The organism is Pseudoalteromonas sp. 23_GOM-1509m, from assembly GCF_000518425.1.
GTDB lineage: Bacteria > Pseudomonadota > Gammaproteobacteria > Enterobacterales > Alteromonadaceae > Pseudoalteromonas > Pseudoalteromonas tetraodonis.
Genome location: NZ_JADO01000023.1, coordinates 1 through 57671, shown reverse-complemented (window position 1 = coordinate 57671; position 57671 = coordinate 1). Strand labels below are relative to the sequence as shown.

General features: G+C 40.2%; 48 protein-coding genes and 1 pseudogene (1 of these 49 running past the window's edge). 27 read left to right on the top strand and 22 right to left on the bottom strand.

Translation table 11 applies throughout. From position 1 onward, the window contains the following. The 5 genes in view from N523_RS0109890 to N523_RS0109870 are tightly spaced (at most 23 nt apart) and all read right to left on the bottom strand, a layout consistent with a single transcriptional unit that may run on beyond the window. Positions 1–336, bottom strand: the 5' portion of a protein-coding gene (locus N523_RS0109890; protein ID WP_008109928.1) for a YybH family protein. It extends 153 nt beyond the left edge of the window; 336 of the gene's 489 nt are visible here — the first part of the coding sequence; it begins with the start codon at positions 334–336; its stop codon lies beyond the left edge, outside the window. Between the two features lie 23 nt (positions 337–359). Beyond that, positions 360–1268 carry a copper resistance D family protein gene (locus N523_RS0109885; RefSeq protein WP_008109926.1) on the bottom strand — a complete coding sequence of 303 codons (909 nt, stop codon included), beginning with the start codon at positions 1266–1268 and terminating at the stop codon, positions 360–362. 11 nt (positions 1269–1279) lie between these two features. Then, positions 1280–1687, bottom strand: a complete 408-nt coding sequence (locus N523_RS0109880) for a copper resistance CopC family protein (RefSeq protein ID WP_008109924.1) — start codon at positions 1685–1687, stop codon at positions 1280–1282. A gap of 22 nt (positions 1688–1709) precedes the next feature. Further along, complete coding sequence (locus N523_RS0109875; RefSeq protein ID WP_008109922.1) at positions 1710–2573, bottom strand: copper resistance protein B; 864 nt, start codon at positions 2571–2573, stop codon at positions 1710–1712. After that, on the bottom strand, positions 2570–4393 hold the full coding sequence (locus tag N523_RS0109870; RefSeq protein WP_024601571.1) for a copper resistance system multicopper oxidase: 1824 nt from the start codon (positions 4391–4393) through the stop codon (positions 2570–2572). The genes N523_RS0109875 and N523_RS0109870 overlap by 4 nt, the downstream gene beginning before the upstream one ends. A gap of 166 nt (positions 4394–4559) precedes the next feature. Between N523_RS0109870 and N523_RS0109865 the strand changes: the two genes are divergently transcribed. After that, positions 4560–5246: a heavy metal response regulator transcription factor gene (locus N523_RS0109865; protein WP_004588805.1), complete on the top strand. Its 687-nt coding sequence runs from the start codon at positions 4560–4562 to the stop codon at positions 5244–5246. Beyond that, the gene (locus tag N523_RS0109860; protein ID WP_024601570.1) at positions 5236–6633 is read left to right on the top strand and encodes a heavy metal sensor histidine kinase; all 1398 of its coding nucleotides are present in this window, start codon (positions 5236–5238) and stop codon (positions 6631–6633) included. Before N523_RS0109865 ends, N523_RS0109860 begins: the two co-directional genes overlap by 11 nt. Positions 6634–7014: 381 nt before the next feature. On the opposite strand, the gene N523_RS0109855 is transcribed toward N523_RS0109860, so the two are convergent. Genes N523_RS0109855 through N523_RS0109820 form a run of 8 tightly spaced genes read right to left on the bottom strand, consistent with a single transcriptional unit; the run spans position 7015 to position 15759 of the window. Continuing rightward, positions 7015–7347, bottom strand: coding sequence for a DUF6488 family protein (locus N523_RS0109855; protein WP_028834945.1), 333 nt, complete (start codon positions 7345–7347; stop codon positions 7015–7017). A gap of 41 nt (positions 7348–7388) precedes the next feature. After that, positions 7389–7913, bottom strand: a complete 525-nt coding sequence (locus N523_RS0109850) for a hypothetical protein (RefSeq protein ID WP_028834944.1) — start codon at positions 7911–7913, stop codon at positions 7389–7391. A gap of 43 nt (positions 7914–7956) precedes the next feature. Then, positions 7957–8652, bottom strand: coding sequence for a HupE/UreJ family protein (locus tag N523_RS0109845; protein ID WP_028834943.1), 696 nt, complete (start codon positions 8650–8652; stop codon positions 7957–7959). Continuing rightward, positions 8642–11785 carry an efflux RND transporter permease subunit gene (locus tag N523_RS0109840; protein ID WP_028834942.1) on the bottom strand — a complete coding sequence of 1048 codons (3144 nt, stop codon included), beginning with the start codon at positions 11783–11785 and terminating at the stop codon, positions 8642–8644. The genes N523_RS0109845 and N523_RS0109840 overlap by 11 nt, the downstream gene beginning before the upstream one ends. A 10-nt stretch (positions 11786–11795) precedes the next feature. Further along, complete coding sequence (locus tag N523_RS0109835) at positions 11796–13028, bottom strand: efflux RND transporter periplasmic adaptor subunit (protein ID WP_028834941.1); 1233 nt, start codon at positions 13026–13028, stop codon at positions 11796–11798. Between the two features lie 16 nt (positions 13029–13044). After that, positions 13045–14370, bottom strand: a complete 1326-nt coding sequence (locus N523_RS0109830) for a TolC family protein (protein ID WP_028834940.1) — start codon at positions 14368–14370, stop codon at positions 13045–13047. 13 nt (positions 14371–14383) lie between these two features. Continuing rightward, positions 14384–15358 (bottom strand): M56 family metallopeptidase, encoded by a 975-nt coding sequence (locus tag N523_RS0109825; protein ID WP_231485805.1) that lies wholly within the window; start codon positions 15356–15358, stop codon positions 14384–14386. A gap of 17 nt (positions 15359–15375) precedes the next feature. Further along, positions 15376–15759 carry a BlaI/MecI/CopY family transcriptional regulator gene (locus tag N523_RS0109820; RefSeq protein WP_028834938.1) on the bottom strand — a complete coding sequence of 128 codons (384 nt, stop codon included), beginning with the start codon at positions 15757–15759 and terminating at the stop codon, positions 15376–15378. 84 nt (positions 15760–15843) lie between these two features. On the opposite strand from N523_RS0109820, the gene N523_RS0109815 reads away from it, so the two are divergent. From N523_RS0109815 to N523_RS0109805, 3 genes and pseudogenes are all read left to right on the top strand, one after another. Then, positions 15844–16197: a DUF3147 family protein gene (locus tag N523_RS0109815; RefSeq protein WP_028834937.1), complete on the top strand. Its 354-nt coding sequence runs from the start codon at positions 15844–15846 to the stop codon at positions 16195–16197. 690 nt (positions 16198–16887) lie between these two features. Then, positions 16888–17910: pseudogene (gene dinB / locus N523_RS0109810) on the top strand (DNA polymerase IV); the annotation flags it as partial. Positions 17911–18020: 110 nt separating this feature from the next. Beyond that, positions 18021–19556: a M17 family metallopeptidase gene (locus N523_RS0109805; RefSeq protein ID WP_028834935.1), complete on the top strand. Its 1536-nt coding sequence runs from the start codon at positions 18021–18023 to the stop codon at positions 19554–19556. An 80-nt stretch (positions 19557–19636) separates the two neighbouring features. On the opposite strand, the gene N523_RS0109800 is transcribed toward N523_RS0109805, so the two are convergent. Together N523_RS0109800 and N523_RS0109795 are read right to left on the bottom strand one after the other, a co-directional pair. Beyond that, on the bottom strand, positions 19637–21274 hold the full coding sequence (locus tag N523_RS0109800) for a methyl-accepting chemotaxis protein (protein WP_028834934.1): 1638 nt from the start codon (positions 21272–21274) through the stop codon (positions 19637–19639). Between the two features lie 273 nt (positions 21275–21547). Then, the gene (locus N523_RS0109795; protein ID WP_028834933.1) at positions 21548–23773 is read right to left on the bottom strand and encodes a S9 family peptidase; all 2226 of its coding nucleotides are present in this window, start codon (positions 23771–23773) and stop codon (positions 21548–21550) included. 107 nt (positions 23774–23880) lie between these two features. Between N523_RS0109795 and N523_RS0109790 the strand changes: the two genes are divergently transcribed. Continuing rightward, the gene (locus N523_RS0109790) at positions 23881–24279 is read left to right on the top strand and encodes an HIT domain-containing protein (RefSeq protein ID WP_028834932.1); all 399 of its coding nucleotides are present in this window, start codon (positions 23881–23883) and stop codon (positions 24277–24279) included. A gap of 31 nt (positions 24280–24310) precedes the next feature. Beyond that, positions 24311–24841, top strand: a complete 531-nt coding sequence (locus tag N523_RS0109785; RefSeq protein ID WP_028834931.1) for a phosphatase domain-containing putative toxin — start codon at positions 24311–24313, stop codon at positions 24839–24841. 57 nt (positions 24842–24898) lie between these two features. Here the strand turns inward: N523_RS0109785 and N523_RS0109780 are convergent, their stop codons facing one another. Beyond that, positions 24899–26599, bottom strand: a complete 1701-nt coding sequence (locus N523_RS0109780) for a dipeptidyl-peptidase 3 family protein (RefSeq protein WP_028834930.1) — start codon at positions 26597–26599, stop codon at positions 24899–24901. 281 nt (positions 26600–26880) lie between these two features. Here N523_RS0109780 and N523_RS0109775 point away from each other — a divergent pair, with 281 nt between their 5' ends. Continuing rightward, positions 26881–27720 (top strand): HDOD domain-containing protein, encoded by an 840-nt coding sequence (locus tag N523_RS0109775; RefSeq protein WP_028834929.1) that lies wholly within the window; start codon positions 26881–26883, stop codon positions 27718–27720. A 229-nt stretch (positions 27721–27949) separates the two neighbouring features. Here N523_RS0109775 and rdgC read toward each other — a convergent pair whose 3' ends face one another. Beyond that, the gene (gene rdgC, locus N523_RS0109770; RefSeq protein WP_008111993.1) at positions 27950–28861 is read right to left on the bottom strand and encodes a recombination-associated protein RdgC; all 912 of its coding nucleotides are present in this window, start codon (positions 28859–28861) and stop codon (positions 27950–27952) included. A gap of 73 nt (positions 28862–28934) precedes the next feature. Beyond that, positions 28935–30701, bottom strand: coding sequence for an ATP-binding protein (locus tag N523_RS0109765; RefSeq protein ID WP_028834928.1), 1767 nt, complete (start codon positions 30699–30701; stop codon positions 28935–28937). 376 nt (positions 30702–31077) lie between these two features. Here N523_RS0109765 and N523_RS0109760 point away from each other — a divergent pair, with 376 nt between their 5' ends. The 14 genes from N523_RS0109760 (at position 31078) to N523_RS0109695 (ending at position 47011) form a co-directional block, all read left to right on the top strand. After that, positions 31078–31446: a response regulator gene (locus N523_RS0109760; RefSeq protein ID WP_024601555.1), complete on the top strand. Its 369-nt coding sequence runs from the start codon at positions 31078–31080 to the stop codon at positions 31444–31446. Between the two features lie 230 nt (positions 31447–31676). After that, on the top strand, positions 31677–34094 hold the full coding sequence (gene thrA / locus N523_RS0109755) for a bifunctional aspartate kinase/homoserine dehydrogenase I (RefSeq protein ID WP_028834927.1): 2418 nt from the start codon (positions 31677–31679) through the stop codon (positions 34092–34094). 9 nt (positions 34095–34103) lie between these two features. Beyond that, positions 34104–35039 (top strand): homoserine kinase, encoded by a 936-nt coding sequence (gene thrB, locus N523_RS0109750; protein ID WP_028834926.1) that lies wholly within the window; start codon positions 34104–34106, stop codon positions 35037–35039. Positions 35040–35050: 11 nt separating this feature from the next. Next, complete coding sequence (gene thrC / locus N523_RS0109745) at positions 35051–36334, top strand: threonine synthase (RefSeq protein WP_013464228.1); 1284 nt, start codon at positions 35051–35053, stop codon at positions 36332–36334. A 268-nt stretch (positions 36335–36602) separates the two neighbouring features. Next, the gene (glyA, locus tag N523_RS0109740; protein ID WP_028834925.1) at positions 36603–37859 is read left to right on the top strand and encodes a serine hydroxymethyltransferase; all 1257 of its coding nucleotides are present in this window, start codon (positions 36603–36605) and stop codon (positions 37857–37859) included. A 107-nt stretch (positions 37860–37966) separates the two neighbouring features. After that, complete coding sequence (gene nrdR, locus N523_RS0109735; RefSeq protein WP_010390928.1) at positions 37967–38416, top strand: transcriptional regulator NrdR; 450 nt, start codon at positions 37967–37969, stop codon at positions 38414–38416. A 2-nt stretch (positions 38417–38418) separates the two neighbouring features. Beyond that, a complete protein-coding gene (gene ribD / locus N523_RS0109730; protein WP_028834924.1) occupies positions 38419–39546 on the top strand; it encodes a bifunctional diaminohydroxyphosphoribosylaminopyrimidine deaminase/5-amino-6-(5-phosphoribosylamino)uracil reductase RibD in 1128 nt (375 codons plus the stop codon). A 24-nt stretch (positions 39547–39570) separates the two neighbouring features. Beyond that, complete coding sequence (locus N523_RS0109725) at positions 39571–40224, top strand: riboflavin synthase (RefSeq protein WP_008110218.1); 654 nt, start codon at positions 39571–39573, stop codon at positions 40222–40224. Positions 40225–40252: 28 nt separating this feature from the next. Further along, positions 40253–41365: a bifunctional 3,4-dihydroxy-2-butanone-4-phosphate synthase/GTP cyclohydrolase II gene (ribBA, locus tag N523_RS0109720; protein ID WP_013464232.1), complete on the top strand. Its 1113-nt coding sequence runs from the start codon at positions 40253–40255 to the stop codon at positions 41363–41365. Positions 41366–41458: 93 nt separating this feature from the next. Beyond that, positions 41459–41923 (top strand): 6,7-dimethyl-8-ribityllumazine synthase, encoded by a 465-nt coding sequence (gene ribH / locus N523_RS0109715; RefSeq protein WP_008110216.1) that lies wholly within the window; start codon positions 41459–41461, stop codon positions 41921–41923. Between the two features lie 15 nt (positions 41924–41938). After that, positions 41939–42352, top strand: a complete 414-nt coding sequence (gene nusB / locus N523_RS0109710) for a transcription antitermination factor NusB (protein WP_008110215.1) — start codon at positions 41939–41941, stop codon at positions 42350–42352. An 84-nt stretch (positions 42353–42436) separates the two neighbouring features. After that, on the top strand, positions 42437–43411 hold the full coding sequence (gene thiL, locus N523_RS0109705; protein ID WP_008110214.1) for a thiamine-phosphate kinase: 975 nt from the start codon (positions 42437–42439) through the stop codon (positions 43409–43411). Then, complete coding sequence (locus N523_RS0109700; protein WP_008110211.1) at positions 43408–43893, top strand: phosphatidylglycerophosphatase A family protein; 486 nt, start codon at positions 43408–43410, stop codon at positions 43891–43893. Before thiL ends, N523_RS0109700 begins: the two co-directional genes overlap by 4 nt. Before the next feature lie 31 nt (positions 43894–43924). Beyond that, positions 43925–47011, top strand: coding sequence for a ligand-binding sensor domain-containing diguanylate cyclase (locus N523_RS0109695; RefSeq protein WP_028834923.1), 3087 nt, complete (start codon positions 43925–43927; stop codon positions 47009–47011). Positions 47012–47073: 62 nt separating this feature from the next. Here the strand turns inward: N523_RS0109695 and dxs are convergent, their stop codons facing one another. From dxs to xseB, 3 genes are all read right to left on the bottom strand, one after another. After that, positions 47074–48936, bottom strand: coding sequence for a 1-deoxy-D-xylulose-5-phosphate synthase (gene dxs, locus N523_RS0109690; protein ID WP_028834922.1), 1863 nt, complete (start codon positions 48934–48936; stop codon positions 47074–47076). A 115-nt stretch (positions 48937–49051) separates the two neighbouring features. After that, a complete protein-coding gene (gene ispA / locus N523_RS0109685; protein ID WP_013464235.1) occupies positions 49052–49939 on the bottom strand; it encodes a (2E,6E)-farnesyl diphosphate synthase in 888 nt (295 codons plus the stop codon). Between the two features lie 2 nt (positions 49940–49941). Beyond that, positions 49942–50184, bottom strand: a complete 243-nt coding sequence (gene xseB / locus N523_RS0109680) for an exodeoxyribonuclease VII small subunit (protein ID WP_008110204.1) — start codon at positions 50182–50184, stop codon at positions 49942–49944. Between the two features lie 303 nt (positions 50185–50487). On the opposite strand from xseB, the gene pomA reads away from it, so the two are divergent. The 4 genes from pomA (at position 50488) to N523_RS0109660 (ending at position 54827) form a co-directional block, all read left to right on the top strand. Continuing rightward, on the top strand, positions 50488–51255 hold the full coding sequence (gene pomA / locus N523_RS0109675) for a flagellar motor protein PomA (protein ID WP_016900636.1): 768 nt from the start codon (positions 50488–50490) through the stop codon (positions 51253–51255). A 2-nt stretch (positions 51256–51257) separates the two neighbouring features. Then, entirely contained in the window at positions 51258–52178 is a 921-nt protein-coding gene (locus N523_RS0109670) for a flagellar motor protein MotB (protein WP_028834921.1), read from the top strand. 147 nt (positions 52179–52325) lie between these two features. Next, positions 52326–52811 (top strand): hypothetical protein, encoded by a 486-nt coding sequence (locus N523_RS0109665; protein WP_013464238.1) that lies wholly within the window; start codon positions 52326–52328, stop codon positions 52809–52811. A gap of 75 nt (positions 52812–52886) precedes the next feature. Further along, complete coding sequence (locus tag N523_RS0109660) at positions 52887–54827, top strand: DNA topoisomerase III (protein WP_028834920.1); 1941 nt, start codon at positions 52887–52889, stop codon at positions 54825–54827. Between the two features lie 28 nt (positions 54828–54855). Here the strand turns inward: N523_RS0109660 and N523_RS0109655 are convergent, their stop codons facing one another. Then, the gene (locus tag N523_RS0109655) at positions 54856–56166 is read right to left on the bottom strand and encodes a M20 metallopeptidase family protein (protein WP_028834919.1); all 1311 of its coding nucleotides are present in this window, start codon (positions 56164–56166) and stop codon (positions 54856–54858) included. 109 nt (positions 56167–56275) lie between these two features. On the opposite strand from N523_RS0109655, the gene N523_RS0109650 reads away from it, so the two are divergent. Then, positions 56276–57133, top strand: a complete 858-nt coding sequence (locus N523_RS0109650) for a tetratricopeptide repeat protein (RefSeq protein WP_028834918.1) — start codon at positions 56276–56278, stop codon at positions 57131–57133. The last annotated feature ends 538 nt before the right edge of the window (positions 57134–57671 follow it).

The window sequence follows — 57671 nt, the reverse complement described above, 5'->3', positions numbered from 1 at the left end:
AACTTGATGCTCTAGTAGTTCACTATTAACAGCACTTAAGAATTTCATATCCGCTATCATATGATGTTTCGCGTATTCATCTGCAGAACGCTCAACACTTCCGCCTTCAAAAATGATGACATCGTCGGCCAGTAATTTACGTGCAGCTTCGCGATTGCCTTGTTTTAGAGATGCATGAAATAGGCTGACTGTTTTTGCAGCCTCGCTATCAACATTGACAAAGGCCTTGCCTTTTTTTGAATATTTTTCATCGTCATGTGCACTAACAGTAAAAGAACTAACAGTGCTAAAAATTAGTAGCAATAAAATTTTTAAATTAAAGGATTTAATTAACATACATTTTCCTTTTTTATTAATCGTTAAATAGGCGGACCAACAAGTGTTGTAAATACACTTGTTGTAATAAGTACAAATAGGGCAATTAATATTTCAACAGTGATCGAGCGTTTTAATATACTTATATGGTGTTGTTGAGTGATTTGCGGGACTAAAAAAAGCTTATGCCATGCACCTAGTAACAGCATCGCGCTGACGAGTAACAGCTTTAATAAAATTAGTTGCCCATAATTTGATGTAAACAACGCAGAAAATGACTCTAGGTACTGCAGGAGCAGAGTTAAGCCCGAAATAAGTAGTACAAATACAATAACAATAGCGAGTTGACCAAAGTAATGCATTAACCGCTTTACTTCACTGGTAGGTAGTAAAGTGCAGCTTTTGTAAAGCGGCCACAATGACCCTAACCAGCTCGCAATGGCAATAAGGTGAAAGGTTAAAATACTTTTCACTAACCCATTTTCATTTGCACTGTGCCCAGTAAAAGTGAAGCTATAAGCGATAAACCCAAGCATGATTAGTATAACGGCACCGTTTTTATAACCTGCTACGTTATCATCTGATTCCACACTCCACATACATGCGCTAATTAGAGCAATAATAAGCGCTGGTATTCTAAACGTTGCTTGGTCACCTATGACTGATTGCCAAACAATTTCAAGCATAAAGGGGTCAAACATTCCCATAAAGCCTGATTCAGCCATTGCTCCAGCTTCTATTGGTACTTGTAAAAGTGCAGCAATACTACCTGTAACTACACACGTAATTTGCCAACGTTTTAAGAACTGATAAAAGCTAATTACCTGATGCCCTGCAACATTGCTGTTGCCACACATAAAGCGCATTAATAAAGTGCCCGCAAGCCCTGCAATTGCTATATAGCTTGCTAGTTTTAATAATAATAAGAGTACTGACCATTCACTTAATTGCATTATGTTGCTACTTAATGATTATGTTTGCTGTGGGTATTAGATTGTTCTTGCATCATCTTATGCGATTCACTTTTGTGTACCATAAATCTAAACGTGTCGGTCATTTTATGTCCATCACCACCCAGTGCTGTCCATTTAACCGTGTAAGTGCCTTGGGCTAGGCTCGGTAATGACCAATTAAAGTCTGTGCTTGGGGTGGCGCTGGGTTTGAAATCAAAGTTTATTGATTTATTTTTTTCATCTTTGATGATGACTTTTGCTAGCCTTACTTCACCACCAAAAGTTAACGAAAGTTGCTCTGGGCTTTTCATTAACATGGCTTCTTGCGCAGGTGTTGATTGCTTGAGTGATATATGCGCTGATGCGGAAAATGTAAGCACTAAACCTAAAATGGCTACTGCAGAATTAAAAAACTTCATAATTACCTCTTATTTAAAATGATTAAAACCAAAATTTAATACCCGCAACAAATGCGGTGTTGTTGTTACTTTGTCCACTTGATGTGGCATAGTCGGCGGTATTGCCAAATTTATTGCTCCATTCAACGCCAATATAGGGCGCAAACTGGCGTGTAAATTCATAACGAACCCTAAAGCCAATCGCGCTGCTTGATAGGCCACTTCCAAGTTCGTTTTGTTTATCGTTTTTGCCATAAAGTGTAATTTCGGCTCGCGGTTGTATAATTAGCTTTTGCGTGAGTAATAGTTCGTACTCTGCCTCTAACGTAAATGCGGTATTGCCTCGCTCACCTACGTATGCTGTCATATCAAGTTCAAACCAATAAGGGGCTAAACCTTGTAAGCCAAAAGCTAACCATTGCCGATTTTCACCTTCTTTATTGTAATCAAGACGAACACCTGCTTGAGTATCCCAATATGCTGATACGGCGTGACCCCATAAAATATCGGTTTGGTTTTCTTCAATACTTCCTTCGCTGAAATCACCCTCGGTTTTAATTACCAATCGATCAAAGGTAGTGCCGTACCATGCTTGTAAGTCAAATACACCTGCGTTTGCTTGCTCGTTATATTCAAGACGATCGCCTAGTAATGCGTAAAATGGATGCTCATCAGCGAGTGTTAATCGCTCATTGCCCTCAAGCGCATATGGGCCTTCTGTTAAAGTTGTTCCCGCAGAGTAAGCATGGGGGTCTCTTGCATCTTTAGGTGCACTTCCTCCTTGTGGTTGCATCTTAGCGCTATTCATTTGTGCCATTTCACTTTGCGCTAATAAAGGGAAACTAATTAATGAAGCCCCTGTTAACATTAATAAACCTAATGATTTAGATAGTTTTAATTGTTTCATGATACGACTACCTCTCTAAACATACCGGCATCCATATGGAATAATAAATGGCAATGCCAAGCCCAGCGACCTACATCGTGAGGGGTGGTTAAAAAGCTGATTCTTTGTGCGGGTTGAACAGGTATCGTATGACGTCGCACTTGCACATCACCTTGCTCGTTTTCTAAATCACTCCACATACCATGCAAATGCATAGGGTGCGTCATCATGGTATCGTTTTGTAAAATAACTCTTAAACGTTGGTTATGCTTCATATGCACTGGCGTGCTTTTACCAAATTCTAAGCCATCAAATGACCAGCTATAACGTTCCATATTTCCGGTTAAATGCAGCTCAATTTCAGCTTCTGGCTCTTGCTGGTTAGTGATCCCTTCAAGTGAGTGTAAATCTGCAAGTGTTAAAACACGACGACCATTTTTACGTAAACCAATACCAGGATCATCAAGATTTGTTCTCGGCATATCAACGCGCATATCAACTGAAGCTCCATACTCCGTTTTTGCATGACGCACTTTAGAGCTGGCAACCGCTAATGGGTTTTCAGACATACCATGTTTGCTATGATCCATCGCCATTGGACCGTGATCCATAGCGCTATGATCCATTTCTTTAGAGTTCATACCTGACATGCCAGCCATACCTGCCATTGCAGAATGCTCACCGCCGTGGGTCATATTGCCCATCATATCGGTCATCGTTAACCATTCAACAGGGTCAAGTGCAGGTACTGGCGCATCAATATTAGGCGAGCTTGATAAAGTTCCTTTTGCGTAACCAGAGCGATCCATACTTTGAGCAAAAATCGTATAGGCATCATTTTTAGGCTCAACAATTACGTCGTAGGTCTCACCAGGGCCGAATCTAAATTCATCAACTGTCACTGGTTCAACGTTTTGCCCATCAGCTTGTACAACTGTTAGTTTTAGTTCTGGAATACGAACGTCAAAAAAAGTATTGCTTGAGCCATTAATAAACCTAAGTCTTACTTTTTCTCCAACTTTAAACATTCCTCGCCAATTTGACATTGGCGTACTACCGTTCATTAAAAAGGTCATTGCTGATGCAGATAAGTCAGCTAAATCTGTAGGATTCATTCTCATTTGATTCCACATTTTGCGGCGTTGCAAAGCATTCGAAACACCGCTATTTGAAACGTCATCAAAAAATTCTGGAACAGTGGGCTGATTGAAGTTAAATACATCACTCTGTATTTTTAATTTGCGGAACAGCGCCATTGGGTCATCATCAGTCCAATCAGATAATTGAATAACATGCTCGTTATCTGCACTAATAATATCTTTTTCTCGCGGTTCAATAATTAATGCACCGTACATGCCAGTCATTTCTTGAAAGCCACTATGTGAGTGATACCAATATGTACCGCTTTGTTGTAATTTAAATTTATAAACAAAGGTTTCGCCAGGCATAATGCCTTTAAAACTGATACCAGGTACGCCATCCATTTGGTACGGTAAAATAATGCCATGCCAATGAATTGAACTCGGTACTGATAACTTATTTGTTACTCTAATAGTAACGTCATCGCCTTCTTTGAGGCGCAAGGTAGGGGCGGGTATAGAGCCATTGATAGTTGTCGCCATACGTACTACGCCAGTAAAGTTAACCGGCGATTCATCTATAACCAGATCAATTACTTTGCCGCTAAGTTCGGGCACAGTGCCTGTTATTGTTCCTGTTACTAAAGATGATGCAGCATGTAATACACTCGGAAAAGCAGCAAGTACACCTCCTGCAATTAAGCCTTGAACAAATCGTCTTCGTGGTGTGCTAACCTGTTGTGATGACTTTTTAAACCCCATTTCCTTACTCCTTCATACCAGAATATGTATTGAGTATAGAAAATAGACCTGTCTTAAACATGACGCGAACATTACAAAGTTGTAATGTTGGTGTCATGTTGCTGTAGTGACAGATACTGCATAATATTTGCAGAGGTAGTTGTTAGGACTTTAATGAAGGAATTGTATGCGCTTATTAGTTGTTGAAGATGAATCAAAGACAGGAGATTATTTAAAACAGGGGCTAAGTGAAGCTGGTTTTCAGGTTTCTTTGGCGCGCAATGGACTTGACGGTCATCACCTAGCAATGACCGACTTATTTGATGTAATAATACTTGATGTCATGTTACCTGACGTATCCGGTTGGAAAATTTTACAGTCGCTACGTGAAGCAGATAACAAAACCCCAGTACTATTTTTATCTGCTCGCGATAGTATAGACGATAGAGTAAAGGGGCTCGAACTTGGTGCTGATGACTATTTAATAAAGCCTTTTGCTTTTGCTGAAGTTTTAGCAAGAGTACGCACTCTTATTCGCCGTGGTGTAGTACAAACAGTTGACGATATACTGATAGTTGCTGATTTAGAAATGGATATTCCAAAGCGAAAAATACAACGTGCAGGCAAGCGTATTTTATTGAGTAATAAAGAGTTTAGCTTACTTGAACTATTGTTACGGCGCGAAGGTGAAGTACTGCCACGTTCGTTAATTGCTTCTCAAGTATGGGATATGAATTTTGATAGCGACACCAATGTGATTGATGTTGCCATTCGTAGGCTAAGAGCAAAAGTTGATGATGACTTTACTGTTAAATTAATTCATACGGTTCGTGGTATGGGCTATAAATTAGAGGTTGAAACTGATGGCTATTAAGTCACGGCCTTTATCACTTACGATGCGTGTTGTGTTGTTTGTCGCTGTAACCGTTATTGCGTGCTTAACTTTAGTTGCCACCTTAATAAATAGTTCGATAAAACATCATTTTTTCCAGCAAGATAGTAGTGAACTGCATGTTATTAATCAATCTATTGAATTAGTTTTAAGACAACAGTATAAATCAAACCTGAAACTTAAAAATGAATTATCTAACGCTGTAGCGGGTCATCACGGTGTTTACTATCAGGTAAATACCGCAAAAGGAGAGCTCATTTTTCAAAGTTCTGAACGAGATTTTAGTGATTTTGTAATGAGTGCTAATGCTTCAGCTGGCTTTAACCGTAACAACATTACCTCATGGCAAAATGATACCCACACCTACCGAGCTCTGGTGAGTAATTTAAGTACTGGGCAACAGCAATACAAAATTACTACAGCGATAGACATGAGCTTTCATTTACACTTTCTCAATCAATTTCAACAAAGTCTTTGGGCTATTATGTTTGGCTCTGCGGTACTCATTTTATTGGTGGCTTGGTTTGCTATACATCAAGGATTGAACCCTTTACGAGGTTTGAGTCAGAAAATGCATGACATCCAAACTAATAAGATGGATGTAAGGCTTGATGAAAATAAAGTGCCTATTGAGCTTGTTAATATGGTGCAGTCGTTTAACTCGATGCTCGACAGGCTCCAAGGTGAATTTATTCGTTTATCAAATTTCTCTAGTGATATTGCGCATGAGTTACGTACTCCACTAACAAATATAATCACTCAAACACAGGTTGGTTTATCTAAAAAAAGACAGTTGTTAGAGTATCAAGAATTATTGTTTTCTAATCTAGAAGAGCTGGAACGACTAACTAAGATGGTTAGTGATATGCTTTGGCTTGCAAAAACTCAGAATGGACTGGTTAAACCCGTTCAAAATACTCTAAAAAGCCATGATGAAATTGAAGCATTATTTGAGTACTTTGATGCTTTGGCTGAAGACTCATTGATTACATTTAAGAAAAAAGGTCAAAACCTTTGTTTTTATTGTGACAAATTACACTTTCGCCAATTATTATCAAACCTCCTATCCAATGCAATAAGGTATGCCCCAAAAGGCTCATCAATCACAGTAAATAGTGAAATATTTACCGCTGATAAAATATGTATTTCAGTGATTAATACTGGGGAGAGAATACCTTCTGAGCATTTACCTTATTTATTTGACCGCTTTTATCGACCCGATAAATCGCGCCAACGACACAGCGATGGAGCTGGTTTAGGGCTTGCAATAGTTAAAGCTCTAGCGCAAGCAAACGGTGGAAATATAGAGGTCAGTTCAAATAATCAAACTACCAGCTTTAAAGTTTTTCTAAATTTAGCTAAAAGCTAATTATTAAATTTAATAACCCAATGTTTGCTTGTACCTCTAGACTTCCCAGCTTTCATTAAACACCGGTTTATAAACTTAAAGTACAAAACGGAAGTAAACTTCCGGTTTCTAACCCAATATTGCTATATTTCGGAAGCAAACTTCCGTTTATAGGAATTCAAAGGTAGTTATCGGAAATATACTTCTGTTTTTGAAAGCGTTGGCCTAGATAGCTATATGAGCCATTTTTCGGGGTCTTATTTGAGCGAAAAGCGGAGGGTCGGGTAAACTCGTTTTTGGACAGAAATGAGTTAAAGCCGACCAGTGGTTCTATGCCAAAAGCGGACTTGGTACAAAACAAAGGCACCTCTTGCTTCTATCAAAAGGTGCCTTCTTATTTTGTTAAAAGTCGTTTTTATCTTTAACCGATATAACTTGACCGTTTTTTGCAATTTGGAAGTAAAGCTTATCTTCGTTGCTAGCATTAGATGCACTAACTACATAGAAATTGTCTTCAACGCTAGCAATCGAAAGTTGCGACTTATCAATATTTTTCCATGACTCATCTAACTTACCGACTTCAAAACCAGCGTCTTTAAACGTCATTTTTTGAATATGTGTTGCAGCGATGATAACAGCTTTCTGACCGCTGATGACACCATGATCTCCATGTGCCTGTACATTACTAGTTAGCAAGGCACCACAAAGCGCAACGATTGATATTAGTTTGTTCATTTTAGTCTCCATTTGGTATGAAATTCGTAAAGTTAAATTCGTTATTGTTTAAGGCCAATAACTTCGTATTGCCCTTTAACCAGTAGCTGTACTGACACTGGTTTATCTGATTTGTTTTGCCAGTACCAACCATGAGAGCCTGCAAATGGGGTGGTATAACTGCCTTTCATTTCATTAGTTGTAGCAATAGCATAGCTTTCAAAATATCCCGTTGTGTCACCTTCAGGCTCACCATGTAAATCGAAGTACAATGGAGCACCATCGGTTAACCATTCATAAGTCATTTTTTCATGCTGCTTCATATAAAATTTATATTCGATGCCGCGTCCCGCAGGGACTGTCACTTCTATTGTTTGAAACTCATCCGTGCCTTTAGTTGTCTCTAATGACGTTGTTTCCATTTCAGCCGCTTGTGCAAGTGCTGTTAAACCTAACTTGTTGCCAATACCTGTCGGATCGATGTTGTACTCTGCTGGTAAGATAAAGGTAACCAGTGCAATAGCCGCGACAACGACTGCTGAAATACTCGCTTTAACGAGTGTTTTGGTACTAACTGTATGTTGCATAAAATTCTCTTTTATTTCTGTATTTCTATAAGTTAAAAATCGATTAAATAGTAAAGTAACCAGTAAGTTGTAAGCCCATCAACATCACACCAGCACTCATTAGTGCAGTATTCGTGACTGTCGAAAAACGTTGAAATGACGGCAGTTTTCTCCATGCATTTATCATGATCAAAATAAGTGCGAGCGCAGCAAATTGACCAAGTTCAACACCTAAGTTAAAGGCAATCAGGTTGGTAATAAGACCTTCATCAGCTAGGCTAAATTCTTGTAATTTGGTAGCTAAACCAAAGCCATGAAATAGACCAAAAATCAGCACCGCCCATTGGGTATTAGGCTGCCAATTAAAACAACGCTTAAAGCCACCTAGATTATCGAAGCCCTTGTAAATTACGGAAAAACCGATAATGGCATCAATTAAATAAGCGTTGACCTGTATGTCACTTAACACACCAAATAACAGAGTTGTACTATGTCCAATAGTAAACATGGTGACGTACAACAGTACGTCACGGCTACGATATAAAAAGAAGATAACACCCACTAAAAACAATAAGTGGTCATATCCCGTTATCATATGTTTAGCGCCTATGTATAGGAATGGAATAAACTGAACACCTGTATTCTGTTCCAAAAACGCTCTGGTTTTATCATCAACACCGTGAGCAAAGGCTTCAATGCTAACAAGTGCCAGCAACGCAACTGCCAAATAGGTTAACGCTTTAATCATATTATTTGGCATCTTGAGACTCCAATACTTCAACATCAGTCAAAATAGACTCCTTTTCTTTGTGTAAAATTCTGTATAAGGCAGGAATGACAAACAGAGTCAAAATCGTTGACGAAATAATGCCACCAATGACTACTGTTGCGAGAGGTCGCTGAACCTCTGAGCCAATCCCTGTATTTAAAGCCATCGGAATAAAACCTAATGATGCGACCAAGGCGGTTGTTAATACAGGGCGAAGTCGAGTAAGTGCACCGTCAAATATTGCTTTATCAAGTGCCAATCCATTTTTACGTAACTCTCTAATGAACGACACCATAACCAGTCCATTTAGAATTGCTATGCCCGATAAGGCAATAAAACCAACGGCTGCCGAAATTGAGAACGGAATATCACGTAACAATAGAGCAGCTATACCACCTGTTAATGCTAATGGAACACCTGTGAAGATGATCATTGCATCTTTAAATGAGCTAAGCGCTAGTATCAACAATCCGACAATCATAATTAAGGTGACTGGTACAACAATACTCAGTCGCTCAGAAGCGGATTGCAGTTTTTGGTAGGTGCCGCCATATTCCACCCAGTAACCAGCCGGAATTTCAACACTTTCATTAATTGCAGTTTGGATATCCGCAACAAAACTTCCTAAATCTCTTCCGCGAACATTGGCAGTAACCACAACCCTACGCTTACCATTTTCGCGGTTAATTTGGTTAGCACCAGATACAAGCTCAATTTCAACAAGTTCTTGCAGTGGCACTGAATGACCGTCAGCCAACATAATCGGTAAATAAGGAAGTTCATCAATATTATTTCGTTTTGATTCTGCTAGGCGTACTACAATATCAGAGCGCACATCGCCTTGATAAAACTTACCTGCGACAGTACCACCCATCGCAGTTGCCACTTGAGATTGCACTTGGCTAATACTAATACCAAACTGCATCAATTTTTCACGCTTTGGTACTAAGTTAAGCAGTGGTAATCCCGTTGTTTGCTCGACTTGAATGTCTGCAATGTTATCAACTTGCGAAATAGCACCTTCTATCTCATCACCTAATGCGGTTAAAGTTTCAAAATCATCACCAAATACTTTAATGGCAAGCTCGGCTCTAACCCCAGCTAATAGCTCATTAAAACGCATTTGAATGGGCTGTAAGAACTCATAGCGGTTGCCCGGAATCGGCTCAACAAGTGCGGCCAATTCTTCTACGATTTGTGCTTTAGTTTTGTCTGGATTAGGCCATAATTCACGAGGCTTTAAGATAATAAAGTTATCTGCAACACTTGGTGGAACCGCATCGGTTGCCACATCTGCCGTGCCTATCTTAGCAAAGACACGTTCAACTTCTGGCATTTGCTTAATTTTATCTTCTAACGATTCCTGAAGTGCTACAGCCTGAGATAGTGACGTACCGGGAATACGTAAGGCGTGCATGGCAATATCACCTTCATCCAGATTAGGCGCAAATTCACTACCTAACTTAGTCGCTTGATAGCCAGAAAATATAACTAAAAGTGATGCCGCAATTATCACTAACCAACGTGCTTTCAATACCCATTTCAAAGCAGGTTTATAAAGGACCGCAGCGCCACGAATAAGTGGACTGTGCTTTTCTTTTACTGGCTTTTTAAATAGTAAGGCAACCATTGCTGGTACGAAGGTTACCGAAAGCAACATAGCACTCAGTAATGCAATAACTACAGTGATCGCCATTGGATGGAACATCTTACCTTCTACGCCTTCAAGAGCGAAGATAGGCAGATAAACTACGGTGATAATAAATACACCAAATAATGCGGGACGTATCACTTCTCTTGTTGCTTCGAACACTAACTCTAAGCGTTCTTTTAGCGATAACGGGTTATTTCCAGCCTGACTTAGCCTGCGGAGACAATTTTCTACGATAATAATGGCACCATCGACTAACAAACCAAAATCTAACGCCCCCAAACTCATCAAGTTTGCACTCACCCTTGTATGCACCATACCTGTTACTGTCATCAACATGGCAAATGGGATCACTAATGCGGTTAAAAATGCAGCCCTGAAATTGCCTAGTAGTACAAAGAGCACAACAATAACCAAAATGGCCCCTTCAATTAGGTTGAGCTGTACGGTTTTTAAGGTTTTATCAACTAATTTAGTGCGGTCATAAACAGCGGTTGCGACAATCCCTTCTGGTAAAGTGGCGTTAATTTCTTTGAGCTTTTCTCCCACGGCATGGGCAACGGTGCGGCTGTTTTCGCCAATAAGCATGAACACCGTACTCATCACCACTTCACGACCATTTTGTGTAGCAGCACCAGTTCTTAGCCCTTTACCGTTTTCAATATCGGCTACGTCTTTTATATAAATTGATGAACCATCAAGCGACTTAAGCGGAATATTACCAATGGCAGTCATATCAGTAACCTGACCGGGCAGCCTTAATAACCACTGTGCGCCATTTTGCTCTATAAAGCCTGCGCCTTGATTTTGATTGTTTTGTGCGATGGCATTAACCACATCGGCTTGTGATAGTCCAAAAGCAAGTAGCTTTTCAGGTTTAAAGGCGACTAAAACCTCCCGTTCAAATCCGCCTATAGGGTTCACCTCTACAACACCGGGTACACGCATTAACTGTGGTCTTATGGTCCAGTCATGTACGGTTCGTAAATCCATTGGTGTAATAGGCGTGCCATCAGCATGTGTTGCATCAGGCTCAGCATCAACCGTGAACATAAAGATTTCACCAAGACCTGTAGCTATTGGCCCAAGTTGAGGCTCTAAGCTTTGAGGCAACTCAGCTCGTGCCGCAGACAAACGTTCATTGACTAGCTGACGGGCAAAATAGATATCCGTATCATCGCTAAATATCGCTACCACTTGCGATAAACCGTAGCGAGAAACCGAACGCGTATAGGTTAAGCCCGGTAAACCTGATAACGCAGTTTCTAACGGAAAGGTTACTCTTTGCTCAACTTCCAAAGGTGTAAAACCAGCCGCCTCAGTATTGATCATTACTTGAACATTGGTGATATCTGGTACAGCATCAATGGGTAGTTTGGTAAAGTTCCAGATACCAAGCCCTGAAACAGCAAGTACCATCACCATCACAAGGAATTTGCGCTTTATTGAAAAGCGTAAAATTGATTCCAACATTTATACGCTCCTAATGATCATGTGATGCGCCAGACTTTTCAATGTCGGCTTTTAAGATGTAGCTATTATCAGCCACGTATTCTGTACCTGCTTTTAATCCACCTAGAACTTCAATCCATTCACCTCCGGCTCTTCCAAGCTCAAGCATACGGACTTCGTATTGTTTACCGACTTTGGCATAGACAACGGTGAAATCTCTAAAACTTTGCAAACCAACACGCTTAACAGCAAGCGGCACATCGATTGTTGCTACTTCAATATTTGCTTTAACGAAGTTTCCTTCTGCAAGTTCAGCATCTGCTAATTCAACCCAAACCATTCTTGCTTGATCATCTCTCACGCTTGGCTCAATAAATGACACCTCACCTACAAGGGGGTTCTTATGACCTTCAATGTTTAACGTAACTGGCGTTTCCAGTTTAACCTTGGAATAATCCGAAGGATAAACCGCTAATTTGGCAATATGGCGATTAAAATTGGTAATGGTGAGTAAGGTTTTACCATTGGTTTGCTCACCCGCGTTTGCGAATAACTGGGTAATAACACCATTAATGGGCGCTTTAATAACGTAGGGCTTAAGACTTTCATTACTTTCTACTGTGAATAGCGTTTGCCCTTTTTTAACGATTTCACCGAAATTGACGTGTAATTTGGTGATTTCACCATCAAAACGCGCTGCAATGTTTCGCTTAGCGCCCACAGGTAAACTTAATTTTCCATAAGCAGGAATGGTTTGATGAATTGTCGCAGGGCCTGCAATTTCAGTGTTGATTTCCATTGCATCGGCAACTGCCTGTTCAATTGTGGTGCGACCCTCGAAGTTGTCATATCGCCAATTGTACTTTTTACCCTGATAAGTTGCTTCAATGGCAACGACAAAAGAGTGAGGCTCATAAATCACCATATCACCGCGAAGAAAGTCACCTTGGGCATTGAAGTTAATATCATCAGTGCCATCGCCTAGACGGATTAACTTTACGTTTAAACTAACTTTCGCTGGGTCAATAGGTTGCCCTTCATTTGTTGCCCAAACACGAAATTCTGGCGGCACGCCTGTTTCAAAAATAGAGAGTTCAATTGCAAAATCACCTTCTCGTAACATGCGCCCACGGTGTGGACCTTTCTCTGGTTCAGCTTGCTCAGCCGCAGGTGATGATGCCGCAATAGCATTAGGTGCGACGACGCCTGTTAATGAGATAAGTATCGCCAAACTCAATGACGACAGGATATTTTTATTTTTCATAAGTTTGCTCACGGTTCTACTCGCTATCACTAACGGACACGCCAGTTAGGCGTTGAATTTCAATATGTTGTAAGTGCAAAGATTGATAAGAATCAAGTAACTGATTTTGGGCGCTGAGTAGCTCTCTACGGATATCACTCCACTGGTTGTAGCTAAGTTTGCCGATATCAAATGCCTGACTTGCTTCAGTCAATGCGGTTTCTAGTACAGGAATAATTTCAGCTTGAATCGTTTCAATGACATGGTGGGAATGCGCCATTTCTTGCAATAGCACATAAAGCTGTGCATCAAGTTTCTGCATTAACGCTTGTTGCTGACTTGCCAGAACATCTTGTTTTGCGAGTAAGGCAGCTATTGTTCCTGCATTTCTATTTTCACTTCCCCAAGGAATAGAGACACCCGCCACTAAACCAAAATCATCGGTCGTTTCATATCGTCTTAGTCCAGCAGTGAATTGCCACTGAGGTTTGGCTTCAATACGTGCGAGTTCCATTTGAGACTGGGCGATACGTTGTTCATCAGCAAACTGCTGTATTTGCGGGATTTGCTTAAGCTTGTTTAGCTGGCTTTCTACAGATGGAATTTCCGGCTTAAGCACTAAATTCCCCGTTAACTTAAGCTCTGCCTGAGGCTTACCCCATAAGGATGACAGTTGATAATGGCTGGCTTTTAATTCGTGCTCTAAATCTTCGACAGCGAGATTTCTTCGAACCAACTCAGCTTGAGCCAAGCGCATTTCGACATTAGAACTTTTGCCTGCTTTTACTCTTTTGGCAATAGCGTCAACCACTTCCTGTGCCTGAGATACCGCTAATTTATTGAGTTTCAGGCGCTCTTGTTTTATCAAGATTTCAACAAACTGCTTAGCAACAATCGCAGATAAATCGAGGGCTTTTATTTTTTGCTCGACTATTACTGCACTTGCTTGGCTTTTTGCCGCATTAACTCTGCCATCAATTTGATCTTGTTGAAGCAACCAAGAGTAGGTGAGCGTTGATTGCATACTTTTTAATGCACTATGCTCACCAGTCCCTAACGCATCTTCAATCATTAAACCTATTTGAGGACGCTCTCCAATTCCAGCTTGCTCGATATTACCTTGCCACAAGGCTTCTTGAGCTATCAAGGCTTTTAATTCAGGATGACTTTGTAGAGTCATGGTCACAGCCTTGCTTAAATTTATAACCTGATGTGATGACTGTGATTGCTGCTGGATTTGCGCATTAGCCAAAAAGGGAGTTGATGTTACTAAACCAGCCCCCGTTGTTAAAAATAGACCAACAGCCAAAAACCGATTGCCAGTCGGTTTTTTTCTGTTGCTTTTATAAAGATTAAATCTCATTCCATATCCTTAATTAATGGATGAAAAAAGTTTCGATAAAGTGATGAAAACTATCGACAGTGGATGCCGCTAGTACTGGCATAGTTGCCAATAATGCTAGAGTAATGATGAAAGTAGTAAGTGACGGTTTATTAATTGGATTTAATAAACCTTCAACACGAAGACTCGTGTAATCATGTCCGAAGTAGCTAACAGACGCCTGATCGCAATCCGTAGGAAGTGCTTTTTGAAGTCTAGCGACATCAATTAATGTCTGTGCGATATCAAGGTGGTCGTATTCTTTTGTGACCTCATTGTCGGCCATCTTTTCCGTCATTAAGACATATTGCTCGATTAGGGTTTGTTTTATACGTGACGGATAGAAGCTGGCAAGTGCCGTGAAAAGCACTTTAAATAACGGGTCTCTTGCCGTTACATGAGCCAGTTCATGATTAACGATGATATTAAGTTGTTCATCGCTAACTTGGGTTTGTAGTCCGGTTGATACATATATCTTGGGAGATATAAAACCTGTAGTAAAGGCAACAGGCACTTTAACAGGCATCAATAAATATTGATTGCCATTAGTCGTCCTAGCATCTTGTGCATCAGTAAAGCTTAGTAAACTCGATAATGCGATGGACTGTTTGGTTCTAGCAAAGGTAGTCTTAGTTACGCGCCAAGCTAAATAGATTAGTGCTAAAAGTAAGGTTAACGCGTGCCAACTTGAAAAGCTAAAAATATCGATATGGTGCCAATGGGCAAAATCTTCGAACCAGCTTATGTTAAAAACTTTATCAAACCCTAACGAGTAAGGCATAAAGTAACTAATACAAGAAAAGGCTATCCACCAAGGTGCACTCACTAGTGACCACAATATAAACTTTTGACTATTAAAACTGACTTGTTCGAGTCTGAACAACACAAAACGAGATACGACAGCAACAGTTGCAATACCTATCACAAATGCAAGCACTGAAACACTGAGCAAATTTAGAACGATTGCCATATCTCCAACTAACATAATTAAGCCCGCTCCTTTCTAAGCTGGCGTTGTTTCTCGATCATTTTTTCTAATGTATCGAGTTGTTCGTCATTAAGCTGTGCCGAAGCAGAACTGAACGCAGCAATTAAGCTATTTTCACCATCATCAACAAAGTCACTGGTTACATTTGAAATAAGTTGAGCAATTAAGCCTTCACGATCTACTCTGGCTGAATAACAATACGCATGGCCTTGTTTAGTGCGTTTAAGTAATTCTTTTTTAAATAACCTATCAAGCGTACTTTGGATAGTATTTAACGAATTACCACGAGCTAACCCCAGTACTTTATGTACTTGCTTTGCATCCGCTTCTTTCACATTCCAGAAATGTTGAAGCACTAACTTTTCTAGTTCACCTAACTGCATAACACTTTACTCTATTTAATTCGTTGGCTATATTGTCACAACAAAAACCGATAGGCAATCGGTTTTTTCATTTAAGGACATTATATGGGTTGGCTAATAACTAAGTATTTGATCACCGCTACGGTCATTGTCGCGGCATCAGAGCTAGCAAAACGAAATGATAAACTAGGCGCACTAATAGTGGCCTTACCGACAGTCACAATTTTAGCCATGATTTGGTTATATGTTGAAAAGCAGCCGTCAGAGAAAATAGCCAATCACGCTTGGTACACCTTTTGGTATGTACTTCCCACATTGCCCATGTTTTTACTTTTCCCCATGCTGATGCAGCGCTACAGTTTTTGGCTATCGTTACTCATCAGCTCATTAATAACTGTAATTTGCTTTTGGCTGTTTTCTTTATTGCTGAAGCAGTTTGGAATAGATTTGCTTCCTTGAGGTTAACAGCAAGGTCCGTTGTTCGCCCCACAGCTGCCATTAGAGTATTTACGTTAACGCGTAATGGGGCAGAAGCGAGTTATACCTGAATGACTGAAATTGACACTTTTGCGAAGTTAGGCTGTGAACGATAAGTCATGGTTAGCTGTAATAAGCTAACTATTAGTAAGAGAAAATTTTCCTATTTACACATGTTTAAACAAGCTTTAGTAAGTCCAATATTTATAGTTGGCAATAAGTTATACTAGATGCTATTGATAAAATGAGGATGTTTTCGCACTAAAGTAGGGGAAGTCCAGTTAGTCGTATCTAAGTTCCCCCAAAGCTAATAACTCTAGGCATTTCTTTATGCTGTAAGAACAGTCATATAACTATACTGGTCTTGTGCAACACATAGCGCTAAGTTTCAATATTACTAAATATTTAATAGGATCAGGGATTGAGTAGCTACTTACAGCAAGAGACATATGACTGTATTTTGCATAAAGATACTACTAAGTCTTATTGATGGCTTACTTAGTACATATTCCTTTTCAATTAATTTAGACGCTAAACTACGATATAATTGTAAGTTTTTATCTGAAATTAATGTAAGTGAATACTGTAAGCTTATTTAAATTTAAAAATATTTTAAATTCAATAGCTTGAGTTTTTAAGTTCCATAAACTTACACTTTTTACCCTGTAGTTTTACCATGCGGCCGTAGAAATGCGCGACAATCCTAAGCTTGCAAGCGTACCGCTGGCAATTGGCGGAAATAGTCGTCGTGGAGTGCTCTCTACCGCTAACTATATTGCTAGAGAGTATGGGGTGCGCTCTGCTATGTCTAACTATCATGCCAAACAGCTTTGCCCTGACTTAGTTATTGTGCCTGGCAGAATGGCTGTTTATAAACAAGTATCAACACAGATCCGCGCCATTTTTAACCGCTATACTGACCTTGTAGAACCTCTTTCGCTTGATGAAGCATATTTAGATGTGAGCCATAGTACTGCTTTTAAAGGTAGTGCAACGTTAATTGCTGAGCAAATTCGTACCGATATTTTTAATACCACAGGACTGACTGCATCTGCAGGGATTGCCCCAATTAAATTTATAGCCAAAATTGCTAGTGATGAAAATAAGCCCAATGGCCAATTTGTAGTATTGCCTGAGCAGGTTGACTCGTTTTTAGCCCAATTGCCATTAGGTAAAATTCCAGGGGTGGGTAAAGTAACTCTAGAAAAGCTTAATTTAAAAGGGTTATACACGGGGCAAGATGTGCGCGAAAAAGGGGCTAATTGGATGCAACAACATGTGGGTAATTTTGGTGTGTCGTTATATCAAAAGTGCATGGGTGAGCATATAGGGCGCGTTTCCACCGAGCGGGTACGTAAGTCATTGAGTGTGGAACATACTTATGAATACAACAAAAACAGCCTAGATGAATGCCTTGAACAATTACCGCAACTGTTAGATGAACTCGTGGTTCGATTAAATAAACAGCAACTACAACATAAAATTAATAAATTAAGTGTTAAAGTTAAATTTGCTAATTTTGTAGTGACCTCAGCAGATCAAGCTGCGCATCAATTAAACACGGCTATTTTTAAAGAGTTACTCGCCAAAGCCTATCAACGTGGATTACAACAACCGGTGCGCTTATTAGGAATTGGCGTGGGTATTAAAAATCAACCAGAGCATAATTTACAGCTCAGTATTTTAGATGTGTAAAACGTGTAACTCCAAGTTGCCAGTAAATATGCAGGTTATCGCAGTTCACTGGTTATAAATTGCTAAATAAATAATAATAGGGACTACGTTTTCTAACAGGATCCTTTTTTATGGCATATCCAAAAGCAGTACTGGCTAAGCCGGTAAGTGCAAGCCTAGATTGTACATCGCATGATGCACTTATTATTATCAGCAACGACTTTTCTCATTTACCAAATACGCCACTGCGTGATGCAATTTTAGACCAAGCCCAAGTAGACTCTCGCATAGGCAATCAAGTCACCTTGTTAGTGATTGCCGGTAAACGTGTCGTGTTAGCGCCAACAGGCCCTTTAAACAGAGATTATGACGACGTTCGTCGTTATTATGATGCAGCCAAATTAGCCATTAATGAGGCAAAAGCATCAGGTAGTGTTAACCCTGCTATTTATTTACCCGCTTTAAATACGGATAGCCGTTATCAACATGCTCTTGAAGTGGCTTACTTAGGCGCATGCCAAGCATTATGGCAACCCCTAGAAGCGCGTGAGTTTCATGGTCAAGGTATTGAACCTATTACTCAAATAGGCTTAATTGATGCCAATGAGCAAACAATCAAAGCAGTCAATGCGTTAGCTGCGGGGCAATATGCCGCACGTGATTTATGTGGCACCGAGCCTGAACGCATGGCCCCCCCACGTTTTGCTGATTATTGTACTGAGTTATTTGAAAACAGTGCGGTGAGCGTTGATGTGATTGATGATTTAGCTGCCATTGATAAGCATTACCCCATGCTAAGTACCGTTGCTCGCGCATCGTATGCGGTAGAGCGTCATCATCCACGCGTTGTTAAACTTGAATACGTGCCTGAGGGCGAAGTAACCCGAACACTGATGTTTGTTGGTAAAGGTTTAGTCTATGACACGGGCGGTGCAGATTTAAAAGTCGGTGGTTTTATGGCGGGCATGAGCCGCGATAAAGGCGGTGCGGCCTCGGTTGCTGGATTTATGAAAGCAGTAGCCGATTATCAGCCTAAAGGGGTTAAAGTGATTGCCTTTTTAGCGGTTGTACGCAACTCTATTGGTTCAGATTGTTTTGTCCCAGATGAAATAATTACTAGCCGTGAAGGTGTGCGAGTACGTATTGGTAATACCGATGCCGAAGGGCGTTTAGCTATGGGGGATTTACTTAGTGAAATGAAAGATTTAGCTAAAAATGAAATAAATCCAACGTTGTTTACAGTGGCAACCTTAACAGGGCACGCTGCGCGCGCGATGGGGCCTTATGGCGCATATGTTGAGAATGGGCCCGCGCGTAGTGCTAATATTTCACGCCAATTAGCCGATTGTGGTGATTTATGGGCTGACGGTGCTGAAGTGTCGCGTTCACGCCGTGAAGATTATGATTTTATAAAACCACGCACTTTAGCTGACGATGTGCTTTCTAGTAATAATGCGGCTTCTGCTGTCACAGCGCGCGGCCATCAATTCCCTATGGCATTTTTAGCTGTGGTAGGTGGATTAGATAAGCATGGTAATGAATCTACTTTACCACTTCCTTATGTACATATGGATATTGCTGGTAGTGGCGTTGAAGGCGGCGACTGGCAACATGGTAAACCAACTGCAGCGGCAGTTAGCAGTTTATTTGCCCGCTATTGTTTATAATTTTCTATAAATAATCCTAAAAAGCCCTGAAAATCAGGGCTTTTTAATTGGTGGAAGATATTTATTACCCGGAGTTAAGGTTAACTAAGCTTAAAGCGCGATACCACGCTTGATAACTCAACACTGCTTTGTTTGAGTTTGTCGCTAGCGCGAGTTAAATCTTTGGTGTTACCCAATGATTGCTCTGTAGATTGTGATAAATCATTAATTCTTAAATTCACCTCGTCTGCGGCGGATGTTTGCTGCTCTGTGGCGCGAGCAATTTGGCCGTTCATATCGGTGATCACCGATACCAGCCTGTCTATTTCATCAAGTGATTCATTAGCTGAAGAGGCTTGTTCAACCGTAGAAATAGAAATCTCTTGGCTAGATTTTACCGCTTCAACTGCAGCTTTAGCCCCTTCTTGCAGCTTAGCTATCATAGCTTGAATCTCATCAGTGCTTTTACCTGTCCGGCTGGCAAGTGTTCTTACTTCGTCGGCTACAACTGCAAAGCCTCTTCCATGTTCACCTGCTCTTGCAGCTTCAATAGCTGCGTTTAGCGCTAACAGATTGGTTTGTTCAGCAATGCTTCTAATAACATCAAGTACCGAGCCAATATTATTACTCTCTTGAGCAAGGTCGGCGGTCACTTTGCTCACGGTTTCTATATTACTAGAGAGGGTTTCAATGGCGGTAATGGTTTTCGACACTACATTTTTACCCGTTGATGCATTACTAGCAGCATCATTTGCGGCTTGCTCAGCAGCTTCGGCATTACGGCTAACATCATGAATTTGATGAGTCATTTGCTCCATTGCCGCGGCTACTTGGGTGCTACTGTCGTTTTGAAGCTCAATAAACGACTGGCTGGTTTTGCTAGAATCATCGACTGCATGGGCATGCTCGTTTACATCGTTTGCGCTTTTGGCAACCAGCACCAAAGACTCCCTAATTTTAGAGACAAACAAATTAAATGATCTCGAAAGCTGAGATATTTCATCATTGCCATTTTCGTTGAGAGTACGGGTTAAATCCCCCTCACCTTGAGATATATCTTTCATCATTTCTGCTGCTAAACGAGTCGGCGTTAAAATACTGCGACCAATAAAGTAGCTAAAAAGTACGACAACGACGATCATAATCATTACATTGATAACGATAATAGTACGTTGCTGCGAAAAGGTGTTGTCTATGGTATCAAGGTAAACGCCCGAGCCGATGATCCATTGCCATTGATTAAAGCCTTTTACATACGCAATTTTATCTACGGGTTTGTCGCTGCCGGGTTTTGGCCACTTGTAAGGCACATAGCCTTCGCCGGATTTTTTAACAACATCAACCATTTCAACAAACAAAGGGGTGCCATCAGGGTCTTTATTATTCGTTAAATCTTTCCCTTCAAGGGCTGGTTTAATTGGGTGCATTACCATGGCTGGCTGATAATTGTTGATCCAAAAATAGTTAGTATCATCGTAACGCAATGAGCGTATTGAGGCCATCGCTTGAGATTGTGCTTGTGCACGAGTGAGTGTTTGACTTTGTTCAAGCGCTGCGTAGTGTGTAATGATGCTATAAGCAGTTTCCACCACATTTTTAGTTTTTAGATATTGCTCATTTTTAAGCGATTTATATTGATTACTTAAACTCGAAATACTCAATACAATTAAACCAAAAATTACAATCCCTACTAAAATGGCTAAACGTTGAAATATAGTAAAACGACGGAGGTTTGGCATATGCATGTTCCCGTATTAGAGCATTATTTCTCTTAAATAAGCATAGTTAAAATATAGGCTAATACGGTTTTATTTTCCTTATATTGTATTTTTAATACTCTCTTTATTAACTAGTTTGCGTAAATACAATAAAAAGGATAGGCCGAACTTTTACTTAACGGGTGCTTATAATGAATTTAATTATTGTTTGTTGACGTTTCAATATAGCTTATCTGCATAAAAAAAGGCTGATACTTATATCAGCCTTTAGTCGAATAATTAACCCGGTTTTAGTTACTTTGTATTAAAATTACGGTTAAAGAAGTTTGTAATAGTTTGATGTAAATGAGTTTGAACTTGTTTACCGCGAAGGCTATGTTTTGAGCCCGGGTAAGTCATCATTTCAAACTGTTGATTGTTATCTTGCAGCTGTTTAAATAATTTAGTGGCATGGGTAAATAATACGTTGTCATCGGCCATGCCATGGTAAATCATTAATGGGCCTTTTAAGCCTTCAGCGTATGGGAACACAGCACTGTCGATATAGCCTTGGGCATTAGTATCTGGGTGACCCAAATAGCGCTCGGTGTAATGGGTGTCGTATAGAGCCCAGTCGGTAACCGGAGCACCAGATACACCCGCGCTGAAGTAATCGCCTGCTTTAAACATGGTCATTAGCGCCATATAACCACCGTAGCTGTGGCCGTATATACCTATGCGAGCAGGGTCTACGTAATCAAGAGTACGTAAAAACTCAACGCCTTTGATTTGATCCGCCACTTCTACAACGCCTAAGTGCTTATAAATCGCATCTTCAAACTTTTTACCGCGATTGTAAGAGCCTCGGTTATCAAGTTGAAAAATTACATAACCTTGTTGCGCCATGTATTGAAAGTATAAGTTTTTGCTGCGCCAGCTATTGGTTACTCGCTGAGCATGAGGACCACCGTAAACGTTTACAATAACCGGATGCTTTTTACCCTTTGCCATGTTTGCTGGTTTAAATAAACGGTAATGCATAATTTGGCCGTCTTCAGCGATAATTGTGCCGTATTCGGGCTGGGCTAAATCAGTTAGATACGGGGTAAGTGGGTGAGAGTCATCAAGCTTATTCTCTTCAAGCCACGTAATAAACTCACCATTAATTTTGCGCAGTGCAGCTGAATTTGGCTTATTAACCGATGAGCTATTATCAATGAAAGTTTTATTATCTTTAGCTAGAACGACATTATGGTATTGGCCTTTTTCAGTAATGCGCTTCATACCCCCTTTTTTAAATAAAGGCGCACTGTATAAATGGCTCTCTAGCGGGGTATCTTTACGTGCAGCAAAGTAAACAACACCATTTTTTTCATCTATCCCTTTTAGGCTATCTACGACCCAATCACCTGCGGTAATCTGGCGGATAAGTTGGCCGTTATTACGATATAAATAAAGGTGCTTAAATCCATCGCGCTCTGAGGCCCATACAAAATGCTTTTTATCTTTTAAAAATTCAAGGTCAAAATGCAAGTTAATCCAGGTATCACTTTTTTCAGTTAAAGCAACGGTTTGCTGTTTTGTTTTAGTGTTGTAAAAACGTAGTTCTAAGTTATGTTGCGAGCGGTTTTGCCATTGATAAGAGAGCGTATTGCTGTCGTTTAGCCACTTAGCGCGGGCAATATAAATATCTTTATCGTCGCCTAAGTCAATCCAGTCAACTGCTTGATCATTAAGCTTTACCACCCCAAGTTGAATGTCAACATTATTGGTGCCAGTAAATGGATAACGCTGGTTAAATAGTTTTACTTCATCAGCATAAATTTCGTTACGAATCGCTTCTTGAACAGGGCTTTCATCAACGCGAGTAAAGGCGATTTTAGATTCATCATTTGCCCACCAATAACCGGTCATACGGCTCATTTCTTCTTGCGCCACAAATTCGGCCATGCCGTTTTTAATTACGCCACCGCCATCTTTACTTAACTGAATTTCTTTACCTGAAGCCAGCTCTAGTGCATATAGGTTTTGCTCTCGGATAAAGGATACGAAATTTCCTTTTGGAGAAAAACGCGCATCGGTTTCAAATGCGTCTGTGTTAGTCAGCTTTTTACTATTTTTAGCATCTAAGTCATAGTAATAAAGATCGCCATTAAGAGGGAATAACAGTGCTTTCCCATCTTTTGACCATTTATATTCAAGGATACCTTTTCCAAAAATACGTTGGCGTTCGCGGCGTGCTTTTTCTTCATCGGAGAGATTTTCTGGGCCTGAAAATAACTGCGCCGAATCAACTAACAACCGGTTGGTATTATCTTTTAAATTATATTCCCATAAATCGTAGCGGTTATAGTCATCGGTTTTACCTTGTAAGTAGGTAACCCGGCTACCATCAGGCGAAAACTTAAGTTGTACCGGAGATTTGCCTGCTAAGCTCGGATCATCAAATATACGTTCAAGCGTTAGCGGCTCTGCTTTTGCGCTTAATGCGCCCGCGAGTAGGGGAATTGCCAGTGAGAGGTGTTTTAGTTTTTTTAACACAGGATTGCCTTTACTTACATAAAATTATCTCGATGGTAAAGCACAAGCGTGTGCAACTGCAACTAAATGCTATAAAGTGTGCAGTAAAATAATCTAAGGATTTTAACATGAGCGAAACATCATTTACCTTAGCCCCTGAGCTGACGAGAGATTGTATTGAACTGGCTGATTGGCCACTTTGTAAGGTATTGCTATTAAACGACAGCCAATATCCTTGGTTTGTATTGGTCCCTAGAATAGCGGGCCTAAAAGAGATTATTGATTTAACCGAGCAGCAACAAATTACTTATTTACACGAGTCAGCGAAACTGAGTCATTTGTTAATGGAGGTGTTTAATCCTGATAAGTTAAATGTAGCCGCATTGGGTAATATGGTGCCACAACTACATATTCATCATATCGCGCGTTTTAAAACAGATATTGCATGGCCTGCGCCGGTATGGGGCAAGTTTCCGAGTGTGCCTTATACTAATGAGCAGATAGAGCAATTAAAAGCGCATTTTTAAAAATCAAAATGAGTTACTTTGAGGGGATAGTATGAAATTAATCAAACAACTCTGTACAAGTGTATTTATTGCTGCAGTTGCAGTGTCAACAGTGATAGCGGGCGAGCAGCCAGTAGCTATAGATGCGGTAAATAACGCTAATATTAAAAACTTTGCAGCACATAACAACTTGGTTTTTTCTGCAGCGCAGCCCAGTGATGTGCAGTTTAAGCAACTATCACAAGCTAATGTTAAGCATGTTATTAATTTACGTGCAGCAGATGAGCAAGACTGGGATGAAGGGGCATTAGTCAATTCTTTAGGAATGAGCTATCACGCAATTCCTATTGCAGGTGCACAAGATGTAAACATCGACAATGCAAAACGATTAGCTAGCCTTTTAGAAGAACTTAAAGGTGAGTCAGTGGTTGTTCATTGTGCGAGCAGTAATCGTGTTGGTGCGCTAATGGCTATTTCAGCCCATCAACAAGGTGCTGATATAGAGTCTGCGGTTGAAACCGGTAAGCAGTGGGGAATGGCAAGCCTTGAGCCGGTTGTTCGTAAAGTGATGAGTGATAAATAATTCAAATAATAAAAAAAGCGTTACAGTGTAACGCTTTTTTTATGTGGTTAGTTTTTATTAATTAAGGCCAAGCACGTCTTTACCTTGTTTAAAGGTCACATCTACAGGGATGTTCGCTTTGCTTAACTTTTCTAAATCTTTAGCAAGTTCCGCTTTAATATCGCCATGAGTCGCAATCAGTTGATCTACTTTTTCGTAATCACCGTCACCTTGCAGAGTTAAAATAATGCGCGATAATTTAGCCATAGCGTCGCCCATTTTATCCATGTTGATGCTATACAAGCCGTCTTCATTTTTAGAGAAGGCACCTTCTTGAGCAAAAAAGTTAAAGCGGATCATGTTTGCTTTACCATGTGCACTTGATGCACCGAAACGCACAGAGCGGAAAATACCCGCCATAAAGGTGGTGTAGTAATCTTCTAACGTTCCTTCAGTGATTTCCCCTTTTTTAAGTAACTGTTCAACCATGTACAGACCAAGAATATCTGCTTTACCTTCTTCCAAGGCGCTAGCATGCTCTTGTAGAGATTGGCGAACGGTACCTTTGCCGGTAATAGTATTTTTAATACCTAAACCGTGAGCTACTTCATGGAACATAGTGTTAGCAAAAAATGCATCAAAGGTAATGTGTTTACGTTGCTCTGGCACAATTAACTGCTCTGCGATAGGGACTAAAATTTTATCAAACTTCGCTCGCATTGCATTTTTAAGCTGTAAGCGACGTGTGCCTTTTTCTAGCTGTACTTGCTCATCATTGGGTAAGTTAATTGCAATGGTTTTACTGCCGGCATTTGAGTGCCCAGCATAATAAACAACATCGTAGGCATTTAAGTCAGCATCTGATCCTGGTACTTCTTGCTTGTACTTGCTATCAACAGGTAAGCCTTTTTGCAGCTCAGGTAAAAAGGCAGCAAATTTAGCCAGGCGCTCGCTCCATTTTAAATCTTTAATTAGTACATACGATTCATAGGCAGCACGGTAACCAAATAATTGGTCTTCGTAGTTTTCAATTGGGCCAATAACAACATCGATAGGATTATTTTTCATATCCATCCAAGCAAAGTCAGAGGCTTGGAAATCATCGCTTTGTATTGCGTTAGCTCGTAAGTTTAGGTAGTTGGCAAATTCTTTGTCGTCAGCTAATTTGCTAGCGTCTCTAAGTAACTCAGCTGCTTGGGCTAGTTCTACGGCATATTCTTCTGAATAAGGCGTGCTGTATAAATTACCTAGTTCATCGCGTTTAATGAGTGAGTAAAGCCCTGTTTTATCTTTTACATCAGCGTTATTAAGCTCTTCTTTGGTAATGTCGGCTGGGTAAAAACCTGCCCCAAGCGGCTTTTCTTTATAGCCAGATAAAAATACTTCATCGCCATTTAAGCGATCCCATGGGCCGTAGTTAATATCAGCAAACTGACGTACTTTTTCATCATCTAATTGCGCTAAAAAGCTTTGTTTATCTTCACCAAATGCTTGTTTCCAAAATAAATCGTCCATAATTTTTGAAGCATCAATAAGCTTGGCAACCATGGCTTTTTGGTTATCAGATAAGTGTGACAAATCGCTTTGTAAGCTAAAGTCTGTGTATATGTCTAAGCGTTGACGGTCAATATTAACGAGTGTTGGCCCTGTAGGCGCTTGAGAAGCCGTTGGCGCTGAGCTCTGCGGCGTATTGTTTGAAGACGGTGCTTGCTCAGAACAGGCACTAAGAAAAACGATGCCAGAGAGCAGTATTGCTTGGCTAATTTTATTTAAGATCATTATATTGCCTTTAAAAAGTCTATTTTATAACTTGTATACTGTAAGTTAAGGTACTGAATGAGTATTAGTGTGCCTTAGCATGCTTGCATTAAAGCAAAACATACTAGCAAATAGCAAGTATTAGACGTTAGAGTGCACTAATGAGGGGCCGCTGGTAAATAATCAATAATTATCTACAATTCTTTCTATTTTAGGTATATGTTTAATACTACTAAGCTTTGAAATAATTAATAATATAAGACTTGCTGTAAAGTGTAGGTCATTAAGCAAAGGGATATTTTATGTCTACAGAAAATGCCTTACTCACTATTTTAGTTGACAGAATTAACAACGACACACTGGTGTTGCCTACGTTACCTGAGGTAGCGATTAAGGTTCGCCAAGCCGCAGATAACCCCGATGTTAATTTGATGCAAATGTCAGATGTGATAGCACATGATCCTGCATTGTCGGCGCGGATGATCAAAGTCGCAAATAGTGCAATTATGGGCCGAGCTGTAAAGGTGTCTAACTTGCACCAAGCCGTTACACGTATTGGGCTTAGGCAAATAAAAAATATTGCCACAGCCATGGCGATGGAGCAGTTATTTGTATCTAACAACGAGTTAATAAAAGGCTACATGGGAAAGGCGTGGCATAAAACGCTGCATGTGGCCTCGCACTCTATTTCATTAATGGAGTTTTACTTAAAAAGAAATACCCATACATCGCTAAATCGCGATGCCATTACATTAGCTTCACTAGTTTATAATATTGGGGTGTTACCCATTTTAACTGAAGCAGAGCGTCACCCTGAAGTGTTTGCAAGCCCCAGCTTTTTAGCCCATGCGATTCAACGTTTAAGTGGTAAAATTGGTAGTTCAATCATGAAAGCGTGGGAATTTCCTGATGTGTTTGTTGAGGTCGCGCAGCACTGGGCAGATGTGAATCATCGTACTGCTGAGGTGAGTTATATCGACTTTATTCGTGTTGGTGCAATCCTTGAGGGAACCTTACAAGTATCTGATAAGTCAGCAGCGCTGCAAACGTATATTGATAAAGGCATATTTCCTTCATTAGAAATGTTAGAGAGTGAAGAGTATTTGCATATGGTTGAAGACGTAAAAGAAATGTTTAGTTAATACCAATTTTATTAAAAACATGATTATTCTAGCGTATTAAATAATCCGCTACCTGCGTTAAAGATTATTTATATAGAACAACTATGTATCATAATTTTTGCCTTGTTATCGACTTATTTCTTTGTCGCTATAATAGATCACTAATTTAATGCAATTGGTACTTGTTTTTGAACAATAAAAAGCACGATTAATATCGTGCTTTTATTTTTAATACTATTTAATAAAGCTTTTACGCTAAATCGTCAGCATCACCTAAGCCCTGTGTAAGCTCTTCTAGCAATTGCTTAATTTCTTCAGATGCAAGAATAAAATCAGCATCTAGTTTAACCGCCATATCTTCTTTAGGAATATCGGCATTTTCTTCTTTAAGTGTTTCTGAATAGCTTAAACGTTTAATTGAGCCATCGTTTTGTAGCATAAATTTAACGCGCTCTTGCCAATCAAGGGCAAGCTTGGTAACGCGCTTACCACTTTCAAGGTGCGACTTCACTTCGTCACACGATAGGTCATGGCCTTTGAGTTTAACCTGAGCACCACTGTCATCAGCTTCTTCAAGTTCAGCGTCTGATCCAATTGCAAAGCCTTCTGGAGTACTAAAGTTAGTAAGCCAGTCAGTTAAAAATACGTCTAAATCATAATTAGCAAACGCAGGAACAACGGGTAATGTCCCTAATGATTTACGTAATAGAGCAAGTAGTTCCTCTGCTTTATTAAAGCTTGCACTATTAACTACCACCCACCCATTTTCTTGGTCTATAAAAGCAAACTGCAAGCTCGATTTTTTAAATGCTTGTGGCAATAAGGTGTGTAAGATGTTTTCTTTTAGTTCATCTTTTTCTTTTTTCTTTACTGGGCGATTTTCTTCGGCTTCAATCTGATCAACTTTTTCTGCTACCAGCTCATTTATTACCGAGGCTGGTAATACTTTTTCTTCACGTTTAGCGCACACTAAAATACTTTTTTGTGAGAAATGAGAAAGAGTTTCACCATGTTTACCAAATGCTTTTGTCCAACCAAATGTTGCCAACTCTTGGCCAGTACAAGGACGAAATAGATCTTGCTCTAATGCCTTATCAAAGTCTTCTTGTGTGTATGAAACGTCTTGTTTAAAGCGATAGCATATAAGGTTACTAAACCACATAGGGGAATGATCCATTTAAAAAATTTGTGCAATCATAGCAATAAAAGCCGCTTCTAGAAACGGCTGATTTAGCTTAATCGAGTTTAAAAAGTGGCAGGGGAGATGACATGTTTTTAGGGAACGAAATACAGTAGTGTAACCCTTGCCCAGGTTCACTACTTACTTCAATTTTACCATTGAGCGTTTGTTTTACTAGATTAAAAATAATATGGGCACCTAAGCCGCTGCCACCCTCATCACGCTTGGTGGTAAAAAATGGGTCAAATAAACGCTTTAGTTGAGCCGGTTTTAAACCTAAACCGTTATCTTGATAATTAATGATGAGGTCGTTTTCATCAGTATTAATATCTATGGTGATTTGGCCGCTGTTTATATTTTCAAAACCATGCACTAATGAGTTCATAATTAGGTTCGTAAATATTTGGCTAATGACTCCCGCAGGTAAGTTAATAATTAAATCATCAGGGCAATGTAGGCGAATGCTGTGAGATGTTTTTTTAATTTGTGGGTGCAAAGAGCGTATAACTTCGTTGATGTAGTCTTTAAAGTTAATTGTTCTTAGGGCTTCACTGGCCTGATCTACCGCAATTTGTTTAAAGCTGGTTATTAAATCTGAGGCACGTTCTAAGTTGTGAGAGAGCAGTTGAGCGCTTTGCGCTGCATCATTAATAAAGCCTTCTAACGCCGCTGACGATAATGATTTATTTTTATACGCAGTTTCTATTTCGGTTAATCGCTCTTGTAAAAAAGAGGTGGCAGTAACGCCAATACCAATAGGGGTATTAATTTCATGAGTGATCCCCGCCACTAAGCCGCCTAATACCGCCATTTTTTCTGAGCCAACCAGTTGCTCTTGCGCAAAGCTTAATTCATCGAGCGAGCTTTGCAGCTGAGTTTGTTTGCTTAACAGTTCTTGTTCGGTTTGCTTTCGTAAATCGACTTCCTCTGTTAAAACTGCTTTTTGTCGCTCTAGTTCATATTTTTGTTGCTGTAGATCGATCATTGCTTGGCTTAAATTTGATGTTTTACGCGCAACATCCTGTTCAAGTTGTAAGTTTTGTTGATCCAGTTTTTGATTGCTTTCAATTAGGTCATGCTGAGTTTGTTTTAACTCTTTTTTATACTCAACAACCTTCGAAATCAGATTGTTAAAAGAGCGTTCCATTACTTTAAGCTCGTTATTTTCATCGGTGACTATTTTAACCTGTTGACCATCAAGCTCTTCTAACTCAAGGTATTCAATTTGCTCGGTTAATTGAGTAAGGGGCTCGGTGAGTAACTTTCTAAATGCAATTAAAAATAAGATGATTAAAAAAGTAGTTTTAATCATGGCATTACCAATCAAAAAGTAGATAGAGAGCATAATGCGACTAAAAATTACATCGCGACTAGAAAATAAAGTCACATCGCCTACTTGCGTTGCTCGTCCTGAAAACTCAAAAATAAGTGGGAATGTATAGCCAAATAAACCGGCTTTGGTGTCCTCTACCATGACATCTTCTTGCACAAGTTGCTGACTATAAAGATTGTGAATATTTAGCGCGCGGCCTAATTGAGAAATAATAGCGCCATTATCGTCACGAATAATAACCCCCTCAACCATAGGTATATCGAGTAATCCTTCGGCGGTTGTGGTGGTTTGCTTTATATTTAGCTCCCAAATTGCTCGGGTTAAACTTCTACCAAAGGTCTTTTGTAATGTGCCAAGTTCATCGCGTATGTAATCTTTAGTATTGACGTACTCTGCGAAAATTTGCCCGCAGGTCACCACAAAGGTCAGTATAAAATAAACTGATAAAACCCGAGTGAGTAACTTTGTTGAAAGACTTTTTTGCGGCATGGGAGGCTTATATTTCCTTAAATTATTCAACTGTTAATGTACGCTTATAAACATTAGTTAATAAATGATTAAAAATAAACATATATTTTATAATATTGCTATTTAGCGTTGTTAAATAAGCAATCATTCTGTTCTATATGCATTGGGTTTCTATTTGAGAACCGTTGGTTTGGATAGGCTGTTTTTTACTTGGAAATAGTTAATTTACTAATTTGTATTGTGCAATTAAGCATTTTATTGATAACGTTAATAAAAGTTACAATAAATAATCTGCTCGTTGCTAATTTGGTTATAATTTTGACTGTTGCGGATTGGGCAACCAACTAATTTTACAGTGGGTCTAGGTGTTTTGTATGAGTTTAATTAATGAGTCATTATGATGCGTTTTTCTATTTTAGTCTGTGATGATTCCACCGTTGCTCGCAAACAGGTAATGCGCTGTTTAAAAGAATGTATTGATGCCGATATTCAGCAAGCAACTAACGGTAAAGAGGCGTTGGAGCAATTGCGTCAAAGGCATTTCGATCTCCTGTGTCTTGATTTAACCATGCCTGAAGTTGATGGTATTGAAGTACTTGAGCAAATCAAAATTTCTAAAATAGAGTCTTATGTATTAGTGATCTCTGCTGATATCCAACAAAAAATGCAAGCACGTGTCGCGCAACTAGGCGCAATCGATTTTATTCATAAGCCAATTAATAAAACACAACTGAGTACAGTTTTGCATAAGTTTGGCATTTATTAATAAATTTCATGATGAAAAAGACTGTTTTATCTGCTAATTTAGGGTTGACAGAATAGCCTGTGTTAAGGCAGTCTTAAGCTTATGAAAACATTTAGTCTTGTAACGACCATTATTATTACAACCACCATTCTTACTGGATAGTGGCATAGGTCGGTGCAACAAATTTAAAGGCCTGTGTTCACTTAGAACACAGGCCTTTTTTCGTTTTATGGAATGAGGAAACATAAAAAATGCGCGTATTAAAATTTGGCGGCTCATCGCTCGCTGATTTTGCCTGTTTAGAGCAAGTTGCTGCACTCGCTAAGGCACAATTAAAAGATGAAATGTTACTGGTACTGTCAGCCCCAGGTGGCATGACTGACTCGTTAGTTAATTTAGCTAGTACTGCAGAGCAGGGGCATGACTTTAGCGAACAATGGCATTCACTGACTAGCCGATGCAACATGCTCAAAGCAGCGGTAGAGGAAAAGCAAGGAGCAGTTCAAAACTGGCCTGACTTTAACGAACTTAAAAATAAGCTTGATGGTATTGCACTGATAAAGTGCTGCCCTGATCAGGTCAGAGCGTTCATTATTAGCTTTGGTGAGCGTGTTAGCGTATCGCTAATGCAAAGTCTATTAGCCGATCATAACGCGCATTATTTACAAGCAACAGATTGTATTGTTTCAACCGGCGGATACATAGACGCAGAAGCGGATTTAGTGGCCAGTAAGGCACGTTTTCAAGCCGTGTTAAAAGAATCCCCTGCGACGGTTTACATTATGCCTGGTTTTACTGCAAGTAATGATGAAGGGGAGCTCACAACGCTTGGTCGTAATGGATCTGACTACTCGGCGGCGATTGCTGCGGCGTGTTTAGAGGCGCAAGTGTGCCAAATATGGACTGACGTTGATGGTGTATACAGCGCCGATCCGCGTTATATCAAAAAAGCCACTAAGGTTGATTTCCTATCTTATAAAGAAGCGATGGAACTTTCTTATTTTGGCGCTAAAGTATTGCACCCTAAAACTATCTTACCGTGTGCAAAAGCAGGGGTGCCATGCGAAATTAAAAACACCCATAACCCAGATGCGCAAGGCTCGCTAATTAGTAACGATACGGTATCTGATGAACCAGTAAAAGCACTCTCAAGCCTACAAAATTTAGCTATGCTAACCGTTTCAGGCCCAGGTATGAAAGGTAAAGTAGGCATGGCATCTAAGGTATTTAATGCATTGGCACATGATAACGTGTCAATTGTACTCATTACCCAGTCATCATGTGAATTTAGCATTAGCTTTTGTGTGCATGAAAGCGATTTAAATCTAGCGTTAAGTGCGTTGCAAGTAGCCTTTGATTTAGAGTCAAAAGCGGGGCTCATTGAGCCGGTAAATGTGCAACGTAATTTAGCAATAGTAACGTTAGTCGGTGATAACATGCGTGCCCACAAGGGTTTAGCTGCTAAGTTTTTTGCATCGCTTGCACAAGCGCAAGTAAACATTGTTGCCATAGCGCAAGATTCAACAGAAAGTGCTATTTCAGCCGTTATTGACGGTGAATTATGTAATGACGCGGTTAAAATTTGCCATGAAAACTTCTTTACTCATGTGCCTTCAATTGATGTGTTTTTATTGGGCTGTGGCTTAGTCGGCCAAGAGCTAATTAACCAACTTGAGCGTCAACAAGCATGGCTTGAAAAGCGTAATATTAAATTAAACCTATATGGTGTTGCCAACTCTCGTCAATTACACCTTGATGGTGAGGGGATTGAGTTTGATGATTGGCAGCAAAAACTGGCGCAGTCAGAGCAAGCGTTTGATTTAAAATTGGTCGAGCAGTTTGTTAAGCAAAATCATTTAGTTAATCCAGTGCTAGTTGACTGTACTTCATCAGATGCCTTGGCTGCACAATATGTAGATTTTTTAAATGCAGGTTTTCATGTCGTGGCTGCCAATAAAAAAGCCACCACGAGCTCATATACGTATTACCAAGATTTAATTGCAGCAACACATAAAAATAATCGTAAGTTTTTATACGAAACTAACGTAGGTGCAGGTTTACCTGTAATCGATAATTTGCAATCGTTGTTTGGTGCAGGTGATGAGTTACTTGAGTTTAGTGGTATTTTATCAGGTTCGCTTTCATACATGTTTGGTGCACTAGAAGATGGTTTATCACTTTCTGAAGCAACAATTAAAGCCAAAGAAAGCGGGTTTACAGAGCCCGATCCGCGCGATGACTTATCGGGAACTGACGTAGCACGTAAATTACTGATCATTGCACGCGAAGCCGGTATGAAATTAGAGCTTAGCGATATTGAAGTGGAGTCGGTTTTACCGCCAGGTTTTGCCCAAGGTGACAATGTTGAGCAGTTTATGGCGAAATTACCTAGCTTAGATGCTGGTTTTAACGACCGTGTTCAAAGTGCAGCAAGTGAAGGTAAAGTACTTCGCTATGTAGGCACAATTAAAAATGGTTACTGTAAAGTCGGAATCGAAGCGGTGGATTCATCACATGCATTGAATGTTATTCGTGATGGTGAAAATGCGCTGGCTATTTTAAGCCAATACTACCAACCGCGTCCGTTTGTAATTCGTGGTTATGGGGCTGGCTCTGCAGTAACGGCTGCGGGTGTATTTGCAGACATATTAAAAACATTATCTCGCTAGGAGTCAGTCATGATTGAAGTATATGCTCCGGCGTCTATTGGTAATTTTGCCGTTGGCTTTGATGCGCTGGGCGCCGCACTTGCGCCCATTGATGGCGGTTTATTAGGTGATGTGGCGGTTGTTAGTGCCGCATCGAGTGATGAATTTATTTGTACAGGCGACTATGCACATAAGCTACCTAGTGATGCGCAAGAAAATTTAGCGTATCAGTGTTTAGTGCACTTTAGAGCGCATGTTGCGACTGATATGCCTGCGGTAAAGCTCGAACTTAGGAAAAATTTGCCGATTGGTTCGGGATTAGGCTCAAGTGCCTGCTCTGTGGTGGCGACATTTGCTGCACTGGATAAATTTGCCAAAACTAATTTAAGCCAAGTAGAGCTTATTGAGCTTATGGCAGATTTTGAAGCCGTTGTAAGTGGGGGGCGCCATTACGATAACATCACACCGTGTTATTTAGGTGGCTTACAGTTAACCGGTGATTTAATTCCTGATAAATCTATTGCTTTACCTGTTGATGAAAGCTGGTATTACGTTGCCGCATTTCCGGGTTTTTCGCTCAATACCGCAAAGGCACGTTCTGTTTTACCAAAAGAGCTCAGCATGCATGCGGGGGTTGAGTTTGCTCAGCGTTTATCGGCGTTTAGTAGCTTACTGTTAACAGGGCGTTTTGATGATGCATTAAGCATTATGAAAGACGAAATAGCAGAGCCATACCGTGCGCCACTTATAAGCGGCTTTAGTGATGCCAAAGCAAGCTTACCAGCACTGGGTGCTGAAGTTGTGAGTATTTCAGGCGCAGGGCCGACCTTGTTTAGTGTATGTAAAACGCTTGAAGCGGCAGAGCAATGCGCGCAGTGGCTAGAGGAAAATTACATCAACGAACAAGGCTTTTGCCATATTTGTAAATTAGATAACGACGGCACGCGTCAATTAAATGTTTTATAGGATAAAGAATCATGCAATTACATAATTTAAAAGAATATTCACAAAAAGTGTCGTTTGTTGAAGCTGTAAAAACAGGACTGGGGCGTAATCAAGGTGTGTTTTTTCCAGAGTCGTTAGCGCCATTAAGTGATGTTGATGCATTACTAGATATGGACTTTGTTACTCGCAGCGGCAAAATTTTATCGCACCTTATTGGTGACGAGCTACCAAGTGATACTGTTGCCCAGATGGTTAAGAATGCGTTTAACTTTCCGGTTAAGCTGGTGGAAGTTGAAGATAATACCTATTGCTTAGAGTTATTTCACGGCCCAACACTAGCATTTAAAGATTTTGGTGGCCGTTTTATGGCCGAGTGCTTGGCGCAATTTAATCAAGGTGAAAAAGTCACTATTTTAACTGCAACATCGGGTGATACCGGGGCTGCCGTAGCGCATGCTTTTTATAACAAACCAAATATTGATGTCGTTATTTTATACCCTAAAGGTAAAATTTCATTAGCGCAGCAAAAGTTATTTACAACGCTTGGTGACAACATTCACTGTTATGCGATTGAGGGTAGTTTTGATGATTGCCAAGAGTTGGTTAAAAAATCATTTTTAGATGAAGAGCTAAAATCGAAGTTAGGTTTAAACTCAGCAAATTCAATTAATATTAGCCGTTTAGTCGCGCAGGTGTGTTATTACTTTGAAGCCATTGCACAGCTGCCAAAAGAAAAGCGTGCTACAGCGCATATTTCAGTACCGAGTGGTAACTTTGGTAATGTGTGTGCGGCTATGATTGGCGCTGTTATTGGTATGCCAGTTGGTAAACTAAGTGCGACTACAAACCAAAACGACACAGTACCGCGCTTTATGCTTGATAAAAATTGGACGCCTAATGCGACAATTGAATCGCTTTCAAATGCAATGGATGTGAGTAAACCTAATAACTGGCCACGTGTGCAATCAATGTTAGATAATAACTGGTTTAGTTATGATAACTTTTATTCGGTGAGTGTTGATGAGCAGCAAACACAAACAGTGATGAAAAAAATTCAACAGCTTGGCTATATTGCAGAGCCTCACACCGCAATTGCTTACCAAGGTCTTGTAGAAAATAAGGCGGCAGATGCTGTGGGGATTTTTTTAGCGACTGCGCATCCGGCCAAATTTAAAGACAGCGTTGAGGATATCCTTAATGTTGAATTAGATATGCCAAAGCCGTTAGCTGATGCATTAGCAAAACCGTGTTTAGCCACTGATATGCACAACGATTATGATATTTTGCGTACAGAGTTGTTTAAAAAGCTTGCCTAAAAAAGGCAGATAATAAAAGCGGCTTAGGCCGCTTTTTTTGTTTGTTTATGCATCGCTTTAGACATAAGGCATAAGCTATATAAATGTAGTAAATAGAATTCATTTAAAATTGTTATTAGTTTATAAAAAAATATCATCATCAAAATGCTGTGAAATAGTTTCAATCCCTGTTTAAATATCCTCAACTTAAGAGCGTAGGCAAAACGTCGTTTTAAGCGTACAATAAAGCCTCTAAAAAATACCCATACACGTTGCCCAGGAGACCCCAATGTTAGAACGTAGCATGAATATTTCGGACTTTGATCCAGAGTTATTTGACGCGATGAGCAAAGAAACATCACGTCAGGAAGAGCATATTGAGTTAATTGCATCTGAAAACTACTGTAGCCCACGCGTACTTGAAGCGCAGGGTTCTCAGCTGACTAACAAATACGCTGAAGGTTACCCGGGCAAACGTTACTACGGTGGCTGTGAGCACGTAGACGTGGTTGAGCAACTTGCTATTGACCGCGCAAATGAATTATTTGGTACAGATTACGCAAACGTGCAACCTCATGCCGGTTCACAAGCGAATGCCGCTGTTTTCCAAGCTCTTTTAAACCCACTTGATACTGTATTAGGCATGAGCCTAGCGCACGGTGGTCATTTAACACACGGCTCACACGTTAACTTCTCAGGTAAAACATACAACGCAATTCAGTATGGCCTTAACGAAGAAACTGGCGAAATTGATTACGCACAAGTTGAAGCGTTAGCACTTGAGCACAAACCAAAAATGATCATTGCTGGTTTTTCTGCTTACTCAGGTATTGTTGATTGGGCTAAGTTCCGTGAAATTGCAGACAAAGTAGGTGCTTACTTATTTGTTGATATGGCGCACGTTGCAGGTTTAATTGCTGCGGGTGTTTACCCAAGCCCAGTACCATTTGCTCACGTTGTAACAACCACAACACACAAAACATTAGCGGGTCCTCGCGGTGGTTTAATCATCTCTGCGTGTGGCGATGAAGAAATCTACAAAAAGCTAAACAGCGCTGTTTTCCCAGGTGGCCAAGGTGGTCCTTTATGTCATGTTATTGCTGCTAAAGCGGTTGCATTTAAAGAAGCACTTCAACCTGAGTTTAAAACATACCAAGCACAAGTTGTTAAAAATGCACAAGCAATGGTTGCGGTATTACAAGAGCGCGGCTACAAAGTAGTATCGGGTAAAACTGACAACCACTTATTCTTACTTGATTTAATCGATAAAGATATCACAGGTAAAGATGCAGATGCTGCCCTAGGTAATGCGAACATCACTGTTAATAAAAACTCGGTACCGAACGATCCACGTTCACCATTTGTTACTTCTGGTTTGCGTATTGGTTCACCAGCAATCACTCGTCGTGGCTTTAAAGAAGCAGAGTCAAAAGAGTTAGCGGGCTGGATCTGTGACGTACTAGACAACATCGAAGATGAGTCAGTACAAGCGCAAGTAAAAGAAAAAGTGAAAGCAATTTGTGCAAAATTACCTGTTTACGCTTAATCCAAGAGTAAAATAGTAATTTAGATCACAACTGCACACATTTTTGTTATGATAATGGCCGCTATAATAGCGGCCATTTTTTGTTTTTAAAACGGAAACACACAGTTATGCATTGCCCATTTTGCACCGCCAAAGATACTAAAGTTATTGATTCTCGCCTTGTCGGCGGGGGACACCAAGTACGTAGACGTCGTGAATGTAATGAATGCCACGAACGATTTACCACCTTTGAAGGGGCTGAATTAGTGATGCCACGGGTCATCAAGCAAGATGGCAGCCGCGAACCGTTTAATGAAGATAAGTTACTAAATGGCTTAACTCGCGCCCTCGAAAAACGCCCCGTAAGCACTGAGCAAGTTGATGAAGTGGTTAATATTATTAAGTCGCAGTTACGTGCCACTGGTGAACGCGAGGTGTCTAGCCATTTGGTGGGTGAGTGCATTATGGAAGCGCTTAAAAAGTTAGATAAAGTGGCCTATGTAAGATTTGCCTCTGTGTATCGCTCGTTTGAAGATATACGCGAATTTGGTGAAGAAATAGCCCGCTTAGGAGAGTAGTAATGACCATGCAAAGTTCGTTTTCAGAGGATGATAAACGCTACATGGCTCGCGCTATTGAACTGGCAAAAAAAGGGCGCTTTACCACCACCCCTAATCCTAATGTTGGCTGCGTACTCGTAAAAAATAATAAAATAATAGGTGAAGGGTTTCATCAGTTAGCGGGTCAAGGTCATGCAGAGGTAAACGCACTGGCTATGGCTGGTGAAAATGCCAAAGGCGCAACCGCTTATGTAACACTTGAGCCTTGCAGTCATTATGGTCGAACACCGCCATGTGCTGAAGGGCTAAAAGCAGCCGGTGTTAAAAAAGTGATTGCCGCAATGGTTGACAGCAACCCGCAAGTTGCAGGCAAAGGTCTGAAAATTTTAGCGGATGCTGGTATAGAAGTTGCTCACGGATTACTTGAAGCGCAAGCTCGCGCATTAAACTTTGGGTTTTTTAAGCGCATGGAGCAGGGGTTACCCTTTGTGACTTGCAAAATGGCCGCAAGTATAGATGGTAAAACGGCGCTTAAAAACGGGCAAAGTAAATGGATAACTGGCCCCGCAGCGCGCCAAGATGTGCAACTATACCGAGCACAAAACTGTGCAATTTTAACCGGTGCCGATACGGTATTAATGGATGATGCAAAATTAAATGTGCGCCCAGAAGAGTTACCGTATTCTTTACCAACTGATTTACCACTGCGCCAACCGGTTCGCGTTGTTATTGACTCACAAAACAGACTTACCCCTGATCTTGCCTTATTTTCAATTCAAAGTGAGGTGATAATATTTACCACCAAGGTTGATAAATCGCATCAGTGGCCTCATTTTGTTAAACAGATTGAAGTACCTGAAAATAATAATAAAGTAGATTTACTGGCCGTGTTACACACGCTTGCCCAATTGCAGTTTAATAATGTGTGGCTAGAGGCCGGAGCGACACTGGCCGGTAAAATGACAGAACTTGATTTAATTGATGAGTTTGTTTTTTACATTGCTCCTAAATTAATGGGCAGCGATGCTAAAAGTTTACTAAATTTCCCAGAGTTAATGAGTATGCAAAATACCATTAATTTAACTTTTAATGAGTGTGTGCCAATCGGTGATGATTTACGTATCACAGCACTAAAAAAAGCTCATTAATCATTTTATATAAAGAGTAGCACTATGTTTACTGGAATAGTTGAAGCGACAGGTAAAATTGCGTTATTACAAAAAAAACAAGGTGATTTAGCTATTCGTATCCAAAGTAAAAACCTTGATATGAGTGATGTTAAGTTAGGTGACAGTATTGCAACCAATGGTGTCTGCCTGACGGTTGTTGATAAGCATATTGACGGCTTTAGTGCTGACTTATCAAATGAAACGATTAGCTTAACAGGGTTTGCACATTACGCATTAGGGCAAACCGTTAATCTAGAAAAGGCGATGCAACCTGTTTCGCGCCTCGGTGGTCATTTAGTGTCTGGCCATGTAGATGGCATTGCCACTATCACAGCAATTAATGCCAATGCGCGAGCAACAGAATATTGGTTAGCCACCGATGAAAATTTAATGAAATACATTCCTTACAAAGGGTCGGTTTGTATTGATGGTATTAGCCTGACGGTTAATGCAGTTGAAGGTAATAAATTTAAACTGACGATTGTGCCCCACACCAGCGGGCAAACGACCATAGCTGATTTTCAAGTCGGTACCAAAGTGAATTTAGAGGTCGACCAAATAGCACGTTATTTAGAGCGCCTAGTTAGAGGGGCTGAACAACCTACGGGTTCAGATATTTCGATGAGCTTACTCGCTAAAGCGGGCTTTATAAAATAACGACATTGACAACTTATACGAGCAACTTATGAATTTAAACAGCGCACAAGAAATAATTGATGACATTAAAGCCGGTAAAATGGTTATTTTAATGGATGATGAAGACAGAGAAAATGAAGGCGATTTAATTATTGCTGCTGAACACATTAGTGCAGAAGCCATTAACTTTATGGCGACTCATGGCCGTGGACTAATTTGTTTAACCATGACTCAAGAGCGTTGCTCGCAGCTTGATTTACCATTAATGGTAAAAAATAATGGTGCTGCATTCTCAACTAACTTTACTATGTCTATTGAAGCATCAAAAGGGGTTACCACAGGTATTTCTGCAGCGGATCGTGCCCGCACTGTTCAAGCTGCCATCGCGAAAGGCGCTGTGCCAAGCGATATTGTACAACCAGGTCATATTTTTCCTATTATGGCGCAACCAGGCGGCGTGTTAACACGTGCAGGGCATACAGAAGCAGGGTGTGACTTAGCGCGTTTAGCAGGGCTTGAGCCATCATCAGTAATTGTAGAAATCCTAAATGAAGATGGCACCATGGCGCGTCGTCCTGATTTAGAAGTATTTGCTAAGCAACATGATATTAAAATTGGCACCATTGCTGATTTAATCGAGTACCGCAACCTAAACGAAACCACAATTGAGCAAGTTGCAAAATGTAAATTGCCAACTGAACATGGTGAGTTTGACTTAGTGACTTACAAAGACACCATTGATGGGCAGTTACACTATGCATTGCTTAAAGGTGAAATAAAACAACAAGAACCGACCTTAGTACGTGTGCATTTACAAAGTACCTTTAACGATATTTTACTCTCTGATCGCAATGCTGACCGTAGTTGGGGTTTATCGCAAGCAATGGCTTATATTGCTGAGCATAATGGCGCCTTAGTTATTTTAGGTAAGCAAGAAAGCACTGAAGAGTTAGAAGCCACAGTGAAAGCATTTGCCGCAGCTGATGCGGGTGAAAATGTGACGCCACGTAAATTTCAAGGTACTTCGCGCACCGTAGGTGTGGGTTCGCAAATTCTGGCTGATTTAGGTATTCAAAAAATGCGTTTGATGAGTTTACCTAAAAAATACCATGCATTATCAGGGTTCCATTTAGAAGTGGTTGACTACGTAGAGCCACAATAATTACGCGCTAGGTTATTATTTTATTTATGTGGTATAATGCGCATCAATTTTTGCGCAACCGAAATCGCTTAAACTTATTTTTAGGGTTATCAAATGAAAATTATTGAAGGTAATAAATACGCTCCAGGCAAAAAGTTTGCCATTGTCATTTCTCGTTTTAATGACTTTATTGGTAGTAGCTTGCTTGCAGGTGCTGTTGATGAGCTAAAACGTACTGGTGGAGTATCAGAAGACGATATTACCGTGATTTACGTACCCGGTGCGGTTGAATTACCTTTAGCAGCGAAACGCGTTGCAGCAAAAAAAGAATATGATGCAATTATCGCCTTAGGTGTAGTGATCAGAGGGGGCACGCCTCACTTTGATCTCGTCGCTGGCGAGTCAAATAAAGGGCTTGCACAAGTATCGCTTGAGTATGATATCCCGGTTGCATTTGGCGTATTAACCACTGAAAGCATTGAGCAAGCAATTGAGCGCGCAGGTACCAAAATGGGTAACAAAGGCGGCGAAGCTGCTTTAGGTGCGCTTGAAATGGTTAATGTGTTAGATAAAATTTAAGTTTAAGGAATTTTTGTGAAACCAGCAGCAAGACGTAAAGCACGTATCTTAGCACTTCAAGCCGTGTATTCATGGCAATTAAGCGGCAATGCAATTGCCGATATCGAACAACAAATGTTGATCGAAAACGATGTGACTAAAATTGATGTTGAATATTTTAAAGATTTAGCGCGTGGAGTTGCCGTAAATCATAAGCAACTAGACGAAGCTGTATCGCCTCATTTAACTCGTCCATTTGATGAATTAGACGAAGTTGAACGTGCAATCTTACGTTTAAGCAGCTACGAGCTTAAATTTCGTGAAGATGTTCCTTACAAAGTGGCTATCAATGAAAGCATTGAATTAGCGAAAATGTTTGGCGCTGAAGATAGCCATAAATTTGTAAACGGTGTACTTGATAAAGCTGTAAAACAGTTACGCAAGTCATAACAACTTAAGCTGCATATTAATTTCAGTGAGTTGTTATAAATAACCGTTAAAAAGGAGAGCCGGCATAGGTCGGCTTTTTTGTGTATGAAGGAATTTGAATTAATTAATCACTACTTTAAAGGTCGCGGTATCACTCGTCGCGATGTTAATTTAGGGATTGGAGATGACTGTGCGCTTGTCACAGTACCAGCAAACTGTCAGCTTGCTGTAACAACAGATACCTTAGTTGCTGGGGTGCATTTTTTTCATGATATCTCTCCTCGCGCATTAGGGCATCGAGCTCTGGCAGTAAATTTAAGTGATTTAGCTGCCATGGGTGCAGAGCCTACATGGGTATCGGTTGCACTCACGTTGCCAAGTATCGATCCACAATGGATTGCAGAGCTGACTGACGGCATGCATGAAATTGCTGAGTACTTTAATGTACAAATTATTGGTGGCGATACGACTCAAGGGCCACTCAGTATTACTATTTGTGCAAAAGGCACGGTTCCTGAAGGTAAAGCACTGCGTCGAAGTGGCGCAAAAGTGGGCGACTGGATTTTTGTAACCGGACCGCTAGGTGATGCTGGTTTGGCAATTGAGTCAAAAAAACAAGGTTTGCCAGTTGCACCTGAACATTTAAAGCATATTAATAAATGTTTAAACTTTCCAACGCCACGCGTGGCCGCCGGACAAGCTTTGCGTGGCTTAGCGTCATCAGCTATTGATATTTCAGACGGTTTACTTGCTGATTTAGGTCACATTTTGGATTTGTCACAGGTCAGTGCAACAATCAATATTGAAAATGTACCTACTTCTGATGCGATGCAAGCGAGTCTTGATTTTGAGCAACAGCTTCCTTTTATACTCAACTATGGCGATGACTATGAACTACTTTACACTGTCCCAGACAGCAATAAGAGTATGCTTGATATTAAGTTGCGCCAATACGGTGTAGAAGCAACCTGTATCGGCCAAATCAAAAGTGGTGACGGGAATATAGAATTATTACACCAAGGTGAAAAGTTTGTTTTTGAGCACAAAGGCTTTGAGCACTTTTCCAAGGAGCAGGTTTGAATAAAAACCGATTATTTAATTTAAAACGCCCACATCAATTTTTTGGTTTGGGTTTTGGTACAGGGCTTGCGCCTAAAGCCCCTGGTACATTTGGTACTTTAGCGGCGTTACCATTTATTTTTATTACCATGCATTTTCCGTTATGGTTACAAATTGTATTTGCGGTGGTGATCAGTATATTTGGTATTTGGGCATGTGGAAAAACAGCTGATGACCTTCAAGTTCATGATCATCCAGCTATTGTTTGGGATGAAGTCGCTGGTTACTATATAACGATGATTGGTGCAGCACTGAATTGGCAAACATTATTAGTGGGCTTTTTACTATTTCGCTTTTTTGATATAGCAAAGCCAGGGCCGATTCGTATACTTGATAAACGTGCTCATGGTGGGTTTGGTATTATGGCCGATGATGTACTTGCAGGTATTTTTTCGCTTATTTGTTTGCAAGCATTGATAAAAGTAGGTTTACTACCCTTTTAATTTATTATTTGTTTAACTAGGTGGCAGCACTATGATGCGATTTTTATTGGTTTGTGTACTCTTGATGTGTGCCATGCCAAGTACGGCTTCAATTACTGATTACGTAGTTAAACAATGGAACATTAAAGACGGACTTCCCTCACAATCCCTCAAAAGTGTGGTGCAAGATAACCAAGGCTACATGTGGCTTGGTACGCAATTCGGATTAAGCCGATTTGATGGTAACACTTTTACTAATTACAACACTCAAAATAGTCTGTTTTTACCGAGCAATGGCATCAATAAATTACTGATTGATGGCCAAGGACTATTATGGATAGGCACGAAAAACGGCCTCGTTGTTATAGACCCAGAAAAGCTAACCGCACAAGAGTTTAATATTAAAGGCCCTGTTAGAGATATTCTTGAAGACTCTAAAGGCAGTATTTGGATAGCAGCTAATGGGCTTTATTACATAGACAGAGGCCAGATAGAGCTGCGCGACCAGCTAAACAATCCGAGCCCTATCGTAAATGCCACTGCGATCACCCAAATAGTAGGGTCAGTCAGTAAAATGGCGCTCTCACCAGAGGGAATTTGGCTGGTTAACGACCGTAATTTATTACGCCTGACGCAAAGCGCGTCTGATTTTTCCAAATTGCGCTTAGAGCTTACCGCTAAAGTGGCCTTGCCTGATCGTTTAGCACAAACAATTGTTCACGACTTATCCTTTTTAAATGGCAATTTATATCTTGCTTCTGAGCTAGGCGCTTACTTTTTAGATTTAGATGATGAGCTACGCCCATTTCCGCTGCCTAACGCTAACAACTCAGCCGTTTATAAGTTTATGAGTGATGGCAATGGTGGCTTGTGGGTATCGACTTATGGGCGCTTATTGTTCAGAGGGAAGTCGGATGATTGGCAATGGGTTGAGCCCAGTCAATTAGATCAAAGTATTTGGTTTGCCGATATATTTAGAGATGATGAAAATAATATATGGTTAGCGAGTTTTAGTGAGGGACTTTGGCTTGCTCACGAAGGGCGAATAGAGCGCCATTCAGCCATTTCTAAAATGACCGAAGCGGTTATGGCCATTAGTAAATCACCAGATGGTAAGTTATGGATTGCCAACAAAAGCGGCGTAGGCTATTTCGATGCCGATAAAACGTTTATCAATGTCATCAACAGTGCCAAGTATGGTAATGCCTCAGTACATGACTTACAGTTTGACGGCAATCGTCTTTATGTTGCCACTGGTAGAGGTTTGTTTTTTTACGAGTCGAATACCTTATACAGTTTCCCTGCCCGTGCGCTGAGTGATAATCCTGTATTTGCTATTAGTACGTCGACTAAAGGCGGCTTTTGGGTGGGCACTGGGCGAGGCTTATATCGTTTAAATTACAACGGGTTAAACCCTTTTGCGTACAATGCTTTTTTAGGCAGTAAGTTTGTAACCTATGTTTTAGATAAACCAAATTTTGGGGTGATTGGTACCAGTAAAGGGGCGTATTACTTTACTGAACGCGGGATAGAAAAAATAGGCGACCAAACCACTTTGGAAAGTGCGTACGTTACTAGCATTTTACACATTAAAGGCGTGGGGATTTTAATTGGCTCGCTTAACGATGGTTTGTTTTATCGCAGTGGACAAGGGCAGTGGCAGCAATTAGATGCCGCCAATGGGCTGCCATATGGTTCTATATTTAGTCTTGAGTACGATGATACTACAAAACGCATTTGGGTAAGCACCATGAAAGGGGTTTATCGCATGCCAGTTGAGCAATTCAAAGCCAACATTGAAAGCCTAAAAGTGGAGGAAGTGATCTCTTCATTTGATCGACAGCTCGATGGTAAAGCAAGTCAATGCTGTAATGGTTTAGGCCATGATGCGGTGGTTGATATGGATAATTCAATTTGGTATCCCAGCTTGCAAGGTGTTGTAGAAATTCCTAAAGACGTAGAATTATTTGGACTGCGTTCACTTAAACCAACTATAGAAACTTTAACCACGCCATCACGAAAACTTGCTGCGGCTGCGTTAGGTAAAAAGCCAGTACTTAAAACTGACGAGCGTGATGTAACGCTTACCTATACCGCTATCGATTATTATGCACCTGCAAGTATAGAGTTTAGGTATAAACTCAATGGACTTGATAATGATTGGCGCTATGCAAATAACCGCCGAGAAGCAATTTACACTAACTTACCAGCAGGTATGTTTTTATTTGAATTAGAGACAAAACGTCAAGGTGAAGATTGGGGCAAAGCGCAATCGGCCGAATACGCTTTTGTGGTGCCTGAGCGATTTGGTGAAACTATATATTTTAGATTACTGATCACCAGTGGTTTTGTGTTGCTCTTTTATTTGGTGTTTTGGGTATTTAAAGTTCAAGAGCGACGTAAGCAGCAAGTTCTTGAGGGGCTTATTACTGAGCGAACCCTTGAGCTTCGCCAAGCAAACGATAAATTAAACCAAGTAAACTCTCAGCTTAAACTTGTTAGTCACTCTGATGAGCTAACAGGGCTGAGAAGTCGCCGTTTTTTGTTTGATCAACTACCAAAAGATATTGAGCATTTTCAGCGTAACTCGCAGTCATTGCAGGCTCAAGGTAAATCTTTGGTGTTGTTAATTATTAATTTAGATAACTTTAGCCGCATTAACGATGCCTATGGCCCTATTGCTGGAGATAGCTGTTTACAACAAGTAGCGGCATTACTTAACTCGCGTACCCAAGGTTCTGATTATGTTGCCCGTTGGAGTGGTGATGAGTTTTTACTGTTATTGCGTGATTTTAAATGTAATTTAATCGACAGCTATGTATCTGAATTATGCCAAGCAATTGCAGATTATTCGTTTCAGCTTCCTAACGGTGAAACAACCAATATAACAGCGTCTGTAGGGTGGTCGTTCTATCCTTTACCTCTTTTAGGTGGGCAAGTTATTAGCTGGGAAACATCAATTAATCTAGCTGACATAGCATTACATCAAGTTAAAAAACGCGGCGGCGATGGCGTCGCTAATATTACCTTTGACGAGCAATTAGATGCATTTGAGTTTGAGCAAAACCCCAATGTTGAACAGCAAATTGGTTTGTTACAAAGCAATGGTCTAGCCGATATTAAGGTATGGATGCGCTAGAGGTTATAGATGAGCAATAAAAAAGGAGCCAATGGCTCCTTTTTTATTAAACACGATAAGTGTTAGCTCATAAATGATTTAATTGAAGTTAAAATACCGTGTTCACCTAACCCCATTTCATCGTGCATTTGCTGTTGTGTGCCATGTTTAATGAATTCATCAGGAATACCTAAGTTAAGCACTTTTACATCGGCTTTAATGCTCGCTAAATATTCATTAACTGCAGAGCCTGCACCGCCCGCAATCGCGTTATCTTCAAGGGTTACAATAATATCGTGATCATTAATCAGCTCATCAATTAATGCCGTATCAAGTGGCTTAATAAATCGCATGTTAACTAAAGTGGCATTGAGCTCATCAGTGGCAAGTTGTGCGTTTTCAAGCAAGGTACCAAATGACAATATAGCCACTTTAGTACCTTTTTTAATTACATTCGCTTTACCAATTTCTAGCTTTTGCATAGTGCTTTGAATGTCTGCTGAGCCTGCACTACCACGCGGGTACCGAACAGCAACAGGGCAATTAGCTTGATAGCCTGTATAAAGCATATGACGGCATTCGTTAGTATCACTTGGGGCCATAATGACCATGTTAGGTATACAGCGCATAAAGCTTAAGTCGTAGGCGCCTTGATGGGTTTCACCATCGGCTCCAACAATACCGGCGCGGTCTATAGCAAATAATACCGGTAGGTTTTGCAGTGCAACGTCGTGAATTAGTTGATCGTACGCGCGTTGTAAAAAGCTAGAATAGATAGCCACAACGGGCTTTAAGCCCTCACAAGCAAAACCTGCAGCAAGAGTAACAGCGTGTTGTTCTGCTATTGCTACGTCAAAGTATTGTTCTGGATACTCTTTAGAAAAACGTACCATGCCTGAACCTTCACGCATAGCTGGCGTGATTGCCATGAGCTTACTGTCTTGCTCGGCCATGTCACAAAGCCAATCACCAAACACATTTGAGAAAGTCGCCGCACCTGGTTTAGATTTTGGTAAGCTTGATGTTGCAGGATCAAATTTTGGTACGCCATGATAACCAATCGGATCGGCTTCGGCAGGCTTGTAACCTTTGCCTTTCTGGGTTTTTATATGTAAAAGCTGTGGGCCTTTTAAGTTACGCATATTGCGCAGCGTATCAACCAACATATTCACATCATGTCCATCAATTGGGCCAATGTAATTTAGACCTAATTCTTCAAAAAAAGTACCCGGGATCATCATCCCTTTAATGTGTTCTTCCATACGGCTGGCAAGCTCTTTTACCGGCGGTACACCAGAGAGCAGCTTTTTACTGCCTTCGCGGATGTTGGTATAAAAGCTACCTGATAAAATACGCGCAAAATGATTGGTTAACGCACCGACATTTTCAGATATCGACATTTCGTTATCGTTCAAAATGATCAGCATGTCTGATTTAACATCGCCAAGGTGGTTCATTGCTTCAAAGGCCATACCAGCAGTAATTGCGCCATCGCCTATTACCGCGACTGTTTTGCGCCCTTTGCCTTCTTTTTGTGCAGCAATAGACATACCTAACGCCGCAGAAATTGAGGTACTTGAATGGCCAACACTAAAGGTGTCGTATTCACTTTCATCTCTAAAAGGGAAAGGATGCAATCCGTCTTTTTGGCGAATGGTATGCATTTGATCACGACGGCCAGTCAGTATTTTATGCGGATAAGCTTGATGACCCACATCCCAGACCAAGCGGTCATCGGGTGTGTTGTATACATAATGTAGTGCAACGGTAAGTTCTACGGTTCCTAAACCAGACGCTAAATGGCCGCTACTTTGCGATACCGAATTGAGTAAATAGTCACGCAATTCATGGCTAAATGCAGGAAGCTTATCTTGTGCTAAGTCTCGCAAGTGGGCTGGTTCGTTCACCAAATCAAGTAATGGATACTTGCTGCTATCAAGTGTCATGGTTTTTTATATATCCTTCGCTAATATTAACCCTCCTCAAAACAAACGAGGTTTAAAAGGCGACTTAATATTCAGTAATAATTTTATACTAAGAGTTAATACGTTTTAGCTGTATTTAATGGTCACGTTCAATTAAATAGTTAGCCAATGCCGCTAAATCTGTTGTGTCTGCGTCAATGTTAGCTAATGCCTCATGGGCTTGTTGTATTAAATTTTGTGCTTTTTGCTTAGCGCCTAGCATACCTAATAAAGCGGGGTATGTCGCTTTATTCGCTGCAATATCTGACCCTTGTGGCTTGCCTAAAGTAAGCGTATCGCCCTCAACATCTAAAATATCGTCATGAACTTGAAATGCAAGCCCTATAGCGTATCCAAAAGTTGATAAGTTATCTAAAGTTTGTTGGCTTGTATTAGGAGCGCACAGTGCGCCAAGAGTGATCGCACAATTTATTAGCGCACCGGTTTTAAGTTTATGAATGCGTTCTAACTCATCAACAGTAATAACCTTATCGGTTGCTGCAATATCGCGGCCTTGTCCGGCAACCATACCTTGTAACCCCGATGCATGCGCTAGTGCTGCGATCATTTTTAATTGTGCTTCAGTCGAACATTTAAATGTGTGCTTAGCAATAAGTTCAAATGCTAAAGTTTGCAGTGCATCTCCAGCTAAAATCGCTTGTGCTTCACCGTATACAATATGACATGTAGGGCGACCACGGCGTAAATCATCATCATCCATAGCGGGTAAGTCGTCATGCACTAATGAATAACTATGAATACATTCAATGGCTGCGGCAAGTACATCTAAATCACGCTTGTCAGCACCGAGTATTTTACCTGTGGTGTACACTAAAAACGGGCGCAGTCTTTTACCACCATTCATTACACTGTAATGTGTGGCTTCTTTTATAGTATTGTCGCTTTCAAGAGGTTGTTCAAAATAAAGGTTGAGCGTATTAGCTACATCATCTTGAGCGAGTTTTATTTGTTCTTTTATGCTCACGATTATTCCATATCGTTATCAAACTGAGTAAGCGGTGCTTTTTCGTCATTACCCATTAATATCGACACCTTTTGCTCGGCTTGTTGAAGTTTGCCTGAAGATGCGCTCGCAAGTGCAATACCTCGCTCAAATTGCTTTAAAGACTGTTCAAGCGATAAATCACCTTGTTCCATTTCACTGACAATTGTTGTTAACTCTTCTAGTGCTTGTTCGAAACTTAAATTTTCAGGTTTTTTAGTCGCCATCTTTATTTTCAACTTACATAATAAATTTAGACGCCAATTTTAGGGGGAATGCTAAACTAGGTCAAAGAATGATATTGTTTTTTGATAGATAAATGCTGTTGATTGGGTTTTATTGCGTTTCAACGTTATTTTTTAAAATTATTAATTTTGATTAATTAGATTGATTACCTATGTTGATCTAAAATATAACTAATCTTAATTTTACCGTTTATCATAAAAATCACTTAAGTATTTCAGTATCTTGCCGATAAACAATTAATAACAACGCTTGCGAAGAAAAAATATAAAACCTTTGGAGGGAATGTGGATTTAGCAACCATTATTGGGATCCTTGGCGCAATTGGCTTAATTGTCATGTCCATGTTTATGAGTAGTAGCGGTGAAGTCGCTATGTTTTACAATACCCCTTCTGTGGTTATTGTATTTGGTGGTTCCCTTTTTATCGTTTTATCTAATTTTACCATGTCGCAATTTCTTGGCATTGGTAAAGTATGTGCAAAAGCATTTATGTTTAAAATTGAGCCTCCTGAAGCATTAATCGAAAAAGCGGTAGAATTAGCTGACTCTGCTCGAAAAGGCGGGTTTTTAGCCTTAGAAGAAGCCGAAATCCCAAATCCTTTTATGCGCAAAGGCGTTGATATGCTAGTAGATGGACATGATGCTGATGTGGTACGTGCAACATTACAAAAAGATATTTCGTTAACCACCACTCGCCATGAAATGGGGGCAACCTTATTTAAATCATTAGGTGATATTGCACCTGCAATGGGGATGATCGGTACGTTGATAGGCTTAGTGGCTATGCTCTCGAACATGGATGACCCCAAAGCTATCGGACCGGCAATGGCGGTTGCGTTGTTAACCACATTATACGGTGCATTTTTAGCAAACGTTGTAGCCATTCCTATTCAGGTAAAACTTGAACTGCGTAAAGACGAAGAGGCCATGAATCAGCGCTTAATTTTAGATGCAGTATTAGGTATTCAAGACGGGCAAAATCCTAAAGTAATTGAAGGGATCTTGAAAAATTATCTAGCTGAATCAAAACGCGCAGTCAATACTGAGGAATAATTATGTCAGATGAAGAGTGCAAATGCCCACCTCCAGGACTTCCTGCGTGGATGGGAACGTTTGCCGATTTAATGTCATTATTAATGTGCTTTTTCGTACTTTTACTCGCATTTTCTGAAATGGATGTACTTAAATTTAAACAAATTGCAGGCTCAATGAAGTTTGCTTTTGGTGTACAAAATAAAATAGAAGTAAAAGACATTCCAAAAGGGACATCTGTTATTGCTATGGAGTTTACGCCGGGTAAACCTGAGCCAACTCCTATAGAAACCATTCAGCAACAAACGGTTGAAATGACCCAACAAATGCTTGAGTTTCAGGCGGGAGATGAAAGCTCCGCAGGTGGACGTCAAGAGCAACGTGGTGAAAAGCGAGGTGGTGAATCAAGTAGTACCTCAGAGGAAGTTGCTGCAGCTACGGCAGTGTCTGCTGCTGATCAAGAGCAAATAAATGACTTAGTTAAAAAAATTGCGCAACAGCTTGAAAAGCAAATTATTGATGGGGCTATTGAGCTTGAATCTTTAGGGCAGCAAATCATAATTCGTATTAGAGAAAATGGCTCGTTTCCATCGGGGAGTGCATTTTTACAACCACAATTTAAACCTATCATTCAAGATATTGGTCGATTACTTAAAGATGTACCCGGTGAAATTACGGTGTCTGGTCATACGGATGATTTTCAGGTTTCCAACGAGCTTTACATTAATAACTGGGATTTATCATCTAAACGCGCAGTTGCGGTAGCGAGTGAATTACAAAAAGTTCCAGGTTTTGATAAAACCAGAATGATGGTGGTAGGACGTGCAGAAACTAGGCCCTTAGTGCCGAACGATTCCCGCGAAGATCGAAGACGTAACCGCCGTGTAGAAATATCAATTTTACAAGGCAAGGCAAAAGAGTCAGCGCCAATTGATGTAAGATAGAATGACTTGGCTATGTACCTTTTTTAGCATAGAATGCAACATTCTTAACAAATGTAATGGGGCGAATATGTTGACTAAGTATTGTAGTATGCCTGGTAACGGCGATGGAACTGATGAAGATACAAAAGTTAAGTAAGGTTATTTAGTTTGCCTGAATGGTTTTTGTATTTTGTAAGTATATTAAGCAAAAGCTGGGTTCTTATTTTGAGTCCGGCTATTTTTATATTCTTTATCCTCAAAGATTATTTAGCTCTTAGGTTCGTTGTTATTACTGCCGCTTTTTTCTTATTTGGCACTGTGACCTACTCAAGTTTAATGGCGTTTGATGATGGTATTTATATATACCGTTACCTTGTATGGGCATTAACAGATATTACTTGGATGGCACTTATTGCTTATTGGGGTCTTAAAGATAAAGTGCATTTGTGGCAATGTGTACTTGGGCAGCTTATTGTTATTGGTGCACCCATTCTTCAATTATTTCGCTTAGTTGACCGACACCTTTGGGATTTATCTTATAGCACTGTGATGTATCAAACATTTATGCCTTTAATAAATATTGCCACTGTTGTTGTCTGCTACCTGCCTCTTTTATATCTTTTTGTTAATAAGCGAAATAAAGCTTTAAGTTAGAAACTATAAAAATATCCCCAGTTTTAAACTGATATGCTAAACTACTGTTTATATGAACAGTGTTAGGGTGTGGTTATGAAACTTTATATTGCTGAAAAACCTTCATTAGGACGCGCTATTGCAGATGCGCTTCCAAAACCTCATAAAAAACACGATGGTTATATTGAAGTGGCGAATGGTGATTGTGTGTCTTGGTGCATAGGTCATTTGCTCGAGCAAGCAGAACCCGATGACTATGATGAGCGTTTTAAAAAATGGCAATTTGAGCATTTACCTATTGTGCCTGAACACTGGCAATTAAAAGCTAAAACAAAAACCCGTAAGCAGCTTACCATTTTAAAAAAATTAATTAAGCAGGCAACAACACTCGTACATGCTGGCGATCCTGATCGTGAGGGTCAGCTACTGGTTGATGAAGTAATCGAGCAAACAAAAATTAGTCAAACCAAAAAGCAAAGTATTCAACGCTTATTGATTAGTGATTTAAACTTAACTGCGGTAAAAAAATCACTCAACTCTATGCGGGCTAACCGTGATTTTATCCCTTTGAGTGTATCTGCTTTAGCGCGGTCTCGTGCTGATTGGTTGTTTGGTATGAATTTAACGCGAGCTTATACGCTAGCTGGGCAAAAAGCGGGCTTTGGTAATGTGTTGTCGGTTGGGCGAGTACAAACACCTATTTTAGGTTTAGTTGTAAATCGTGATAATGAAATCGCAAATTTTGTATCCAAACCATTTTATGAAGTACTTGCTCATCTTGTTACACCTGAGCAGCAATCATTTACTGCTAAGTGGATACCGAGTAAAGCGTGCGAACCATATCAAGATGAAGAGGGCAGAGTACTTAATAAAGCCTTAGCCGAAAATGTGACTTCACGCATTGCTAATCAGCCCGCAAATGTAACAGCGCTTGAGCAAAAGCAAAAAAAACAAACCGCGCCTCTTCCTTATAACTTATCTGCTTTACAAATAGATGCTGCTAAAGCTTTTGGGATGCCAGCACAAAAAGTACTCGATATTTGCCAAGTTTTATATGAACGTCATAAATTAATTACCTACCCACGCTCAGATAACCGTTACTTACCGAGAGAGCATCACCAAGATGCACCTGCTATTTTAAAAGCGATAGCCGTAAATGGTGGGCAGTCAGTAGAGCTGGTAAATGAGGCAAATGCAAAACAACGTAGTAAATGTTTTAATGATGCAAAAGTGGCCGCTCATCACGCCATTGTGCCGACAGCTAAACAGTTAAAAAGTGTGAGTTTAGCCAATGATGAAGCAAAAATTTATCAGTTAATAAGTCGACACTATTTAATTCAGTTTTATCCCGACTACATTTACAACGAAAGCAAAGTAGAGGTAACCATAGCCGGTGGTTTATTTAAAGCAAGTGCAAAGCAAGATGTAAGCTTAGGTTTTAAATTGCTCATGGGTAAGTCGGAACTTAAAGAAGAAGCTACATTACCTTATTTAGAAAAAGGCATGGCACTTACTTGTACTAAAGGTGAAGTGGTGCAAAAGCATACATCTCCTCCGGCTCATTTTACCGATGCAACCTTACTTGCTGCTATGACGGGAATTAGCCGTTATGTAAAAGACCTGCAAATCAAAAAAATATTAAAAGAAACAGATGGCCTCGGTACAGAAGCAACGCGTGCAGGCATTATTGAGCTGTTATTTAAACGTCGCTTTTTAAAACGTGAGGGAAAAGCAATTAAAGCAACTGAAACAGGTCTGGCATTAATTAGTGTATTACCAGAGGGATTATCAAGCCCCGACTTAACTGCAAAATGGGAGTCGAGTTTAGGTGATATTGCACAGCAAGCAATGAGTTATCAGCAGTTTATACAACCTTTATTAGCCGATTTAACTAATTTTGTAAGCCAAGCGGCGAACTGCAATAGTCAGGCATTTGCACTGTTACCTAAAACGTCACCTAAAAAGCGCTTTGCCAAACGTACAAAAAAAGCGCCGTATAAAAAGTCGAGTTATAAAAAAAGCCCTGCGGTAAATTAATCGCAGGGCTTACATATAGCGTTGAAGGTTACTGATTGAATAGTGCCACAGCGGCGTTACTCATAGCCTTTATTCCTGTAGGCAGTGCTACTTTATAATCAGGCGCAAATTTACTTGAATGTAACGAGGGCAGTGTTTCGTTATTTTTTATTGCCTTGGCGTACTGCTGTTGGTTAACGCCACCTAGCCAAAATAAGGTGATAGGAATATTTTCGTCGGTGCGCCCATATAATCCAAAGTCTTCACCGGCCATTACCGCTTCTGTTTCGAGCACGTTTGCATCACCTATCGCACTTTTTATAGCGTTTCGAACAAGGTTAGTTTGTACTGGGTTATTGTAAGTTGATGGAATTGATTCATCTTCATGAACTTTCACTACAGGGTAGAGAGATTCCTCAAGGCCTGCACTTTGTGCTATACCTGCAGTAATACGTTTAATTGCGGCTATTTGTGCGTTACGTATATCTGGATTGTAGCTGCGTAGCGTAAGTTGTAACTTAACTTCATCAGAAATAACATTGTGTTTAGAGCCACCATGAATGGAACCCACCGTTATCACTGAAGGCTCAAGTGGAGAAAGCTCACGACTAGTAATTGTTTGTAGTGCAAGTATCGTTCGAGCTGCGATGATCACAGGGTCGATAGTTGTATGCGGGTAAGCACCATGGCCACCTTTGCCTTTTATACTAATATCAACAGAATCAACACTGGCCATGGTGTATTCATTTTTCATTGCCACTTTACCCGCAGCAACGCTAGCGCTTACATGCAAAGCAATAATATGATCTGGTTTAGCGTATTTGTTAAATAATCCTTCCTTGAGCATTGCTTTTGCACCACCGCCTACTTCTTCAGCGGGTTGAGCAACCATCATTAAAGTACCTTGCCACTTATTTTTATGCGTAATTAATTGCTCAGCAGTACCAATAAAAGAGCTCATATGAATATCATGACCACAGCCATGCATAACGCCAACTTCACTACCTTGATCATTAATTGTGGTAATAGTTGATGCGTAAGTTTTGCCTGTTTGCTCTGTTATAGGCAGGCCATCAGTATCAGTTCTGATCATGACGGTAGGGCCTTGACCATTTTTGTAAATTCCGACTACACCATAGCCACCTACATTATCGGTTACGTCAAACCCTAATTTCTGAAGTCGTTCAGCGATTTTTTTACCTGTTTGCTTTTCCTTATATGACAATTCAGGTGATTGATGTAGGTCTAAGTAAAGTTTTTCTATTGCCGGCATGCTGGTATCAAGATCCAACTTAAGTGCTTGCGCATTCAATAATGGGCTGACTAATAAACACAATGCACTTACATACGCTAATTTCATATTTCCCTCACTACCTTCTATTGTATTTAAATGATTTAAACAGATGACTTGTAATTATTATCTTCATCACCATATAAAAACCTAAATAGATGAACATGGCAATAATTCAATGAGCAATATAGTTAGTCTTAACGCACAAAACCTTCAGCAAGTATTGGGTGAAACATCACAACAAAAGTTAGTACTACTTAACTTTTTTTCTCCACAAAGCCCAGAGTGTATTAGCCAAGCAGCTATTTTAGATAAGTTAGCTGCTGAATACAGCAACTATATAGTAGTCGCAAACTTAGACTGCGATGCAGAGCAGGCACTTGCCTCTCAACTTGCCCAACAAGTTGGATTGCAAACCTTACCTACTTTAGTGTTATTAAAAGACTCAGCTCCAGTTGATGTATTAGCGGGTGCTCAAACAGAAAGCCAAGTTCGTGATGCATTATCTAAACATTTACCAGCTCAACAAGACTTATTATTAGAGCAGGCTAAGCAAGCACTGATTAATAGCGACTTAAATGCCGCGTTTACTTATGCCAAACAAGCGTATGAACTTGATAGTCGAAATGCGAGGATTAAATTAGTACTGGCAGATATATGTATACAAATCCACAAACTCGATGAAGCCGCTGCGTTAATAGAAACAATAGATGTACAAGAGCAAGATGCATACTTTAATAATATTAAGGCAAAATGTGAGGCCGCATTAGAGGCAACCGATTCACCGCAGATAAAAGAACTTCAAGAAAAAGTCGCTAAACATCCAAATGAACTTGATTTGCAAATGCAGCTAAGTAACCTTTTAAATGAAGCGGGAAGGAAAGAAGAGGCATTAGAAGCACTCTTTACTATCCTTAAAAAGGATCTTAACTATGATGAAGCCAAACCAAACTTCTTAGCAATAATCGCCTCTTTACCTGACGGCGATGCATTAGCCGCTAAATATCGCCGCAAGCTCTATAGTATTTTATATTAACGGCTAATTAGAACCTTTATAAAAGCATCTAACTAAAGATGCTTTTTTGTTTTCTACATTTAAAAAGAGGATAAATGCAGGGTTATCCACAGGGTTTTGTGGGTAACGTGTGTGTCTAGGTGGGGTATCTTTGGGGTAACAATTAAATGCAAAAAAGCCTTTAAAAACGCTTGCGTTAAAATCGATTCTCCCTATAATGCGACCCCACTGAGACGGGGAACGCCAACGCATAGCGAGGCACGAGCTACTCAGTGAGTTGAGTAAAACTTAGTTTCGAAAACTTTCAAGTTTAACAAAATTAAGTGTTGACAAAAAAATAGGAAAGCGTAATATGCGCAGCCCTAGCGAGATAAAGTTAAACGCTTTAATCGCAACGTTCTTTAACAATATAAAGCAATCATCTGTGTGGGCACTCGTACAGATTGAGTTCTAACAGCCAAGCTACTTCGTTCTTTATTGAGCAAGTAACGAGGCAAACAAATTTAGAGTCTCAATTTAAACTGAGTGACCAACAGAATAGTTACTTCGGTAATTATTC

Coding starts and splice junctions, on each gene's coding strand:
- N523_RS0109885 (WP_008109926.1), bottom strand. CDS start 1,268: ATGCAATTAAGTGAATGGTCAGTACTCTTATTATTATTAAAACTAGCA.
- N523_RS0109880 (WP_008109924.1), bottom strand. CDS start 1,687: ATGAAGTTTTTTAATTCTGCAGTAGCCATTTTAGGTTTAGTGCTTACA.
- N523_RS0109875 (WP_008109922.1), bottom strand. CDS start 2,573: ATGAAACAATTAAAACTATCTAAATCATTAGGTTTATTAATGTTAACA.
- N523_RS0109870 (WP_024601571.1), bottom strand. CDS start 4,393: ATGGGGTTTAAAAAGTCATCACAACAGGTTAGCACACCACGAAGACGA.
- N523_RS0109865 (WP_004588805.1), top strand. CDS start 4,560: ATGCGCTTATTAGTTGTTGAAGATGAATCAAAGACAGGAGATTATTTA.
- N523_RS0109860 (WP_024601570.1), top strand. CDS start 5,236: ATGGCTATTAAGTCACGGCCTTTATCACTTACGATGCGTGTTGTGTTG.
- N523_RS0109855 (WP_028834945.1), bottom strand. CDS start 7,347: ATGAACAAACTAATATCAATCGTTGCGCTTTGTGGTGCCTTGCTAACT.
- N523_RS0109850 (WP_028834944.1), bottom strand. CDS start 7,913: ATGCAACATACAGTTAGTACCAAAACACTCGTTAAAGCGAGTATTTCA.
- N523_RS0109845 (WP_028834943.1), bottom strand. CDS start 8,652: ATGCCAAATAATATGATTAAAGCGTTAACCTATTTGGCAGTTGCGTTG.
- N523_RS0109840 (WP_028834942.1), bottom strand. CDS start 11,785: ATGTTGGAATCAATTTTACGCTTTTCAATAAAGCGCAAATTCCTTGTG.
- N523_RS0109835 (WP_028834941.1), bottom strand. CDS start 13,028: ATGAAAAATAAAAATATCCTGTCGTCATTGAGTTTGGCGATACTTATC.
- N523_RS0109830 (WP_028834940.1), bottom strand. CDS start 14,370: ATGAGATTTAATCTTTATAAAAGCAACAGAAAAAAACCGACTGGCAAT.
- N523_RS0109825 (WP_231485805.1), bottom strand. CDS start 15,358: ATGGCAATCGTTCTAAATTTGCTCAGTGTTTCAGTGCTTGCATTTGTG.
- N523_RS0109820 (WP_028834938.1), bottom strand. CDS start 15,759: ATGCAGTTAGGTGAACTAGAAAAGTTAGTGCTTCAACATTTCTGGAAT.
- N523_RS0109815 (WP_028834937.1), top strand. CDS start 15,844: ATGGGTTGGCTAATAACTAAGTATTTGATCACCGCTACGGTCATTGTC.
- N523_RS0109805 (WP_028834935.1), top strand. CDS start 18,021: ATGGCATATCCAAAAGCAGTACTGGCTAAGCCGGTAAGTGCAAGCCTA.
- N523_RS0109800 (WP_028834934.1), bottom strand. CDS start 21,274: ATGCCAAACCTCCGTCGTTTTACTATATTTCAACGTTTAGCCATTTTA.
- N523_RS0109790 (WP_028834932.1), top strand. CDS start 23,881: ATGAGCGAAACATCATTTACCTTAGCCCCTGAGCTGACGAGAGATTGT.
- N523_RS0109785 (WP_028834931.1), top strand. CDS start 24,311: ATGAAATTAATCAAACAACTCTGTACAAGTGTATTTATTGCTGCAGTT.
- N523_RS0109780 (WP_028834930.1), bottom strand. CDS start 26,599: ATGATCTTAAATAAAATTAGCCAAGCAATACTGCTCTCTGGCATCGTT.
- N523_RS0109775 (WP_028834929.1), top strand. CDS start 26,881: ATGTCTACAGAAAATGCCTTACTCACTATTTTAGTTGACAGAATTAAC.
- rdgC (WP_008111993.1), bottom strand. CDS start 28,861: ATGTGGTTTAGTAACCTTATATGCTATCGCTTTAAACAAGACGTTTCA.
- N523_RS0109765 (WP_028834928.1), bottom strand. CDS start 30,701: ATGCCGCAAAAAAGTCTTTCAACAAAGTTACTCACTCGGGTTTTATCA.
- N523_RS0109760 (WP_024601555.1), top strand. CDS start 31,078: ATGATGCGTTTTTCTATTTTAGTCTGTGATGATTCCACCGTTGCTCGC.
- thrA (WP_028834927.1), top strand. CDS start 31,677: ATGCGCGTATTAAAATTTGGCGGCTCATCGCTCGCTGATTTTGCCTGT.
- thrB (WP_028834926.1), top strand. CDS start 34,104: ATGATTGAAGTATATGCTCCGGCGTCTATTGGTAATTTTGCCGTTGGC.
- thrC (WP_013464228.1), top strand. CDS start 35,051: ATGCAATTACATAATTTAAAAGAATATTCACAAAAAGTGTCGTTTGTT.
- glyA (WP_028834925.1), top strand. CDS start 36,603: ATGTTAGAACGTAGCATGAATATTTCGGACTTTGATCCAGAGTTATTT.
- nrdR (WP_010390928.1), top strand. CDS start 37,967: ATGCATTGCCCATTTTGCACCGCCAAAGATACTAAAGTTATTGATTCT.
- ribD (WP_028834924.1), top strand. CDS start 38,419: ATGACCATGCAAAGTTCGTTTTCAGAGGATGATAAACGCTACATGGCT.
- N523_RS0109725 (WP_008110218.1), top strand. CDS start 39,571: ATGTTTACTGGAATAGTTGAAGCGACAGGTAAAATTGCGTTATTACAA.
- ribBA (WP_013464232.1), top strand. CDS start 40,253: ATGAATTTAAACAGCGCACAAGAAATAATTGATGACATTAAAGCCGGT.
- ribH (WP_008110216.1), top strand. CDS start 41,459: ATGAAAATTATTGAAGGTAATAAATACGCTCCAGGCAAAAAGTTTGCC.
- thiL (WP_008110214.1), top strand. CDS start 42,437: ATGAAGGAATTTGAATTAATTAATCACTACTTTAAAGGTCGCGGTATC.
- N523_RS0109695 (WP_028834923.1), top strand. CDS start 43,925: ATGATGCGATTTTTATTGGTTTGTGTACTCTTGATGTGTGCCATGCCA.
- dxs (WP_028834922.1), bottom strand. CDS start 48,936: ATGACACTTGATAGCAGCAAGTATCCATTACTTGATTTGGTGAACGAA.
- xseB (WP_008110204.1), bottom strand. CDS start 50,184: ATGGCGACTAAAAAACCTGAAAATTTAAGTTTCGAACAAGCACTAGAA.
- N523_RS0109670 (WP_028834921.1), top strand. CDS start 51,258: ATGTCAGATGAAGAGTGCAAATGCCCACCTCCAGGACTTCCTGCGTGG.
- N523_RS0109660 (WP_028834920.1), top strand. CDS start 52,887: ATGAAACTTTATATTGCTGAAAAACCTTCATTAGGACGCGCTATTGCA.
- N523_RS0109655 (WP_028834919.1), bottom strand. CDS start 56,166: ATGAAATTAGCGTATGTAAGTGCATTGTGTTTATTAGTCAGCCCATTA.
- N523_RS0109650 (WP_028834918.1), top strand. CDS start 56,276: ATGAGCAATATAGTTAGTCTTAACGCACAAAACCTTCAGCAAGTATTG.